Origin of the sequence: Arthrobacter sp. B3I9 (genome assembly GCF_030816935.1) — a bacterium.
Taxonomy (GTDB): Bacteria; Actinomycetota; Actinomycetes; order Actinomycetales; family Micrococcaceae; genus Arthrobacter.
Window position 1 is genome coordinate 2,558,571 of sequence record NZ_JAUSYO010000001.1, and the last position, 57,109, is coordinate 2,615,679.

At 64.2% G+C, this 57,109-nt stretch carries 54 protein-coding genes, 2 pseudogenes and 1 riboswitch (1 of these 57 running past the window's edge); of the genes and pseudogenes, 38 read left to right on the forward strand and 18 right to left on the reverse strand.

Translation table 11 applies throughout. The features are described from left to right. From QFZ65_RS12035 to QFZ65_RS12050, 4 genes are all read right to left on the reverse strand, one after another. A protein-coding gene (locus tag QFZ65_RS12035; protein WP_306912567.1) for an alpha-amylase family glycosyl hydrolase crosses the window boundary here: on the reverse strand, positions 1-1,177 show its 5' portion. Its footprint begins 269 nt before the window's first position; the window shows 1,177 of its 1,446 coding nt (coding positions 1-1,177); it begins with the start codon at positions 1,175-1,177; its stop codon lies beyond the left edge, outside the window. A 197-nt stretch (positions 1,178-1,374) separates the two neighbouring features. Then, complete coding sequence (locus tag QFZ65_RS12040; RefSeq protein WP_306910690.1) at positions 1,375-2,112, reverse strand: hypothetical protein; 738 nt, start codon at positions 2,110-2,112, stop codon at positions 1,375-1,377. A gap of 88 nt (positions 2,113-2,200) precedes the next feature. Beyond that, positions 2,201-4,027: a gamma-glutamyltransferase gene (ggt, locus tag QFZ65_RS12045; RefSeq protein ID WP_306910692.1), complete on the reverse strand. Its 1,827-nt coding sequence runs from the start codon at positions 4,025-4,027 to the stop codon at positions 2,201-2,203. A 113-nt stretch (positions 4,028-4,140) separates the two neighbouring features. Beyond that, positions 4,141-4,683 (reverse strand): hypothetical protein, encoded by a 543-nt coding sequence (locus tag QFZ65_RS12050; protein ID WP_306910694.1) that lies wholly within the window; start codon positions 4,681-4,683, stop codon positions 4,141-4,143. A gap of 90 nt (positions 4,684-4,773) precedes the next feature. Between QFZ65_RS12050 and QFZ65_RS12055 the strand changes: the two genes are divergently transcribed. Next, positions 4,774-5,349 (forward strand): antibiotic biosynthesis monooxygenase, encoded by a 576-nt coding sequence (locus QFZ65_RS12055; RefSeq protein ID WP_306910696.1) that lies wholly within the window; start codon positions 4,774-4,776, stop codon positions 5,347-5,349. 71 nt (positions 5,350-5,420) lie between these two features. On the opposite strand, the gene QFZ65_RS12060 is transcribed toward QFZ65_RS12055, so the two are convergent. Continuing rightward, positions 5,421-6,293, reverse strand: a complete 873-nt coding sequence (locus QFZ65_RS12060; RefSeq protein WP_306910698.1) for a Rieske 2Fe-2S domain-containing protein — start codon at positions 6,291-6,293, stop codon at positions 5,421-5,423. Positions 6,294-6,608: 315 nt separating this feature from the next. On the opposite strand from QFZ65_RS12060, the gene QFZ65_RS12065 reads away from it, so the two are divergent. Further along, positions 6,609-6,869, forward strand: coding sequence for a hypothetical protein (locus tag QFZ65_RS12065; RefSeq protein WP_306910699.1), 261 nt, complete (start codon positions 6,609-6,611; stop codon positions 6,867-6,869). Between the two features lie 62 nt (positions 6,870-6,931). Here the strand turns inward: QFZ65_RS12065 and QFZ65_RS12070 are convergent, their stop codons facing one another. Then, positions 6,932-7,672 (reverse strand): BTAD domain-containing putative transcriptional regulator, encoded by a 741-nt coding sequence (locus tag QFZ65_RS12070; protein ID WP_306910701.1) that lies wholly within the window; start codon positions 7,670-7,672, stop codon positions 6,932-6,934. A gap of 195 nt (positions 7,673-7,867) precedes the next feature. Here QFZ65_RS12070 and QFZ65_RS12075 point away from each other — a divergent pair, with 195 nt between their 5' ends. The 13 genes from QFZ65_RS12075 to QFZ65_RS12135 all read left to right on the forward strand — a co-directional run bounded on the left by QFZ65_RS12075 (position 7,868) and on the right by QFZ65_RS12135 (position 23,520). Continuing rightward, positions 7,868-8,968 carry a hypothetical protein gene (locus QFZ65_RS12075; protein WP_306910703.1) on the forward strand — a complete coding sequence of 367 codons (1,101 nt, stop codon included), beginning with the start codon at positions 7,868-7,870 and terminating at the stop codon, positions 8,966-8,968. Positions 8,969-9,093: 125 nt separating this feature from the next. Next, positions 9,094-10,101 carry a DUF2278 family protein gene (locus QFZ65_RS12080; RefSeq protein WP_306910704.1) on the forward strand — a complete coding sequence of 336 codons (1,008 nt, stop codon included), beginning with the start codon at positions 9,094-9,096 and terminating at the stop codon, positions 10,099-10,101. A gap of 82 nt (positions 10,102-10,183) precedes the next feature. Continuing rightward, the gene (locus QFZ65_RS12085) at positions 10,184-12,508 is read left to right on the forward strand and encodes a peroxidase family protein (RefSeq protein ID WP_306910706.1); all 2,325 of its coding nucleotides are present in this window, start codon (positions 10,184-10,186) and stop codon (positions 12,506-12,508) included. A gap of 5 nt (positions 12,509-12,513) precedes the next feature. Further along, positions 12,514-13,410, forward strand: a complete 897-nt coding sequence (locus QFZ65_RS12090) for a S8 family serine peptidase (RefSeq protein ID WP_306910708.1) — start codon at positions 12,514-12,516, stop codon at positions 13,408-13,410. A 31-nt stretch (positions 13,411-13,441) separates the two neighbouring features. Further along, a complete protein-coding gene (locus tag QFZ65_RS12095) occupies positions 13,442-14,038 on the forward strand; it encodes a S8 family serine peptidase (protein ID WP_306910710.1) in 597 nt (198 codons plus the stop codon). 16 nt (positions 14,039-14,054) lie between these two features. Continuing rightward, a complete protein-coding gene (locus QFZ65_RS12100; RefSeq protein ID WP_306910712.1) occupies positions 14,055-15,407 on the forward strand; it encodes a hypothetical protein in 1,353 nt (450 codons plus the stop codon). 47 nt (positions 15,408-15,454) lie between these two features. Beyond that, positions 15,455-16,531 (forward strand): M4 family metallopeptidase, encoded by a 1,077-nt coding sequence (locus QFZ65_RS12105; protein ID WP_306910713.1) that lies wholly within the window; start codon positions 15,455-15,457, stop codon positions 16,529-16,531. Then, positions 16,528-16,839 (forward strand): protealysin inhibitor emfourin, encoded by a 312-nt coding sequence (locus tag QFZ65_RS12110; RefSeq protein WP_306910715.1) that lies wholly within the window; start codon positions 16,528-16,530, stop codon positions 16,837-16,839. Before QFZ65_RS12105 ends, QFZ65_RS12110 begins: the two co-directional genes overlap by 4 nt. Positions 16,840-16,888: 49 nt before the next feature. Then, the gene (locus QFZ65_RS12115; RefSeq protein WP_306910716.1) at positions 16,889-18,652 is read left to right on the forward strand and encodes a M20/M25/M40 family metallo-hydrolase; all 1,764 of its coding nucleotides are present in this window, start codon (positions 16,889-16,891) and stop codon (positions 18,650-18,652) included. 13 nt (positions 18,653-18,665) lie between these two features. After that, complete coding sequence (locus tag QFZ65_RS12120; RefSeq protein WP_306910718.1) at positions 18,666-19,835, forward strand: zinc metalloprotease; 1,170 nt, start codon at positions 18,666-18,668, stop codon at positions 19,833-19,835. A gap of 36 nt (positions 19,836-19,871) precedes the next feature. Next, positions 19,872-20,192 carry a hypothetical protein gene (locus QFZ65_RS12125; protein WP_306910721.1) on the forward strand — a complete coding sequence of 107 codons (321 nt, stop codon included), beginning with the start codon at positions 19,872-19,874 and terminating at the stop codon, positions 20,190-20,192. 377 nt (positions 20,193-20,569) lie between these two features. Continuing rightward, positions 20,570-22,240 carry a hypothetical protein gene (locus tag QFZ65_RS12130; protein WP_306910723.1) on the forward strand — a complete coding sequence of 557 codons (1,671 nt, stop codon included), beginning with the start codon at positions 20,570-20,572 and terminating at the stop codon, positions 22,238-22,240. Positions 22,241-22,242: 2 nt separating this feature from the next. After that, positions 22,243-23,520, forward strand: a complete 1,278-nt coding sequence (locus tag QFZ65_RS12135; protein ID WP_306910725.1) for an MBL fold metallo-hydrolase — start codon at positions 22,243-22,245, stop codon at positions 23,518-23,520. A gap of 30 nt (positions 23,521-23,550) precedes the next feature. Here the strand turns inward: QFZ65_RS12135 and QFZ65_RS12140 are convergent, their stop codons facing one another. Both QFZ65_RS12140 and QFZ65_RS12145 read right to left on the reverse strand, forming a co-directional pair. After that, entirely contained in the window at positions 23,551-23,793 is a 243-nt protein-coding gene (locus tag QFZ65_RS12140) for a hypothetical protein (protein WP_306910727.1), read from the reverse strand. Positions 23,794-23,852: 59 nt separating this feature from the next. Further along, complete coding sequence (locus QFZ65_RS12145; protein ID WP_306910729.1) at positions 23,853-24,410, reverse strand: hypothetical protein; 558 nt, start codon at positions 24,408-24,410, stop codon at positions 23,853-23,855. A gap of 164 nt (positions 24,411-24,574) precedes the next feature. Here QFZ65_RS12145 and QFZ65_RS12150 point away from each other — a divergent pair, with 164 nt between their 5' ends. Further along, positions 24,575-25,387 carry an MBL fold metallo-hydrolase gene (locus QFZ65_RS12150; protein WP_306910731.1) on the forward strand — a complete coding sequence of 271 codons (813 nt, stop codon included), beginning with the start codon at positions 24,575-24,577 and terminating at the stop codon, positions 25,385-25,387. A 66-nt stretch (positions 25,388-25,453) separates the two neighbouring features. Here QFZ65_RS12150 and QFZ65_RS12155 read toward each other — a convergent pair whose 3' ends face one another. Beyond that, entirely contained in the window at positions 25,454-26,020 is a 567-nt protein-coding gene (locus QFZ65_RS12155; protein WP_306910733.1) for a dihydrofolate reductase family protein, read from the reverse strand. Positions 26,021-26,081: 61 nt separating this feature from the next. Further along, entirely contained in the window at positions 26,082-27,050 is a 969-nt protein-coding gene (locus tag QFZ65_RS12160; RefSeq protein WP_306910735.1) for an RNA polymerase subunit sigma-70, read from the reverse strand. Between QFZ65_RS12160 and QFZ65_RS12165 the strand changes: the two genes are divergently transcribed. Together QFZ65_RS12165 and ligD are read left to right on the forward strand one after the other, a co-directional pair. Beyond that, positions 27,012-28,019, forward strand: a complete 1,008-nt coding sequence (locus QFZ65_RS12165) for an NAD(P)-dependent oxidoreductase (protein ID WP_306910737.1) — start codon at positions 27,012-27,014, stop codon at positions 28,017-28,019. The genes QFZ65_RS12160 and QFZ65_RS12165 overlap by 39 nt on opposite strands. A gap of 85 nt (positions 28,020-28,104) precedes the next feature. Beyond that, complete coding sequence (gene ligD, locus QFZ65_RS12170; RefSeq protein WP_306910738.1) at positions 28,105-29,349, forward strand: non-homologous end-joining DNA ligase; 1,245 nt, start codon at positions 28,105-28,107, stop codon at positions 29,347-29,349. 72 nt (positions 29,350-29,421) lie between these two features. Here ligD and QFZ65_RS12175 read toward each other — a convergent pair whose 3' ends face one another. Further along, complete coding sequence (locus QFZ65_RS12175) at positions 29,422-30,006, reverse strand: acetate uptake transporter (RefSeq protein WP_306910740.1); 585 nt, start codon at positions 30,004-30,006, stop codon at positions 29,422-29,424. A 301-nt stretch (positions 30,007-30,307) separates the two neighbouring features. Here QFZ65_RS12175 and QFZ65_RS12180 point away from each other — a divergent pair, with 301 nt between their 5' ends. The 4 genes from QFZ65_RS12180 to QFZ65_RS12195 all read left to right on the forward strand — a co-directional run bounded on the left by QFZ65_RS12180 (position 30,308) and on the right by QFZ65_RS12195 (position 35,085). Then, positions 30,308-30,682 (forward strand): hypothetical protein, encoded by a 375-nt coding sequence (locus QFZ65_RS12180; RefSeq protein ID WP_306910742.1) that lies wholly within the window; start codon positions 30,308-30,310, stop codon positions 30,680-30,682. 77 nt (positions 30,683-30,759) lie between these two features. Further along, positions 30,760-32,490, forward strand: coding sequence for a hypothetical protein (locus tag QFZ65_RS12185; RefSeq protein WP_306910745.1), 1,731 nt, complete (start codon positions 30,760-30,762; stop codon positions 32,488-32,490). Then, positions 32,472-33,893 (forward strand): Dyp-type peroxidase, encoded by a 1,422-nt coding sequence (locus tag QFZ65_RS12190; RefSeq protein ID WP_306910747.1) that lies wholly within the window; start codon positions 32,472-32,474, stop codon positions 33,891-33,893. The genes QFZ65_RS12185 and QFZ65_RS12190 overlap by 19 nt, the downstream gene beginning before the upstream one ends. Position 33,894: 1 nt before the next feature. After that, positions 33,895-35,085 (forward strand): catalase family protein, encoded by a 1,191-nt coding sequence (locus tag QFZ65_RS12195; RefSeq protein WP_306910749.1) that lies wholly within the window; start codon positions 33,895-33,897, stop codon positions 35,083-35,085. A gap of 133 nt (positions 35,086-35,218) precedes the next feature. On the opposite strand, the gene QFZ65_RS12200 is transcribed toward QFZ65_RS12195, so the two are convergent. The 3 genes from QFZ65_RS12200 to QFZ65_RS12210 form a co-directional block, all read right to left on the reverse strand. Next, a complete protein-coding gene (locus tag QFZ65_RS12200) occupies positions 35,219-37,426 on the reverse strand; it encodes a polysaccharide deacetylase family protein (RefSeq protein ID WP_306910751.1) in 2,208 nt (735 codons plus the stop codon). 503 nt (positions 37,427-37,929) lie between these two features. Then, positions 37,930-38,076, reverse strand: a complete 147-nt coding sequence (locus tag QFZ65_RS12205) for a lmo0937 family membrane protein (RefSeq protein WP_306910753.1) — start codon at positions 38,074-38,076, stop codon at positions 37,930-37,932. A 261-nt stretch (positions 38,077-38,337) separates the two neighbouring features. Continuing rightward, complete coding sequence (locus QFZ65_RS12210; RefSeq protein ID WP_306910755.1) at positions 38,338-38,763, reverse strand: thioesterase family protein; 426 nt, start codon at positions 38,761-38,763, stop codon at positions 38,338-38,340. 216 nt (positions 38,764-38,979) lie between these two features. Between QFZ65_RS12210 and QFZ65_RS12215 the strand changes: the two genes are divergently transcribed. Continuing rightward, positions 38,980-39,255 carry a hypothetical protein gene (locus QFZ65_RS12215; RefSeq protein ID WP_306910757.1) on the forward strand — a complete coding sequence of 92 codons (276 nt, stop codon included), beginning with the start codon at positions 38,980-38,982 and terminating at the stop codon, positions 39,253-39,255. Between the two features lie 147 nt (positions 39,256-39,402). Here QFZ65_RS12215 and QFZ65_RS12220 read toward each other — a convergent pair whose 3' ends face one another. Together QFZ65_RS12220 and QFZ65_RS12225 are read right to left on the reverse strand one after the other, a co-directional pair. Beyond that, positions 39,403-39,831 carry a heme-binding protein gene (locus QFZ65_RS12220; RefSeq protein WP_306910759.1) on the reverse strand — a complete coding sequence of 143 codons (429 nt, stop codon included), beginning with the start codon at positions 39,829-39,831 and terminating at the stop codon, positions 39,403-39,405. Next, a complete protein-coding gene (locus tag QFZ65_RS12225; RefSeq protein ID WP_306910761.1) occupies positions 39,828-42,050 on the reverse strand; it encodes a malate synthase G in 2,223 nt (740 codons plus the stop codon). Before QFZ65_RS12225 ends, QFZ65_RS12220 begins: the two co-directional genes overlap by 4 nt. Before the next feature lie 449 nt (positions 42,051-42,499). On the opposite strand from QFZ65_RS12225, the gene QFZ65_RS12230 reads away from it, so the two are divergent. Genes QFZ65_RS12230 through QFZ65_RS12245 form a run of 4 tightly spaced genes read left to right on the forward strand, consistent with a single transcriptional unit; the run spans position 42,500 to position 46,382 of the window. Then, positions 42,500-43,426, forward strand: coding sequence for an ABC transporter substrate-binding protein (locus QFZ65_RS12230; RefSeq protein ID WP_306910763.1), 927 nt, complete (start codon positions 42,500-42,502; stop codon positions 43,424-43,426). Between the two features lie 31 nt (positions 43,427-43,457). Next, positions 43,458-44,390, forward strand: a complete 933-nt coding sequence (locus QFZ65_RS12235) for an amino acid ABC transporter permease (RefSeq protein WP_306910765.1) — start codon at positions 43,458-43,460, stop codon at positions 44,388-44,390. A 28-nt stretch (positions 44,391-44,418) separates the two neighbouring features. Then, a complete protein-coding gene (locus QFZ65_RS12240) occupies positions 44,419-45,180 on the forward strand; it encodes an amino acid ABC transporter ATP-binding protein (protein WP_373427641.1) in 762 nt (253 codons plus the stop codon). Between the two features lie 38 nt (positions 45,181-45,218). Further along, entirely contained in the window at positions 45,219-46,382 is a 1,164-nt protein-coding gene (locus QFZ65_RS12245; protein ID WP_306910770.1) for an FAD-binding oxidoreductase, read from the forward strand. Positions 46,383-46,467: 85 nt separating this feature from the next. Here the strand turns inward: QFZ65_RS12245 and QFZ65_RS12250 are convergent, their stop codons facing one another. After that, positions 46,468-47,223: an IclR family transcriptional regulator gene (locus tag QFZ65_RS12250; RefSeq protein ID WP_306910771.1), complete on the reverse strand. Its 756-nt coding sequence runs from the start codon at positions 47,221-47,223 to the stop codon at positions 46,468-46,470. A gap of 192 nt (positions 47,224-47,415) precedes the next feature. Between QFZ65_RS12250 and QFZ65_RS12255 the strand changes: the two genes are divergently transcribed. Then, on the forward strand, positions 47,416-48,444 hold the full coding sequence (locus tag QFZ65_RS12255) for an NADPH:quinone reductase (RefSeq protein ID WP_306910773.1): 1,029 nt from the start codon (positions 47,416-47,418) through the stop codon (positions 48,442-48,444). Positions 48,445-48,514: 70 nt separating this feature from the next. On the opposite strand, the gene QFZ65_RS12260 is transcribed toward QFZ65_RS12255, so the two are convergent. Further along, on the reverse strand, positions 48,515-49,078 hold the full coding sequence (locus QFZ65_RS12260; protein WP_306910775.1) for a dihydrofolate reductase family protein: 564 nt from the start codon (positions 49,076-49,078) through the stop codon (positions 48,515-48,517). A gap of 364 nt (positions 49,079-49,442) precedes the next feature. On the opposite strand from QFZ65_RS12260, the gene QFZ65_RS12265 reads away from it, so the two are divergent. The 10 genes and pseudogenes from QFZ65_RS12265 (at position 49,443) to QFZ65_RS12305 (ending at position 56,312) form a co-directional block, all read left to right on the forward strand. Further along, positions 49,443-50,060 carry a hypothetical protein gene (locus tag QFZ65_RS12265; protein ID WP_306910777.1) on the forward strand — a complete coding sequence of 206 codons (618 nt, stop codon included), beginning with the start codon at positions 49,443-49,445 and terminating at the stop codon, positions 50,058-50,060. Beyond that, positions 50,057-50,371, forward strand: coding sequence for an amidase family protein (locus tag QFZ65_RS12270; protein ID WP_306910779.1), 315 nt, complete (start codon positions 50,057-50,059; stop codon positions 50,369-50,371). The genes QFZ65_RS12265 and QFZ65_RS12270 overlap by 4 nt, the downstream gene beginning before the upstream one ends. Positions 50,372-50,475: 104 nt before the next feature. After that, positions 50,476-51,363: a Bcr/CflA family efflux MFS transporter gene (locus QFZ65_RS12275; protein WP_306910781.1), complete on the forward strand. Its 888-nt coding sequence runs from the start codon at positions 50,476-50,478 to the stop codon at positions 51,361-51,363. Next, entirely contained in the window at positions 51,363-51,749 is a 387-nt protein-coding gene (locus tag QFZ65_RS12280; protein ID WP_306910783.1) for a hypothetical protein, read from the forward strand. The genes QFZ65_RS12275 and QFZ65_RS12280 overlap by 1 nt, the downstream gene beginning before the upstream one ends. 105 nt (positions 51,750-51,854) lie before the next feature. Further along, positions 51,855-51,968, forward strand: a riboswitch (SAM riboswitch). A 39-nt stretch (positions 51,969-52,007) separates the two neighbouring features. Beyond that, positions 52,008-52,103: pseudogene (locus QFZ65_RS19110) on the forward strand (AmiS/UreI transporter); the annotation flags it as partial. Positions 52,104-52,210: 107 nt separating this feature from the next. Beyond that, a pseudogene (locus tag QFZ65_RS19115) lies at positions 52,211-52,345 on the forward strand (AmiS/UreI family transporter); the annotation flags it as partial. Positions 52,346-52,440: 95 nt separating this feature from the next. Continuing rightward, positions 52,441-52,644 carry a hypothetical protein gene (locus tag QFZ65_RS12290; protein WP_306910786.1) on the forward strand — a complete coding sequence of 68 codons (204 nt, stop codon included), beginning with the start codon at positions 52,441-52,443 and terminating at the stop codon, positions 52,642-52,644. Between the two features lie 58 nt (positions 52,645-52,702). Next, positions 52,703-53,206: an acyl-CoA dehydrogenase family protein gene (locus tag QFZ65_RS12295; protein WP_306910788.1), complete on the forward strand. Its 504-nt coding sequence runs from the start codon at positions 52,703-52,705 to the stop codon at positions 53,204-53,206. 34 nt (positions 53,207-53,240) lie between these two features. After that, on the forward strand, positions 53,241-53,945 hold the full coding sequence (locus QFZ65_RS12300) for a hypothetical protein (RefSeq protein WP_306910789.1): 705 nt from the start codon (positions 53,241-53,243) through the stop codon (positions 53,943-53,945). 720 nt (positions 53,946-54,665) lie between these two features. Next, positions 54,666-56,312: a triacylglycerol lipase gene (locus tag QFZ65_RS12305; protein WP_306910791.1), complete on the forward strand. Its 1,647-nt coding sequence runs from the start codon at positions 54,666-54,668 to the stop codon at positions 56,310-56,312. Positions 56,313-57,109 lie beyond the last annotated feature (797 nt).

Sequence of the window (57,109 nt, forward strand, 5' to 3'; positions counted from 1 at the left end):
CGCCGTCCGCGGCGTGGATGATGTCGATGCTCCGCGAGCGGAGGGCGCGGCTGCCGCGGCGGAGCCTGATCAGGTCCTGGTAGTAACGGAACAGGTTTGCGCCAAGCCCGGACCGTTCGGCCAGGATGTCTTCGCGTCCGCCTGGGATGTCGTCGAACGTGCAGGGCTTCCGCGCACCGATCTCCTCCCCCATGAAGAACATCGGTGTTCCGGCGGAGAGAATGCTGATCCCGGCGACGACGCGGGTCCGCGCCTCGGCGAAGTCCCGCGTCGGACCGTAGAGGCTGGCGCCGTTGACGGCCGCGAGGATGGTTCGCAGGGTGCCCTTCGCGTTTCCGACTTCATCGTGGGATTCGTGATAGGCGATGTGCGCTTCCCCCGTCCTGGCAAAGGAGCCGCAGAACTGGCTCCAGGGCACCGGGTCGTCCGTCCCGAAACCGGCGCGGTGGAGGATCCTTGCCTTGTCCCCATGATCCGAGGCATCGCCGATGAGGTCGTGGTAGAAGTCCGAGAACCAGGTGGCATTGAAGCCCATCCCGCCACCGCCGGCGGGTTCGGTGATTTTGTCCCACCCCGAATGGTCCTCGGCGATGCGCATAGTGGCCGGACGGATGAGGTTCAGCGTGCGGCTCCACTCCCGCAGCAGCTTTTGCCCGTACAGCTGCGCGGCCGCCACCTCCGACCCGTCGATCTCGTGGCGGTGGTCCCGGTGGATCGCCTCGGTCAGATCCACCCGGAAGCCGTCGACGTGGAACTCGTCAGCGAACTCGGCCGCGCTGCTGGTAAAGAGCTGGCGGACGTTCTCCTCCCACAGGCGCGGGGTCCGTCCCGAGGACCCGTTCTGGAGGTACCCGTTGTTCGGGTTCGCGTAGTCGGCCGACCGGCCCTCGTACCAGTAGTAAATATTCTGCTCGGGCTGGTCGGAGTCGTATTGCCATTGGGCCCGGTCCGCGGTGTTGTCGAAGTGGTTGTACACGACGTCCTGGATGACGGCGATCCCGTTACGGTGGCACTCGCGAACGAAGTGCTTGTACTTGTCCCGTCCGCCGGCGCTGGACTCGATGACGAAATGGTGGGTGTCACCGTAGCCCCAGCTGAAGATCCCGCCGGTCTCGGAGACCGGCATCAGCTCCACCGCATTGACCCCGAGGGACGCCAGATGGTGTATGAACTCCATGGCGTCCGGCAGCTTGCCGGCGTCCGCCCGGCCGTAACCCAGCGATCCGATATGGAGCTCGTAGATGACGAGTTCCGTCAGCCGCGTCGGCACCGGCAGGCCGGCGGTGAACTCGGTGAGCCAGAACTCCTCGTCCGGAATCAGCTTCGGCGGGTCGGTGACCGGCTCGAACTCCTCCCGCACCACGTCCTGGTCGATCACCACGCTGCAGCTGACGCCCCCGTCCAGAGTGCCGGGATTCCCGTCCCAGGGCGGGTGCTGCGGGTTCTCCGGATTGATGGCGCCGCGTCCGATCTGCCACCGGGAGTGGATGTCCGTGCGCATCCGGTCAACGCCCTGCACGGTGCGGATGCGGTACATGTAGGGCACCCCACATAGGACTGGAAGTCCGGTTGAGGAACGCTGGCCCAGATCCCCCCGCCGATGCCGTGCAGCGCGATCACCGGCCGGCTGGGATCGATGCCGCGTCCGTCGTCGTAGATGTAGCCGTTGTCCTTCTTGCCGAACACGACGTCGACTGCCTGCGCATTCGGGGCCCATACCGCGAAACGGATGTGCTCCCCGCCGTACTTGTACAGTTTCTGGGCTCCCAAAAACCGGCTCACCGTCAGGCGGTACTGTGCCGAGTCATGCCCTCCGGCCGGCGGCAGGATGAAAATGCGCTCGGGCCGAACGGGATGGGGAAACGAGTCCTCCGTGGCGATCCCCCACTGGTTGGCTCCGGACGGGCCATCGTGGCGGACCCCCCAGCGGACCTCGCGGCCTGCCATGGCGTCGTCGAAGACCACGGTCGCTTCAAAGGCCGGGCAGCCGTCCTCGCCGGTGGTTTCCTGCATGGGAAGGTCGCTCCAGCCGTTCCACGAGCCGGCCAGCCGGGCATTGCGGAAGAGGCCCCGTTTGATCCCGGTGAGGTACTGGAATCGGACCGTAATCATCGGGTCCCCCGCTCAATAAGCCGATCATGCCGTCGGAGTCCGGCCAGCGTCCGATGGGTGCGCCTTTGTCCAACCAATTCTGTCCAGGTCAATGCGACCGTTTGACCACCATCGCGGAGCCGCCGCCGCGCCTGACCGGCTCGGCCGCAGCAACCATGCGCCCGCCGGACCTGAACTCGATTGCTGTTGCTGCACCGATCTCTGCCGCAGAGGTCGACGGCGCCCCCGCGGCGGCGAGCTTGTGGCCGTAAGGGGTCAGCTGAGGTCCGTACGCGGTGATGAACCCGGCTTCCGCGGTGACCATGTCCGAGTTCCGCTGCGCCGCACGGGGAGCCGCAATCGCTTCGGAGATATTCATGCCCAGATCCACCCTGTTGAGGATGGTCTGCAGGACGGTGGTGATGATCGTCGATCCGCCTGGCGACCCGAGCGCAAGAAACGGCTTGCCGTCCTTGAGGATAATGGTCGGAGACATCGAGGAGCGCGGCCGCTTCCCCGGCTCTATCCGGTTGGGGTCGGCCGGGTCATAAACAGCAGTGAAGTCCGTCAGCTCGTTGTTGAGCAGGAACCCGCGGCCGGGAACCACGATGCCTGACCCGCCCGTCTGCTCGATGGTGAGTGTGTACTCGACCACGTTCCCCCATTTGTCCGCGACCGTCAGGTTGGTTGTGGAGATGTTCTCGGTGTCCCGCTCAGCGGCTGGCGCCGCGGCGGCACCCGGGCACGCACCGTCGTACGAGGCCACATCCCCCGGCGGAACGGGCTTTGCTGCCGCGTGCTTCGGATCGATCTGGCAGGAGCGCTCTTTGCCGAAACGCGGGTTGGTGAGCGCACGGGTGGGGACGTCGACGAACGCGGGGTCACCCACGTATTTGCCCCGGTCCGCGAAGGCCAGCGCGCTGGCCTCGAGGTAATGGTGCAGGGCCGCCGGCCGGGCCATCTCGGACAGGTTGAACGGGTCGAGGATGTTCAGCGCCTCCCCGACGGTGGTGCCTCCACTGCTCGACGGGGCCATGCCGTAGACGTCCAGGCCGCGGTAGTCCACATGGGTCGGGACCTGGTCCAGGGTGCGGTAGGCGGCGAGATCAGCCGTCGTCATGGATCCGGCCGGGACGGGCAACGCCGTGCCGGGGGCTTTCGGCGGAGCCTGGACGGCCGCGGCGATCTCCTCGGCGAGCGCGCCCTTGTAGAGGCTGCCGGCGCCCTCTTTGGCGAGGAACCGGTACGTTTCGGCGAGCTCGGGGTTCTGGAAGACACTGCCGACGGCGGGTGCGTCGCCGCCGGGCAGGAACAGCTTGCTGGTCGACGTGAACGCTTCGAAGCGGGGCTTGTTCTCCAGCGTCTGCAGACGGAACGTATCGTCCACCACGAAACCCCTGGTTGCGACCTTGATGGCGGGCTTAAGGGTATCGGCGAGGCTCAACGTTCCCCAGCGGTCGAGGGCGCGTTCCCAGGTGGCCGCGGTGCCGGGCACGCCGACGGAGACGCCGCTGGTGACGAGATCCGGTGTGAAGGGGTAGGGCTTGCCGGTCGCGGGGTCGATGAAGGCGTCATGCCGCATCGCGGCCGGAGCGGTTTCGCGGCCGTCGATCGTGCTGACCCTGTGGGTTGTCGCGCTGTAGAACACGAAGTAGCCGCCGCCTCCGATTCCGGCGCTGTACGGCTCGGTCACGCCCAGGGTCGCGGCTGCGGCGACGGCGGCGTCAGCCGCGTTTCCGCCCTTGCGAAGGATTTCGATGGCAGCAGCCGACGCTTCCGGATCAACCGTGCTGACCGCACCGCCATACCCCGTGGCGGTCGCGGACTTTTCCGTTTCCCGCGGATCCGCGAAGGCGGGGCTGGTGACGGTCCCGCCGGATACACCCAAAGCCAGGGCAGTCGTGAGTGCAGCGAGTTGACGTCTCACGTGAAGCATGGTCCGCTCCCTGGTCAGGGTGATGCGTGGTGACGGTGCAGCCACGCTACTACTCCGCGGTGCCACACTCAACACCTCCGGGGTGTTCAGCTCCGGCGGGGCTTGGGGGCGGCCTAACCCGCACCCGGGTAGCCGAGGTGGCGCTTGATTTCCTGGAGCTCGGCGCTCAGTTCTTCGACCCGCAGGCTGTAACGGGCGAAGTCGGCTTCGCGGCGCTGCGCCTCCCGATAGCTTGCAATGAGGGCGAGTAGCCCTAAGGGCACGGCAACAACCAGCGCCCAGCCGGCTGCTGCCAGGTATTCCAGGGCGACGGGAAGCGCGGCGCGGAAATCGATAAATTGGTTGACGCCGTCCACTACCCCGTTCAGGACACCGTCGAGGTCTCCCAAAAAACGCCCCACGACGGGAGTATCAGCCAGTTTCGGGGCAGCGCCGAGCCTGTCCTCCGCACCACCGCCCCAGCGGGAGTCGCCGATGTGGGACAACACGTAGATGCCCGTGCCGATGTTCGCCACCGCAAAGACGAGCACGGAGCCGAGAGCAGCCCAGGAAAGCCGACGTGGCCGCCAGAAACACAGCAACAGTCCGGCGGCGATGGCCAAGAGCCAGGTCAGCGCCCTCAGCCACTCGCTGCTCACGTCGCTCAAGATATCCACGGCACCGCCCTCCCTAAACCCTTAGGAAGGTTACCGCGGCCGCTGGCGCCCCCGGGTCCGACACGGGCCGGAGGGGTCGGTAAGATTCGTATGGTGACTATCTCCGATTCCCAGCTCCAGCCAGTCACCGTGTCCGTTGCGCGCACGGTCCAGCCCGGCCGCACACGTCAGGCCAGCGCCTGGGCGCATGCCGGCCAGGAACTCGCCCGCGAATGGCCGGGGTATCTCGGTTCCGGCTGGGTCCGCACAGCCGCGGATTCGAACGAATGGCACATGCTGTACCGCTTTGCCGACGCCCGCCTGCTCCATGACTGGGAACAGTCCGACGAACGGCGGTGGTGGATCGACAGCGCGGCAGATCTTGTGGAAGTCACCCAGATCGAGCGGCGCACGGGTATCGAAGGCTGGTTCGCGCAGCCCGGCGATGCCCGGCTCAGCGTCCCCGAGACGGTGGTACCGCCCCGGTGGAAGCAGATGGTGAGTATCTTCCTGCCCTTCTTCCCGCTCAGCCTGCTGGCCAATTTCCTGCTGCATCCGCTGACCCAGGAGTGGCCGCTCCCCCTGCAGGTACTCCTGGCTACGTGTCTCCTCACGCCGCTGATGACCTATATCTTCCTGCCGGTCACCACCCGGCTGTTGGGGCCGTGGCTGCGCAAGAAGCGCTGACTCCCGCTGTAACTCCCGGCCATGATGCAGGAATAGGCGGCGGCGTGCCCGGCGGCCGCCGCCCGCAACCCCTACCCCGCGCCGGGGAGGGACACCTCCACCGCACCGTCCACGACTCGTGTGCTGAATCGCGGCTGGGCCGACGTCGCAGGTCCTCCCAGGACTTCACCGCTACGCAGCGAAAAGGCGCTCCCGTGCCACGGGCAGACAACGCACGCCTCGCCGCGTTCTTCGATTTTGCCTTCATGCAAGGGTCCGGACAGGTGGCTGCAAACGTCCGACAAAACGTGGACGTCATCGCCCTGCCGGAACACGAGCAGCGGCATGTCGGCCACCATCCGCCGCTCCAGCTTGCCTTCGACGAGCTCGTTCAGCGGCGCCAGGGGCTGCCAGCCGACAGGAAAGCGATGTGGAACATCCTCGGTGTGGTTAGCGCCGGCCGCCTGCCGGTAGCTGAGGTGCCCGCCGAGGAAACCGGAGACAGCAACTGTGGCAAAGCCAAGATAGCCGAGAACCTTCCCGTGTGTTTGCCGGCCGCGGGACCGCTGCACCAGCGACGCGAGGTAGAGTCCGGTGGCGGTGACGTTTGCCGCGGCGTGGACGAGGCCCACGCGCTGTTGCTGCTCGTGGAGGTCCGACCAATCGGTGAAACCTGCGACGGCGGACGGAACCGCGCTGATCGCCCCGACGCCGATCAGGAGGCTGGCCGCGCGCTCGCTTCCCGGCACCGCATCCAGGACGGCGGCCGACGTCCAAGCCCCTAACGGTATCTGGACGGCAAGGGGATGAACCGGATGGCCCAGGGGCACCCCATGGAGCACGTCGCGAAGCCACGGGAACCGGACGATCGAGTTCACGGCTCCTCTGACTCCCTGGACCACGGGATCAAGCCATCGGCTGTCCTCCAGGCTGGTCACGATATTCAGCAGCGGCAACTCTTTCATGTGCTTCCTCCATCATCGGATCGTTCAGCTGAGCCTAATTTCTCCGCACGCGTCTGCACAGCCCTGGAAGGAATGCGCCTTGGCCGGACCACCCGGACCTTGAGGCACTCTTGAGTAAGTCTTGCGCGTATGTACGCGGCCTCCTTGATCATCCGGCGACATGCTCGAATCAATCGGATAACGCAGCTTCCTAGCGGCTCCGACGGCTGGCGCTTAGTTTCGCGCCGGGACTTCGAGGGCAAAGCCTCGGGGACATCGACATCCGGGGGCCGCTGGCATTTTGGCGCCCGCGGACTGGGAGTAAGGTTGAAAGCCATGAACGACAACGACCGGTTGCCTCGGTCCTCCGGTCAGGATGAAGAATCGGTGGCCCCGCCGGACGGAACGCTGGTCATCAGCACGTGGAGCGAGCCGAACCAGCCGCAGGGTTTCCGCGCCCGGCTGCTATTCAGGCAAGGCAGGGGCGCGCAGCCAATTTCGGTTCCTTCTGCTGACCCGGAAGAGGTTCTGGATATCGTGCGTCGGTGGCTCTACGCCCAGGCCGGCTCACCACCGACGGCCGAACCTGGTAGCTGATGCAGGCACGATGCCTGCATTTTCGGTCAAGTCTTTGAACGGGTTATTGGTCCGGGCTGCCCTTAATCCCGGACGGCCGGCAACATCACCAGGTCGGCGATGAGCCGCCGGAGATCTTCGGAGGGTTCCAGGCCTATGTCCTTCTTCAACTGCGCTTGGAACATCTCGAAGGCCCGGAGGGCCGAAGCGTTATTGCCGCGCTGCCTTTCGGCCTGGACCAGAAGCCTGACCGCGCTCTCGTAGAGTGGTTCCAGTTCCTGTGCTGCCTGCGAGGCCTCCACAGCTACCTCGAAGTCGCCACGTCTTAGCGACTCCCGGGCGATGAGCAGAAGAGCGTGCAGGCGGTCCTGCCGAAGGCGGCCCTGTTCAAAGAGGACCCAGTCGTCGTACCAGCCGGGAAGCAGTTCCGCGTCGCGAAGTTTCCGCACGCACGAGGCGGCGTTCCCATTGACACCCACCTGGCTGATTTCGAGGATTTCAGCTCGCACGCGCTGCAGATCAACGCTCAGGTATGGACTCAGGGACAGCACTGGACCGTCATTGACCAGCAGGCCAGGAACTTGCCGGGAGACGATGTGCACGCTTACGCGCAAACTCTCCAAGGCCCTCGTTTCAGAGTTCTCCGGCCACAACAGCCCGGCCAGATAGCCTCTGGGCCGGGGGCCGTTGATCGCTAGCGCAGTAATGAGCCGCTGTTGCCGGGTAGCTACATGCACAATTTCAAAGTCTTGCCCTGAACCCTGGCGAAGTTGCCACGATTGAAGCAGGCTCAACTGAAATTGTTCATAGTCGTCATTGCCCATGGGCACCCCCAAGTCCAGCCTGGGTGCTAGTGGCTGGAGTAGCTGTAGCCGTAGCAATGAGCATCCGCAGTTTCATGCGGGATGTCAATGACGAAATGTCAATGGCTGACGCCGGAGTCGGGAGCAGTAACGGCGGAATAACGCCGGCGGTGGATCGTCCGATGTGAGGGCAACACTCGGGACGAAGGGGCCAACATGCCGAACGAATCGCAGGAGCCCGGCCGAAGGCGAAGCAGTGTTTGGCGCGAGCAAGTACTGACCCGGATCATGTATCTGGCTGCCCTGGCCGAGTGGATCAAACGTCAGGACAGTCCGGATCCACCGCCTGGTAACAGTGGTCCGGCGGCGCAGGCCAAAGCTGCCCTGGACGAAGGAATCGAACGGCACTTGGCCGCTGCACGGCAGGCTGCGGAGGGGCACTCCAGTAAACCCGTCCGCGGTGCGTCCGGGAGCGCGATGGAGTCGGCCCTCGGAAGCGTGCACGCCGCTGAGGAACTGTTGCTCAGGAGGGCCCCGGTCTCATACGTCAGGGGCCGCCTGCCTGACATTCACTCGGACGTCCGCAAGCATCTGGCGGCGAACGACCCACGCCGCATCCGCCTTGAAAAACTCAGCCAGACGCACTCCGACGTGCCGATAGATGAAAGCGCCCGCGAAAACATCATCGCGGCCATGGCGGCCGCCCACAGTAAATCCCGCAAGGAATTTGCCCGCGTTCGAAGTTTTCGGAATGTTCTTCTTGTTACAGCCTTGATCCTCATATTGATTTCCGTGGCATTGGCCCTGATGGGCTGGTTTCGCCCGAAGGATCTGGCGTTGTGTTTTTACCCCCAGGAACTCAGTAAGATAGTCTGCCCCACCAATGAAAGCCCGTTCAGCCCTTCATACGGCATCCCGGCGGGTGGAGACATCGACGACGTCGTGTCAGGTTCCGCCCTGCCCGGCGACATACTCCTGGTGGAGTTCATTGGACTGCTGGCTGCGGCGGTGTCAGGCGCAGCAGCCCTGCGCAGGGTAAAAGGCACCACGACCCCATTCGGTTTGCCCGAAGCCCTGGCGGTCGTGAAGCTGCCAATGGGCGCGCTCACCGCTGTCCTGGGGCTGGTGCTTATGCGTGGCGGCTTCGTGCCAGGCCTCAGCGCTCTGGACAGTTCAGCGCAAATCATCGCATGGGCAGTCATCTTCGGTGCATCCCAGCAACTCCTGACCGCAATAGTGGACCGCCAGGCACAGACGGTCCTGGAACAATTCGGCGGCAAACCGCACAGCGAGGCGGACCGACCGGCAACAGAATGATAAGGAACCTGCGGGCCCTTCTCCGCCTGATCCTTCCGGCACTCCGAAATGGTGGGGGAGTAACGCTGCAATAACGGCGGCAGGAGAGGCTGGATGCGTTGCTCAAATTCCCAGTGGAGGAACACATGCCTTTGAAACATTACGGCGTTCTCGCGGCGCGGGCGGTGGACCGCCGCCGGGAAGGTGCCTCGGACTCGCCCCACTACCAGGTCCACCTGCAGGACGGCGGTGGCACGAATTTCAGGGCGGCAATCAACGTCCAGTCCCAGCAGTCGCCCTCCGAACTGCTGTACCTTGCGGATGACAACTTCCGGCATCCGGCTCTGGGCCTGCTGCCCGGCCCCGGATCCGGTTGGACGCAGCTGCCGTCCGGCCCGGGCCGCGCCAACCTTGACTTCATCCGCGGAAACTTGTTCGACCCGGCGGCCATGCGCCTGCTGCCCCCAAACGCTGAAGGTCCGGACAACGACCTGGCGGACCTCCTGGACCACTATGTACTGCGGGCCATCGCCGACCCCGAGGCGGGGTTGTACGTTTTCGGTGAGCGCTGGGGCCCCGAGCCGGGGAAGGCTGACAAGATTTTCGGGTTCTCTCCGGGCAACGGGGTGCACGATGTCCATATGAATCAGGGCAACAGCACAGCTTTCCGCGGTGACGACGGCGTATGGCAGGACGGCGGCCTGCTCCTGCGCTTTCCCGGGGCGGACCGCTGGGTCGCGGTCTTCCTGGCCTTCCAGAGCCAGGCGTGGCATACCGACGACGCCACGGGGCACAGCATCGCAGGTGCCGGGCCCCGCCCGGGACCCGGCGAACTCCCGCTGCGAATCCTGGCAGCAATGGTCAACCCGGCAGGTCCGGCGCCCGAGGCGGAGTCCGTGCTCCTGCTCAATGCCTCCGCGGAAGCGGCGGACCTGACCGGATGGCGCATTGCGGACCGGCTGAAAAACAGTTGCCCGGTTCCGGCAGGCCGGCTGGCCGCCGGCGCGGTTCTGACGGTGCCCGTCGCCGACGGCGTGCAGCTTGGCAACAGCGGTGGCGTGATCACCCTGCTGGATCCGCAGGGGTTGAAGGTCCACGGCGCGTCCTACACGGCGGACCAGGCCAGTCAGGAGGGCTGGACCCTGACCTTCTGACCCGCCGACGTACCGCGGCGTTGGCGCTTTCCGCTCCCCGCATCCACGACCGGGTTGGCACCCTCGAAGGAAGAACCGAGCCATGACAGATGCATCCGTAACAGTTGACCGGTTGCTGCACACTCCCGGTCCGCAGCTCGATGACCTCTTCCGCCGGTCGCCGTCGGACCGGATCCCCTCCGGCGCCGGAGACGGAACTGTCATCTTCGCCCCGGACTCGCCGGCCGCCCCTCTGACGGCCGGGCTCGTCCGCCTGCTCGCCTGGAAGGGCAAGACCTTCGACCCGGCCACCGCGAGCCTGCGCAACAGGATGGGACCGCTGGGTACACCGGCCATTCCGGCGAAGGTCTACCGGGCGCCGAGCTGGCTAGACGCCAAGCCGGCGATCATCCTTGACTACAGCCACTCCGCCCTTGTGGTCCGGCGGATCCGCGACGAAATCCGGGAGGCGGAACCCGGAGTGTTCCTCGGCATCGTCTACTGGAACAGGCGCCAAGTGCTGAGGTTTGTTTTGGACTTCACCAATGCGAAGCGAGGCCGGCCGGTGCCGTATGCCATGAAGAGTACCCCGGGGACACCGGGCGGACCTGACAAGCCCTACCGGGATTCCCCGTTCTGGCGGGTGTTCGACGCCTTGGCGCTAAGGCTGGACCACCGGCGAGGGTGGCACCGGCTGCCCAGGCCGCTGGGCCTGCTCACCCTGGTCGGCGTCCGCAACATCCTGCGCCGCAGCAACCTGGTCGACACGACGAACCAGCCGCAGGAAAACCCGGCAGTCCCCCTTCCCTACTCATCATCGGTGCTGACCGAACGGACGGCCGACGGCAGCTGGAACAACCTCGACCAGCCTTCGCGGGGCATGGCAAACACACGCTTCGGCCGCAACGTACCGATCGAGAGCACCCGCCCTGAGCCGCCGGACCGTATCCTCGAACCCAACCCCCGTGAAGTGAGCCGCCGGTTGATGACCCGCGAACGGCTCATCCCGGCTGCGGCGGGCAATGCGCTCATCGCCGCCTGGCTGCAGTTCATGATCCGCGACTGGTTCAGCCACGGCAGCGGCTCGAACGAGAATCCCTGGGTCTTGCCGATCGGAACCGGCGATGACTGGCCTGAGCCGCCACTGGTCGTGCCCCGCACCCCCGCTGATCCCACCGCCCCCGCGGACTCGCCGCATCCTCCCACCTACCTCAATGTGATGTCCCACTGGTGGGACGGCTCACAGATCTACGGTGTCAGCCTGGCGGAGCAGGACTTCCTCCGGTCCCGGCAGGGCGGGAAGCTGCGCATCGACAACGGTATGCAGCCCTTCCCTGCCGATCCGGCCGCCAACCCGTCCCTGAAACCCGGGTTCTGGCTCGGAGCAGCCATGATGCAGACCCTGTTCGCGCTCGAACACAACGCCATCTGTGACCGCCTCGCGGCCGCCTATCCCACGTGGAACGATGAACAGCTGTTCCAACGCGGGCGGCTCATTACGGCCGCGCTGCTCGCCAAAATCCACACCGTCGAATGGACACCGGCGGTCGTTGCCCATCCCACCTCGGTGACGGCCCTGCACGCCAACTGGTACGGCCTCGCTGGCCGGCACCTGCATAACGTCTTCGGGCGGATCAGCACTGACGAGGTGGTCAGCGGCATCCCGGGATCGGCCACGCAGGACTACGGCGTCCCCTACGCCCTGACCGAGGAGTTCGTGGCCGTCTACCGGATGCATCCCCTGCTCCCGGACGAATTCGACTTCCGGGCAGCGGCGGATGACGCGGCCACGCTGGGCCAGAGACCCTTCGACCAGCTGACCGGACCTGCCGCGGTGGATCTGCTGCGCACGCAAAGGCTGGCGGACCTGCTCTACACTTTCGGGACGATGAACCCCGGACTCGTCACCCTGCACAACTATCCGAAGCACCTGCAGACGTTCCGCCGGCCCGACGGCAAACTCATAGACCTGGCCGCAACCGACATCATGCGCAGCCGCGAACTCGGCGTCCCCCGTTACACCGAATTCCGCCGGTTGCTCCACCTCCCCGTCCCCCGGACCTTTGACGAGCTCACCGATAACCCCGACTGGGCACGCGAGCTCGCGGACGTCTACCGCGGGGACATCGACCGGGTGGACCTGCTGGCAGGAATGTTCGCCGAAGCCCGGCCGGAAGGATTCGCCTTCAGCGACACCGCCTTCAGGATCTTCGTTCTGATGGCATCGCGGCGGCTGAACAGCGACCGGTTCTTTACCCGCGACTTCACCCCGGCCGTCTACACACCCGAAGGTATGCGCTGGATCGACGAAAACACCATGGCCACCGTCCTGCTGCGCCACTGCCCGGAACTGGCGCCCGCCCTCCGTTCAGCAGTCAACGCCTTCACCCTGTGGCCACGGACCGGACCGTTCACGCAGGAAGGATAAATAACGTGGACGAGTTGCCAGGCGGCCACCGCGAGAACCAAAGCAGTACGCCGTTCACGCCGATGGTCCTGGATAAGAGCGTCATCGCCATGCCCCTTCTTCGCATTCTCGCCCAGGAAGGGAAGGGGAAGGATTCGGACGACGCAAGCGGTCCCGCTCCTGACTCCAGCCCGGTCGGTGTGATCCTTGACCTGAATCTTGAGTTCAGAGGCGGCAGAGACAAGGCGCGCCAGCGGCTGACCAAACTGATCGAGGAAGCCAAATCCGGGGCCGGCACCGGGTCAGCCATCCAGGGGATCAATACGTCCAAGACCCACCGGCAGTACGTCTTTGCGCGGCTGCAGCCGGACGTCATTCGTGAGCTGGTAAGACTTGACCAGCTGGAAAAAAGCTCTGCCGGGCAGGCGATCTACCGGATCTGGCCCGACTTCAAGATTGGCACGCTGACCACGAAGTCTGTCAGCACTGTCAAGGCGGACGCGGCCCGCGTGTCCTTCTCGGCATTCGGCAGGGACATGGTGTGGGCCGTCCTTGATTCGGGCATAGACGGCTCACATCCACATTTCTCGGCGCACAAGAACCTTGACGTCGTGACACCGCTGCGGCACCGGGATTTCACGGGAAGCGGCAGCCCGCTGAAAGATGCTCTTGGTCACGGCACCCACGTGGCCGGCATCATCGCCGGCACTCTGGCCGCAGACGCCGTGCCGGGCAACAAAATCTTTGCTGCGACCCGTCAGCGGGACGAGAACGGCGAGGTCACCCTCTCGAAGCTTGAACTGGAAGCGATCTCGGGGATGGCCCCGCAATGCAAGCTGGTCAGCCTCAAAGTCCTGGACGACAACGGACAAGGAGAGGTCAGCAGCCTCATAGCCGCTATCGACGAAATCCAGCGGGGTTAACGGATTCGGCCGCCGGCTGCGGATCCACGGCGTGAACCTGAGCGTCGGGTATGCGTTCGAACCGGAGTGGTTCGCCTGCGGTCAGAGCCCGCTGTGCGTCGAGGTGGACCTGTTGGTCCGTTCCGGCGTGGTGGTGGTGACGGCGGCGGGAAACACCGGATACGGATACAACCAGACCGCCTTCAGGGGGCCGCCCGCTGCCGGCCTTGGGATGAGCATCAATGATCCCGGGAACGCCGAACTGGCCATCACGGTCGGCTCGACCCACCGGGAAATGCCGCACGTCTACGGAGTTTCCTACTTTTCCTCAAAGGGGCCCACCGGGGACGGACGAATGAAACCCGACCTTGTGGCCCCTGGGGAGAAGATTCTGTCCTGTGCTGCGGGAGTGGCCCTGCAGGAAGCGGAAGGCGTCACCTGCCTGTACGCGGAAGACAGCGGCACCAGCATGGCGGCCCCTCACGTTTCAGGCGTCATCGCCGCTTTCCTGTCCGTGCGACGCGAGTTCATCGGCAAACCGGAGGCCGTCAAGAACATCTTCCTTAGCTCAGCTACCGACTTGAATCGGGACCGTCATTCCCAAGGCCACGGACTGGTGGACCTGATGCGCGCGATTCAGTCCGTTTGATTTTCTGGAGAACATCATGACCGAGCTGTCCGGATTTCCCTATTACGAGGTGCAATTCACCAAAGAAGGTGCAACCCATGATCCGGCGGAAGTTGCCGCGCTGACGCAGCCGCTGGCCGGTGGCCCAGCCACTGATCTGGTCGTTCTAGTCCACGGATGGAACAACGACATGGACGATGCCCGGCGCCTCTATCGGGCCTTCGGGGACCGGATGCGCGCGGTCGCGGACGCAGGGCACCTGCCAGCAGCGGCGCAACGAAAGCTGGCAGTTGTCGGCGTGCTCTGGCCCTCGAAAAAGTTCGCGGAAACCAGCCTTATTGCGGGCGGGGCGGCCGGGCTGTCCGGCCAGGGGGCTCGGGCCGTTCTCACGCGGCAGATCGATGACCTCGCCGGAGTGTTCAGCAGTCCCGACGCAGACGCTGCACTGGCCCAGGCCAGGGATCTGGTACCGAAGCTGGAAGACAGCCCCAGTGCGCGGGAGCGGTTTGCAGAGCTTATCCGTTCCGTCCTACCCCGCGAAGCCGCCGAAGGCGCGGAAGAGGACCAATCGCGAGTCTTCTTTACCCTGTCCGGAGGCCAGGTCATGGCGCGGCTGGGCCAACCGTTGCCGTTGCCGCGCAGTTCCAGCGGCGGAGCGGCCGCAGTGGGCAACGCGGGACCGGGCCAGGGTGGGGCAGCGGGACTTGGCGAGTTCTTCAGCGGTACTAACGCGGCGGCGCGGAACCTGCTGAACTTTGCCACGTTTTACCAGATGAAGGAACGCGCCGGGACAGTGGGCGTCGAAGGACTGCATCCCTTGCTGCGCAGCATCCGCGAAGCGCAGCGCAACCTCGGGATCCGCGCAGAGCAGCCCAACCTCAGGATGCACCTGGTCGGACACAGCTTCGGTGCCCGCCTGGTGACCGCCGCGACGGCGGGCCGGGACGGCGCCCCGAGCCTCAACCCCGACTCGTTGACCCTGCTCCAGGGCGCCTTCTCACACAACGGCTTTGCGGAAAAATTTGACGGTTCCCGCAACGGTGCGTTCCGGCGGGTCGTCACCGACCACCTCGTCGGCGGCCCCATAGTCGTCACCAACACGAAGAACGATACAGCCGTCGGCACCGCTTATCCCCTGGCCTCACTCATCTCGGGCCAGGACACCAGCCATACCGGGGACCGGAACGATCCCTTCGGCGGTCTCGGACGCAACGGGGCACAGCACACCCCCGAGGCGAGCGATGGAACACTCCTGCGCCTCGGAGGCGCCTACGACTTCGAACCCGGGAAGGTCTACAACCTGAATGCCGACGAGATCATCAGGGACCACAGCGACATCTGCCACGACGAAGTCGCTTACGCCCTGTTCGCTGCCCTTGCCGCGTCATGAGCGTGCTCCGGCGGATTCCAGCACCTGACCCCTATGGAAGGAACATCATGGTCAGAATTCACCGGCCCTGCTGCCACATCGCCCCGCCGGATCTTCTGGGCCGGCTTGCCGTCGAGGGAAAACCCAAACAGCGGGAAGCCGCGGTACGCGCGCTGGCCACGTCAGCGGCTATCCGATCGCAACGGGCTGTGATGGGCCGTTTGGCCCGCCAGTTCAACCTGGACGCCGGAGGCATGGCCGGCCTGGGCCTGCGGGCCGACCGCCGCCAAACCGTCTACGACAACCAGAAAATGGGCAGGTCATTCCTCCCCGGCGTCCGGTCCCGGGGATGGCCGGAACCACCGGGCGAAGATGAGGCGGTTAACCAGGCCTACGACGGCAGCGCGGCAACGTACGAGTTCTACCGTAAAGTCCTCCACCGTAACTCCCTGAATGGAGCCGGGATGGAGCTGGTGTCCACGGTCCACTACGGGGTGGGGTTCGACAATGCGTTCTGGGACGGCGCGCAGATGGTCTACGGCGACGGCAGCGGCCGGATCTTCCAGGTCGGCGGGTTGACCCGGTCCCTGGATGTCATCGCCCACGAGCTCACCCACGGTGTCACCGACTTCACCGCAGGACTTGTCTACAGCAAGCAATCCGGCGCCCTTAATGAACACTTTTCGGACGTCGTCGGTTCTCTCGTCAAGCAGTACAGCCTCAAGGAGTCGGCCGCCGAGGCGGACTGGCTTATCGGCGAGGGAATCCTTGTCCCCGAACTGGGCAAAGCGCTACGCTCGATGAGCCAGCCGGGCACCGCGTACTCAGGGGACCGGCAGCCAAGCCACATGGACGACTACGTCGACCTTCCCGATGACAACGACCCGCGCAACGACAATGGAGGCGTCCACATCAACTCGGGAATCCCGAACCACGCGTTCTACCTGGCGGCAACGGCGCTAGGTGGTCACGCCTGGGAGGTCGCCGGAATGATCTGGTACAGGGCACTGACCACGCGGCTGGGACCCAGCACGCAATTCGACGAGGCTGCGCGGGCCACAGTCGACGTCGCGGGCGAGCTTTTAGGCGACGCCGAGGAGAAGGCCGTAAGAAAGGCGTGGGAGGAGGTCGGGGTTTTGTCGTGAACCTGACAATCCGCAGGGGCGGCGGCATCGCGGGCATTCTCGCGCGCACTGAACTCGACACGAACGACCTGCCGCGGCCTGATGCGGAAACGTTTGCCGCAGAAATGGACCGGTCGGGGCTGCGGGATCCGGAGGAACCTCCTGCCCCGGGCCGGCGGCCGGATGCCCAGCTCTACGAAATCGGCTGGGAAGAGTCCGGACGCCAGTACAGCCGCCGTTACTCCGAGGAGTCCCTGCCCGAGGGAGTCCGACAGCTCCTCGCGTGGGTGGACGGGCGGCCAGAGCGGGTCGAATCCATAGAGCGGTAGCAGTGAATATAGAGCGGTAGCAGCGAATGAGGACCATTGGGAGCCGGTTGTGAAACTCGTTCTGTTCGATCTTGGTGACACGCTGGAGAGCGACGGCGTCCTTCTGCCCGGGGCGATGGACACGCTCGAGGCAATCAGATCCGGCGACACTGGAGGTGGACCGGCGCCGCTGCTGGGTCTCGTGTCGGATTTCGACATGCCGACTGAGCCGTCTGACGTTCCCATCATCCAGCAGCGGTACTACGACCTGCTTGACGACCTGGGCATCCGGCCGTTCTTCGAGCCCGTCGCGGAGCGTGTCACCCTGTCCACGGAGGTGGGCGTGTTCAAACCGGACGAGCCGGTCTTCCGGGCGGCGGCATTGAAGGTCCATCCCGCGCTGGAATTCGACGACATGCTGTTCGTCACGGAGAACCTCGGCCACGTGCTGGCCGCCCGCCGTCTCGGGCTGGCGGCCGTGCACGTGCGCGGGCCGGGTCAACACAGTGGAGAAGTGGGAACACTGCCCGAGCTCGTTCCGCTGGTGCAGGCGTTCCTCGAGCGCGACGAACCGGTGGAGACCGTTGTCCTGGACGCTCCGCCGGGCGCGCGGATCACTCTCATGGACCGCATAGCGGCCACCACGGCACGGTGGACGAGGCTCGGTGACGTACTGGTGGTGCGGGCCCCCGCCACTCGGGCGGGACAACTCCTGACGCACCGCGGAGCGGCGGATTCGTCCCGCCGCTTGGTGGTTCCCGAGGAACGTCTTCACTTGGTCTTCCAGATCGGCCGTTTCTTCCAGGAGGATCATCCCAACGTTCGGGTCGTGGTGGACAAGGGCCGCTATCTGGTTGTCGACGTCGATCCGGATCTGTCATTGCTCGACGTCGGGGCGCATGCGTCCTGTTACGCGGTCCGCCCGCTTCCGGCCGACACCGTGGTGTTTGATCAGCGGGCGGCCCGTCCCCGGCCGCCTACTCCGGCGGAGGAGGTTGGCGTCCCGGCTGGTGAGGTGTCCCGCGCGGCGTTTGAGGAAGCCCTCGGCACGCTGGCTGGCCTGCAGACACGGCACTCGACAAGTGCCGAGTTCCTCGGCGCACTCGAGTGGGCGCGGGGCCGGCTGGCGGACCTGGGCTATGCCACTCAGGTCCAAACCGTGCCCGTGCGCGGCGGGACGACCCGCAACCTCATAGCGGACAGTCCCGGGGACGGCGTGGATCGCGAGCTGGTGCTGGTCACTGCGCACCTGGATTCCGTCAACGTACTGGGGGCGGCGGCGGCCGCGCCCGGTGCTGACGACAACGCCTCGGGCAGCGCCGGCGTGCTGGCTATCGCCGGGGCACTGGCCGGGAGGTCAAGGAGGAACGACCTGCGGGTTGTCCTGTTCGGTGGCGAGGAGCAGGGCCTGTTCGGCAGCCGTCATTACGTGAACGGGCTGGACGGGCCCGAGCGCGCTCGAATCAGCGCTGTCATCAACATGGACATGGTTGCCTGCCGAAACTCCAGCACTGCGACGGTGCTCCTCGAGGGAGCCCTCCCATCGCAGGCCATGATCGACGCGCTCGCCGACATCGCCCAGACACACACCACGCTGGCCGTCCAGACCAGCCTCCAGCCGTTCAACAGCGACCATGTGCCCTTCCTCGATCAAGGCATTCCGGCGGTCTTGACGATCGAGGGAACCGACTCGGCAAATGACCGTGTCCACAGCGAACGCGACACGCTAGACACCCTCGACATCGGCCTCGCCCTGGAGATCCTGCGGATGAATGTCTTGTTCGTCGCCCAGGCCCTGGACAGAGACATCCGAACGGCTCAACCGACCAGGTGAAGGAGAACGCAAGATGAGCGAGACAATCCAACCAAGCGTCACGAACCCCCGCGTCCGCGAATTGTGCGGGACGATGGAGGTGCACCGCAGGCTGTTGAACGAGAGCATCACTTACCAGGAACGCCGCGCCCTGATCGACAACCGCGCTCTCGCGTACGAGCTCCAGACGCGCAGCATCGCGCGGAGCGGCGTGACCACGATTCCGATCGTGGTCCATGTGGTCCACAATCCAGCCGATCCTTCCCAAAACATCAGCGAGACGCAGGTTCACAACCAAATCGAGGTCCTGAACCAGGATTTCCGGGCCAGCAATTCCGACGTGTCCCAGGTGCCGGCCGTATGGACGGACCGGGTGGCGGACTGCAACATAGAGTTCCAGCTCGCGGCCCAGGACCCGGACGGCAATCCAACCGATGGAATCACCCGGACGCCGTCAACAGTGCCGTTCTTCACCACCGAGCTCGACGACGTCAAGTCGAGTGGGACCGGCGGGGCAGACCCATGGCCCAGCGACGATTACCTCAACCTCTGGGTGTGCACCGAACTCAGGGACGGGATCGGGCGGGTGATCCTCGGATATGCCCAGTTCCCCGGAGGCCCTCCGACCACCGACGGCGTTGTCATCGCAGGCTTTTGCTTCGGCACCGGTGGAACGGCGCAGCCTCCATTCGATCTCGGCCGCACTGCAACGCATGAGATCGGCCACTGGTTGGACCTGCGCCACATCTGGGGCGACGACCGCGGCTCCTGCAGCGGAAGCGACCTGGTGGATGACACGCCCAACCAGGCGGACGCTACGTTCAACAAGCCGTCGTTCCCGCAGACCAGCTGCAACAACGGACCTGACGGCAACATGTTTATGAACTACATGGACTACACCGATGACGCGGCCATGTTCATGTTCACCCACGGCCAGTCGAGACGGATGGACGCGTGCCTCGAAGGTGCCCGGGCTTCCTTCCTCACCGCACCGGCTTTCGCGCTGGCTGCTGCCCGGCCCACGCCGGCCGCCGCGGCTCCCGCAGCGATGGCTCCCCCGGCTGAGGCACAGGGGGAAAGTCAGGTACCCCAGCTCCGACAAGAGATTGAGCGGCTCCGCCGGGACTACCAACGCGCCCGGTCCACCCTGGACACCATCCGGGCAGCGCTCAGCAGTGACGCCTCCGGCCCGGCCGACGGATGATGGGGAGATGAGCATCCCAGGCATGCGGGTGCAGAAGTGAGCGGTCCGCCAGCGGAGCTTGTCGGCATCTGGCTGCACTCGCACGAGGAAGACTCCGGCTCGACAATGGTCTTCCGCCCCCGCCACTACGCCTTCCGGCCCGCTCGTTGGCGTGACGCAATCGAGGTGCAGGCGGACGGCCGCTGCGTCTGGCACGGTAGCGGCCCCGACGACCGCGGACAGGCGATGCCAGGTCGTTGGGAGGACCTGGGAAACGGGCGGGCGCAAATCACGATCCCCACTGCTGCGGGCCAGCCGTTCCAGCGCCAGATTCAGTCGTGCGGCCCTGAAAAGCTGGTTGTGGAAAAGGAGCACTAGCCCGCAGGTAACACGATAACGCGCCCGTAACGGCACTGCCCTTTAGTGGAGGTGCAGGCCTTTACTGGAGATGCAAGCGAACCACCATACGCGATGCTCCTTGCACCGGGAGCCTTGTCGCATTGGGAGCACCCGTGGCATCGCGTTGGATCGGAAATCGGAGGTGGTCAGGAATGGCTGACGGCTCCGCCCCTCCCGTGCCCACACCCACGCGTCGCGTGTTGCGTGCGTACGCCTTCGATCCAATGTCCACGAGGCTTAACGGCCGGTTCCTTTCGGTGGACGTTCGGCTCGAACCCGAACTTGCTCCCGGACCGGTCGGTGGCTTGGTGCAAGTCATCGACTATGACGCGTACAGAGACACATGGTATCGGCCGGTGGATCTGAACGACCGGTACATCCTGGCCCAGCAGGGCTTGCAGCCCTCCGAAAGCGACCCCCGGACGCATCAGCAGGTCGTATACGCGGTCGCCATGAGTGTGATCGAGCGGTTTGAGCGCTTTGGCGGCCGCCGGTTCCGCTGGCCCGGCGCGGATAAGCTGACAATCGTTCCACACGCCTTCGAAGGCCGTAACGCGTTCTTCGACCCGGCCCGCGGCGCTGTCCTGTTCGGGTACTACCGTGCCTCAGTCCAGGAACCGGGCGCCAATCTGCCCGGCCAGCTGATGTTCACCTGCCTGTCCGTGGACATCATCGCGCACGAGGTCACACATGCGATTGTGCACCGCCTTCGCAGTCATTACCGGTACGCGACGAACCGCGACGTGTATGCATGGCACGAGGCGTTCGCCGACCTCGTCGCGTTGTTTCATCACTTCTTGTTTCCCGAGGTAGTCGAGGACGCGATCGCCAACTCAGCGGGCGAGATGATCAACGCGACCGCCTTGTTCGAGCTGGCCCGCGAGTTCGGCGAGTCCACCGGTCGCGGCGCAGCGCTGCGTTCGGCGATCCGCTCCGATCGCACCCCGGATGCGTACATGAAGGCAACGGAGCCGCACGAACGCGGGGCTTGCTTCGTCGCCGCGGTCTTTGACGCCTACCTGGACGTCTTCAAGGCGAGCATAGCTTCGCTCCGCCGGCTCGGCACGGGCGGCAGCGGGGTTCTCCCTCCCGGCGCGCTGCCTCCGGACCTCGTGAAGATGGCAACGGTGGAGGCGGTTCGCAATGCGGACCGGCTGCTCGGAATGGTGGTCAGGTCGTTCGACTTCCTCCCCGTGGTGGATGTGACCTTCGGGGACGTCGTTCGAGCCATCATCACTTCTGACCGTGCGTTGTACCCGGACGATACTCTTCGCCTGCGCGCAACCTTGGTGGAAGCACTGCGGCGGCGCGGGATCCATCCCCTTGAGGTGTCCTCGCTGGCCGATGAGGCCCTCGTCTGGGAGAGACCGAAATTCCCGATCAGTTTGACCCAAGGCCCGGCCGCGGTCGACTTGAACCCTCTGATCATTGAGGCGACACGGCTGCTTGATCTCACAGACAGGGACGTCTCACAGCCCGTGGGCGCAAGAACAGGGGCGGACGGCTATAGCGACGCGGGTGGGGTGATGGGCGCGGCCTTGCAGCAGTGGGGTGCATTCAACGCCCTGAGCATCGGCCTGGACCCCGACCTCCCGGTTGAGGTGGTGGGCCAGCACGTCGCCTACATGCAGGCTGCTGATGGGCAGCCGCGGCCATTTGTGGCGGTCCAGTACCTGCAGCGTCATAAGGAACTGGAGGAACCCGCCAGCGAGGGAACCGAGCCGGTGCGGATGTACTCGGGCACAACGATCATCGCGAAGGTCAACGGCCAGGTCGAGTACCTGATCGCGAAGCCCCTGCCAATGAGCGGAGAGTTCACGACTCTTGGCGCGAAGGCGGCCGCAGCGGGGACAACCGAGCAGCTGGCCCAGTACTGGCATGGCGAAGGCCGCCTGCGATGGGAACGACTGCAAGCCTGGTTCGAACAAGCAGAGTCCGCCGACGCAATGGCACCTTGGACCAGCCAGCCTGCCGTGCACCGCATGACGTTCGCGCGGCTCCACGCCGGCCTGGCCGAAGGAGATTGACGGTGCCCCCGCAACCGGCGACAACCGCCACGGTGCGCATGTACAACGTCGGCTTCGGCGACGCCTTCCTCGTTACCGTGCAACAAGAACCGATGGTGTGGCGGATGCTGGTGGACTGCGGCGTATTTCCAGCCGGCCAGACTCGCCCAATATCGGAGTCGGTCAAGATCATCATCGACGACCTGACGGCCCTCGCCGCCCCAGGAACACCGCCCCGCCTTGACGTTGTGGTGGCCACGCACCACCACATCGACCACATCTCAGGCTTCGCCGACCCGGCATGGGCCAAGGTGCAGGTCGACGACGTCTGGGTGCCCTACGTCGAGGATCCCAACGACGAGGACGGCAAGAAACTGCGCGGTGAACTGACCCTGGCCGCGAACACCCTGCGGAGCCTGATCACCGCAGCGGCAATGCGGATCAACGCAGCCGATGGCAGCGCGCACGCGAAACTCGAAACCGCCGGGATCTTCGCCGCCAATTCCGAGGGCTCCGAGGCGGCGACTGATCGTCTCCTCGGACGCAACGGCAAAACGTTCCTGAACAAGGCCCACGCCCGGTATCTTCCGGACCGCGATCCGGAAAAAAACACCCTCCCGACGACGGTTCCCGGAGTGACCGCCCACATCCTGGGGCCCTCACGGGACCCCAACGTCGTCAAACGCATGAAACCACCCAAGTCCGTGGCATGGCTCAAAGCGGCCGCCGACGAGCGTCCAAAGGACGCGGACACCAGGCCCCTCTTCGACCCGGCGTACGCGGTCCCGACGGCCCTGGTCAACCGGGACGTCCCTGTGGCGCTTCAATCCGCGTCCAGGTCACTGGACCTGGAGTCTCTCAGCAACGCGGACGAGCTCCTCGCGGCAGCAGCGATTTTGGAGAACTCCGTCAACAACACCAGCATCTATTTCGTCCTGGACGTGCAGGGCACGCGGCTGGTGTTCGTCGGGGACTCGCAGCATGGGGCCTGGGAGCACGTCCTGAATGACCCGGAATCCCTGAAGCTCGTGACGGACCCTGCGTTCTACAAGGTGGGACATCACGGCTCCCATAACGCAACCCCAAAGAGATTCGCGAAGGAAGTCTTCGGGCGGGACCATTACGCGATGATGCCTTTTGGCTGCGTCGACCAGTGGCCCTCGATCCCTGAGCCGAAACTCATCGCCGCGCTGACGGAGGCCGGCACGCATCTTGTCCGGGCCGACGCACCTCTGGCGGGGTCCAAAGTCAAGCTCCACCCCAGCAACCTCTGGAGTGAAGTGAGCTTCACCGTCCCTTAGCGTCGACGCCGTTCTGGGCATCGGGACGGGCTAAGTCACCTCGCGTATGACGGAGCGGTGCCATTCGCGGCTGACCGCGGCCACCGACAGCAGCGTCAGCGCCGCCAGGACAACCACCACCGCCCACTCCATCGATCCGCTGCCCCCGTCAGGTTCCACGCCAAAGAGAACCTCAATCCAGTCGCGGTTGAAAAGCGTCAGGATAAACAGGGCCGCGCTGGCCACGGCACCGGCCGCCTCCCACCAGAAGATCTTTTTGAGCTTCCTTTTCATGTTCCTGCCGGTCCCCTCGTTATGGACCACCTCAAGGAGCCATTAGGAATGATGTCGCGTTACCCGCGCGTTATCGCGCGGAAGTCGGCCATACCCCATGTACCGCTAACACGCAGGCCGTCCGGCGCGACCGCAATTCCCGAAGTCCGCCCCACCACCGGAGCCCGGTTTCCGGTCTGGCCGCGGGCGACAACGCTAGGGCCGAGAGGAGTCCAGTTATTCTGTCCGGGGATAGCGGGCATTCCAGGCAGGATCGCCGGAGCTGTGGCAAGCCCTGGGGCCTCTGTCTCGAGGCGGCGCCGGTGATAGGCGGCAAGAACGTCCTCCCAGTAATTGCGCGGGACCGCCTCCAACTTCCCGTCGATTAGGCGCTCATCATGACGGATCGTGTCGGCGGCCGCCGCTACCGCCAAGCCAGCCGAGGAGTGCGCGGCGGACAGCACGGGACTCTGGAGCGCCGGTTCGACGGTGTCCTTCGGGCCCAGGCGGGTGTAGGTCTCCTCGAGCCGCGTGAAGAGCCATTCGACCGGCCCCTCGTAGGGGCGTCGCCTCCCGTCCGTGGCTGCTGGCCTCCCCCCGGTCGCGGTTGTTGATCCTGCGGCACGCTCCTTTGTCATGGTCGCTCCTCGTCTCGACTCAGCGCCCGCTGGGCCCTCTTATCGTGGTTTTCCACGCTTTATTGGACTCGGTACCCACATTGCACCGACGCACCCAGCCTCCCCTGCCGCCGTTATTATGGCGTTACTGGCTCAGGACACCGGACGCTGGGAAGGGACCAACCATGCTGATCTGCGCAACCTGCGGCGTCGAACGCGACGAACCTGTTCCGGAGCTCTGCCCGATCTGTGCGGATGAGCGGCAGTACGTGCCGGAGGATGGGCAAAAGTGGCTCGCACTGGACGAGCTGGTGCAGGAGGGCCAGCAGACATTGCTGAAGGAAAACGAGCCGGGACTTTTCGGGATTACGACGGAACCGAGGGTCGGAATCGGCCAGACCGCCCAGCTTGCCGTCACACACGAGGGGTCGCTGCTGTGGGATCCGGTCGGATACGTCGATGACAACGCTGTGGCGGCAGTGCTTGAGCGAGGCCCGGTCCTGGCTATCGCCGCCAGCCATCCTCACATGTTTGGCGTGCAGGTCGAATGGTCGCACCGGCTCGGTGGGGTCCCCGTACTTGTGGCGGACGCAGACCGGCAATGGCTGGGGCGCACTGATCCCATCATCGACTACTGGTCCGGCAGTCTGACCATCGCCGAAGGGCTGACGCTGCACCAGACCGGGGGGCACTTCCCGGGCAGTGCGGTTGTCCACTGGGCTGCAGGAGCGGACGGCAGAGGAGTCCTGCTGACCGGTGACAGCGTGTTTCCTAATCCAGACCGTCGCTCCATTGCCTTCATGCGCAGCTACCCGAACCGCCTGCCGCTGTCCGGCGCGGTGGCGTTGCGGATCGCCGCGCAGCTGGAAAAGCTGGAGTTCGACCGGATCTACGGCAACTTCAACAACGTGATCGCGTCCGGAGCCAAGGCCGTTCTGCACGATTCGGCCCAGCGGCATGCTGCCTGGGCGCACGGAGACTTCGACCATCTGACCTGACCTGTTCATCTGACCTGGCTTCGACCATCTGACCTGGACCGTCCGTCTCTCCTCACCGTCAGTGGATCAGACTGCGGCCGCATCCTCCGTCGAATACATCGTGAGGGTCGCCGGGCCGACGCGCTCCGCGGCCGTGAGCCGCAGCTGAACGCCGTCCGGGTAAAGCCTGCGGCCTGTTCCGACGGCAGTGGGGAAGGTCAGCAGCCGGTACTCGTCGACGAGGCCGGCGGCCTGCAGCTGTGCGACTATCGAGCCGCTTCCGATCACCACGACGTCGTGCGTCTGCGACGCGTCATGCACCCACGTTGCCAGTGAGCCGGGAATGCGGCTCGAGTTGGCCCACTCCCCTGCATCGACCCCGCCGTGGGTGACCACCACTTTGGCGGCGGCATTCATCTTCTGCGAGAACGGGTCGCTGCGTGCCGGCCAAAGTGTGCTGAAGTGCTGCCACGTTCTGCGGCCGAAAAGCAGAATCCCGTGCTCCAGGATGGGCCCGAGCCGGAACTTGTCACCGGCCACGGCCTGCGGCCCGTACCGCATTGCCCATCCGCCGAAGGCAGTCCCGTCGCTTCCGTCGGGATCCTCCACAACGCCGTCGAGGGTGATGAACTGGACAACAATCAAACGGCCCATGATGCCTGCTCCTTGGTGGGATGGATGCTTCATCAGGTCATACGGGCCAGGGCGCGCAAAATCATCGGCGTGGCGAAAACTCACCCTCGAAGAGCTCGAACAGCGACGCGTCCTGGTAAACCAGCACGTGCCCGATCGCCCCGAAACCATCGCCGTCGAGCAGCTGCAGGGTGTGCGGCTCCCACGCTTGCGGCGTTCCCCGGTAAAGCAGAATGCCGTGCTGCCCGTTGGCCGAAACCGTGCGTGTTTGCCATTCCGTCCCGCGCCAGGAGAACAGATGCTTCATGAAGGCGCGGTAGGGCTCCCGTCCGCGCGTCCAGTTCGGCACGGGCGGCATCTCGAAAACAACGTCCTCGGCCACAAGCGAGGCAAGCTCGTCAGCGTCCGCTTGCTCAATGGCACGCGCATACCGCTCCACGGCCCCCGGCGCCAACGGCTGGCGCCGGGGTGCTCCATCCCGAACCGCATCCCGTGCCCGCTGCAACGCGGAGTTGACCGATGCCACGCTCATCCCAAGCACCGCACCCGTTTCCGCGGCAGTGAAGCCCAGAACGTCGCGGAGCACCAGGACGCCGCGCTGCCGCGGCGGCAATTTCTGCAGCATCGCCGTCACCGCCAGCCTGACGTCCTGCGCCCGTTCAGCGGAACTTTCGACGGCGGACGTGGTGCACCAGGAGGTCGGCGCCGGCATAAGCCACGGGACGTCAACGGCGGCCACCAGGGGTGCACCGACCTCCAGCCCAGGAGCCTGGAGGTCGCGCGGGAGCGGACGCCGCGGAGCGGTGCGCAGCCGGTCGATGCATACGTTCCGCGCGATACGAAAGCACCACGTCGGGAACGAGGCCCGCTCCGGATCGAAGGAGTCCCGAGCACGCCATGCGCGCTCCAGGACGTCCTGGGCGGCGTCCTCCGCATCAAACGGCGAACCCAGCATCTGGTAGCAGAAAGCGACCAGTCCTCGACGCAGTCGCGCCAACTCAACCGCGGTATCGTGAGCCACGAGGCCAATGCTACGTGCAGCTGCCCGCATGGCGGCTGTAGAACGCAGCGCCGCGGCGCGGCAGAATGGACGGCGTGGGCCGGGGCGCTACGTTGGGAAAATTCCTCAAGGCCCCTCAGCCAGGAGAATCCCTCAAACAGGAGAACCATTGTGGCGACGATTGCAGTACTCGGTGCTGGCGCGCTCGGAGCGGCCATGGCCGCCCGCTTAGGCGAGGCAGGCTGTGACGTTCAATTGTGGAACCGGACGCCGGCACGGGGTGAAGAGGCGGCCGGGCAGGCGGACCGGGTTGTCGCGGCAGGCACGGTCCCGGCAGCCGTCGCCGACGCGGACGTTGTGTTGACCGTGCTCCGTGACGGACCGGCGGTGGCCGGCGTCGCCGAGGAGATGTTGCCCGCCATGCGTCCGGACGCCGTGTGGGTTCAGGTCAGCACGGTCGGGCCCGTCCACGCACGTACGCTCCGCGACCTCGCCGCCGGGCAGGGCATTGCATATCTTGACGCTCCGGTATCGGGGAGTACCGCTCAAGTCCAACAAGGCTCGCTGGTTTGGCTTATTGCCGGCCCGGAAGCAGCAGTGGACGCTGCCCGCCCCGTGCTGGAGATACTGGGCACGGAAATCCAGGTCGTCGGCACCGGGGCGGAGGCAAGTTCCCTGAAGCTGGCCATCAACACCTGGCTGGCCGCCTCGGCAGTCGCGGCGGCCGACGTCCTGGCAGTGTGTGACGCACTGGACGTCCCGCACGAGACGTTGGTCCGCACGCTCAAGGCCACACCCCTGGCCATGCCTTTTGCGTTCGCCAAGATGGACCTCATGGAGAAGCGGGATTACCCGGTGGGGTTCGCCGTCGACCTGGCGCTCAAAGACGTGGACCTGACGTTGGAGAACGTGGAACCCGGGCTGCCCTTCGTCGAAGCGGTGCGCGACCGCCTGAAGTCCACGGTGGAGGCCGGTCACGGCCGCGAAGACGTTGCCGCGGTGTATGAGACGGGGCGCTAGCCGAGCTTTGCGCCAGCCTGCCAGGCGGCCGGCAGGATCAAGAGAGGCCGTTGGCGGGAAACCCGATCATTGCTAGCGTGGCGGCATGAGCCCATCGAAGACTCCCCCGGAGATCCTCAACGTAGCCGGCAACGAGGTTCGCATCTCCAGTCCGGACAAGGTGGTGTTCCCCGAGCCCGGGCTCACCAAGCTGGACCTGGTGCGCTACTACCTCGCCGTCGCGGACGGTGCGCTACGGGGCGCCGGCGGACGGCCCATGGTGCTCAAGCGCTTTCCGAAGGGCATCGGCGCCGAGCCCTTCTTTCAGAAGCGCGTGCCCGAAAACCACCCCGACTTCATCTCTACGACGACGCTGCGCTACGCGTCAGGGACATCGGCCGAAGAGGCCGTGATCCACGATGCTGCCGGCTTGGCGTGGGTCGTGAACCTCGGATGCCTGGACCTCAACCCGCACCCCGTGCGCGCCGAAGACCTCGACCACCCGGATGAGCTCCGGGTCGACCTTGACCCGATGCCCGGCGTCGACTGGTCCCAGATTGTCGACGTCGCCTACGTCGCGCGGGAGGTGCTCGACGACGTCGGGCTGGTGGGGTGGCCGAAGACGAGCGGTTCCCGGGGACTACACATTTTGGTGCGCATCGCGCCGCGGTGGTCGTACCGCGACGTGCGGCTCGCCGCCGAGACCCTTGCCCGCGAGGTCGAAAACCGCGCTCCAGGCCTCGCCACCGCACGGTGGTGGAAGGAGGAGCGGGGCGAGAGCGTCTTCGTTGATTTCAACCAGAACGCCAAGGACCGCACCGTGGCGTCGGCGTATTCCATCCGGCCCCTGCCCGACGCCCGCGTGTCGACGCCGCTCACGTGGGACGAGGTCGCTTCCGCCCGGCCCGACCAGTTCACGGTGCTGACGGTGCCCGAGCGGTTCGCAGACCTCGGCGACCCCCACGCCGGGATCGACGACGCCGTCGGCTCCCTCGACGGGCTCCTTGCCCTGGCTGCCGAGCTCGGCCCCGCCGAAAAGCCGCCGCGCGGCGGCGACGGCTCGGGCCGCCGGCAGTCGGTGATGCCCCTGATCGAGGTAGCACGTACCAAGACCAAGCCGGAGGCGCTCGCGGCGCTCGACGAATGGAAGAGCCTGCATGCGGACCTCCTCCCGGCCCTGCATCCCGCCGACATACTTGTGGACGGGATGCGCGGATCGAGTTCGCTCTGGTACCGGGTGCGCGTGAACCTCCAGCATGTCCCCGAAAATGAGCGTCCGCAACAGCAGGCGCTCATCGCCGACTACGACCCCTGGGCGGGCAAGGAATGGCCGGGGCGCCCCGGATCATGAAACCGCCGGTTGCTCTGTTCCTGGGTTCGCGAGGGTTTCATCCGATTCTGTTGGGTCTGCTGCCATAACCTGTCACCGTCGCCCCACCGGAAGCACTGTCCGCTTGTAGGTGGTGTTCGCGACCGCGGCGAGGGAGCAGTACCAAGCGACAAGCGCTGTCACGATGCCGAGCCAGCCGCCCAGGGCGGTCAGCCCCGCTGCCCCGGAGAAGGCGCCGAGGAACAGCGCGATGAAGGTCAGGGTCAGGAAGACGAAAACGGTAAAGACGCCCATGCTGACGCGCCACGCGGAGACGGTCATGTAGGCAGTGAAGATCGCCCAGGCGAGAAGGTAAAGGCCGATGCCCTTGCCGGCGTCCGCAGCCGGAAGGCTGCCCGCGCTGAACTGGCTCAAGAACCAGAAGGACAGCCAGAATGCCCCGTACGAGCAGAAGGCCGTCGCGCCGAAGACGTTGCGGTTGGCGAATTCCCAGATTCCGGCGGCGAACTGCGCGAGCCCGCCGTAGAACAGCGCAAGTCCCAGGACTACCGGTTCGACCGCCTTGGGGATGAGGCCGGCATTGATCACGCTGAGGACAAACGTGGTCAACGCGAAAGCGCCCAGGCCTAAAGCAGCCGGATCAGCAAAGGGCGGGCTCACACCTGCCTGCGAAGACACAACAGCCCCTTGGGCCGGCAAAGGATTTTCAGTCCTGCGACCACTTTCCGCCGGGAAAGTCCCCGCCGGAGAGCTTGATTCGACACTCATGGTACGGCTCCTTGGTCAGCACCAGCACCATCGCTGGTTGCTTATACCAGCCTATACCTGAATGCGCAAGCCACAGCTGATGCGGGCCGTGGTTCAGGTCTTGCCCCCGACAGCTCGCACGCTGGAGACTGTGCCACGCACGTGACGGATAACGGCGCAGTAACGCGGTAACGCTTCACTTGTGTTTCTATCCTCAGCAAGGGAGACGGCAATGCCAGACTCAACCTTCAGTGCGGTAGCGCGGAAAATGCTTGGAGCCATTCGTCTTACTTTCGGCACGCTCGCCCTCACGATGCCGCACGTGCTGGTGGGCAGGTTCTCCGACCAGGGCCAGAACGCAACAGCGGCAAAGTACGCCTTCCGGATGTTCGGCATCAGAACCGTCATCATCGGTTTGGATTTGCTGCTGCTGAAAGGTGCTGAATTGGAGCGTGCGGCCAACATTGCCCCAATAATCCACGGGAGTGACACTGTAGCCGCCTTCCTGGCGGCACGTTACGGAAAGCTCCCCAAGCGGGCAGGTGTCACGCTGGTCACCATTTCGGCCTTCAATACCGTGTTGTCCCTCATCGGCCGCAAGCGCTGAGCCGCACGCATCGGCGCAGCACTCTTGGTGCCGAGACGCGGGCCTTTACAGATTTACCGGCAGGAAGAGCATCGCTTATGGCACACGCATCCAGCACAGCGCAGGAATTTCTGCGCATCCCGGACTCGGAGCTTGATGACCTCTTTCGCAGGTCCCCTGCGGGGCGCATACCCGTCGGTGACGGTGAGGGAACATTCATCATCGCGCCGGCGTCCCCGGTTGCGGCGGCCGCAGCCTCGCTGGCCCGCCGGGTCGCCTGGCAGGGCAAGATTTTCGACTCCGGGACCGGGACTCTCCGCAACAAGGTGGGGCCGCTGGGCACGCCCGCCATCGCGGCGAAGGTCTACTACGGACCGAGCCGGTTCGATGCCAACGAAGCGATCATCCTCGACTACAGCGGTACTTCCCGTGTGGCCCGGTGGATCCGCGACGAGATCCGGGAGGTAGCGCCGGGGGTGTTCCTGGGGATGGTCTACTGGAGCAACCACCGGATCCTCAAGTTCGCTTTGGATTTCACGCACGCGAAGGGTGACGGGCCAACGCCTTACCAGAGTGCGGTGACGGTCCGGGCGCCGTTGCGTCCGGGTACCTCGGCCGAAGCCCTGCAGGAGTTGGCTCGCCTGCAGTCCGCCGCACCCCCGATAACCGGCATTTTCGACGCCCTGCAGAACGTGCATTTCGCCCGGGTTTTAGTCATTCCGGACGGCGAGGATCTAAGCGGTCGGCCTATCCCGGCGAGCCTGGTTTATGCCGCAGACGTCGATGGACCGGCCCGTCGACACCTGCACGACCTTGGCACCGCCGGCGCAGAGTTCACAGATTCGGTCTTCCGCCACTGCGAGGGGTTTCCGCAAGCTCCCGCTGCGGGTGCCCGGCTGGCCTGGCTGCGCCGCCACCAGGTGCGCACGGGCGCCTACTACGTCAATACTGTCGGGAGGGGCGTGCAGCAGGTCCGGGGCGAAGCCCATCTCCATGAGGCTTTGGAGGACATCCTTGACCAGCGCCGGAACGAGCTGGGAGTCCTGCCCCCGGCGCAAATTCACCGGATCCTTCGGGACGAGATCCGGAGCCGGACCGACCTCGCTTTTGCCCTCAGCAGGGCCCGGTCTTTGCCGCTGCTCCGCCGGTACAGCGAGAAGGCCCGGCTCGCGGCCGTTCTCCTGCTGCTGATAGCGTTCAGCCCCGTCCTCGTTATCGCGGTTGTGGGCGGGCTGCTGGCCATCAGGTGGCGGGAGATACGCGACTGGGTGGCCACCGAGCGGCCGGATCCTGCGGCCGTCCGGATCCTCCGGGCCCAGGAGGACAGTCCCACAGCCAACCCGTTCGCTGCCTTCGGCGTGATCAAGGCCGGCCGCCTGCGGCAGGCCAGCACGATCGTTGCTGTGTGGTCGCTCGACGCAGCTGCCCGCCACGTGTTCAACAGGGGGTCGCTGGCGGGCGTGACGAGCATCCACTTCGCCCGTTGGGTTTTCCTGGACGAGCACCGGCGGATGGCGTTCCTCAGTATCTACGACGGCAGCCTGGAGAGTTACATGGATGACTTCATCGACAAGGTCGCCTGGGGCCTGAATGCGGTTTTCAGCAACGGCCAGGGCTACCCGCGCACCCGTTTCCTGCTGCTTGACGGGGCACGGAACGAGCAGGCTTTCAAGAACTACCTGCGCCGGCATCAGCTGACGGTCCCGCTGAGATACTCCGCGTACCCGCAACTTACCGCGGTCAATATCGAAAACAATGCCCGGATCAGGCAGGGACTGACCCGCGAGCTCGACGACAAGGAGGCACAGCTGTGGCTGGCCCGCCTCTGAACCCCTCACCCTCACCGGACCTGTCCGACCTCCAAGGCTTGCTGCGGTCGGGCTATACTTCACTGCCCCATGCCAGGTTTTGCCTCTACACTGCGGCCGGCCGCAGCTCCGGGCGTGCCTTTCTCGCCGCCCTGCACCCGATAGTCACCTCCGCAGCGGAGCGCGAGGTCAAGGTGGTGACCCAGGTGGCAATGACGGCGTCCTGCCTGAAGCAGCTGTCGGTATCGGACGACGTCATCGCGCAGTTCCCGCTGGAGTTCCTCGAAGGCATGGCCACGGCCGAGCGAAGCGTCTTTCTGGGGGACGTCGGCGACCAGGACCCCGCCAATTGGGCCTGGGGCGGACCCGGCAACCCCAGGGTCGACCTGCTGGTGATGACATATGCGCCTTCCGCAGACCGGCTGGAGGCCGCCTGCACCCAGGTCGATGCCCTCGCGGAAACCCACCAGCTGTCGATGGCCGGGGTGCTGACCACAAGCCCCTGGTCGACCGAGGAACCGTTCGGGTTCCGTGACGGAATTTCGCAGCCCAGGCTGGACGAATTCGCCTCCACGGCGCGCCGGGCGCAGGAGGGCCTCTTCTCCGCGCCCCGGCCGGTGGCCATCGGCGAGTTCGTGCTCGGGTATCCGAATGAATATGGCCATCTGACGGAGCGCCCGATGGTGCTGCGGGCCTCGGATCCGGACCGGCTTCTGCCGGACGACCCCTCGGGGTCCGGCGAAGCTGACCTTGGCCGTAACGGAACCTACCTCGTGCTCCGGACCCTCCGCCAGAGCGTCGACGAATTCTGGGCATACGCCAGGCAGGCGTCGGGCGGGGACCCGGTGGCGGCGACCGCCCTGGCCGCAAAGATGGTGGGACGGTGGCCAAGCGGGGCACCGCTGGCCCTGGCTTCCGACCAGGACAGACCGGAACTGGCACAGAGTAATGACTTTGGTTACCACGCCCATGACCGGCTTGGCCTATCCTGTCCCATTGGCGCCCACATACGGCGGGCAAACCCGCGTGACGCCTTGGATCCGCGCCCGGGCTCTGCGGAGTCCCTGGCAGTCACCGACCGGCACCGCCTGCTCCGGCGTGGCCGCAACTACGGGCCCGTGAAAGACGGCGGCGCACCGGGGAATGAACGCGGGCTGCAGTTCATCGCCCTGGTAGCCAACCTGTCCCGACAGTTCGAGTTTGTGCAGCACACGTGGCTCGACAGCACCAAATTTGACGGGCTGTACGAGGACGTTGATCCGGTCACCGGAACCCGGGGCCCGGGAGCGTCGACTTTCACGGTTCCCGGGACGCCGTTCCGCAACCGCTACCTCGACGTCCCCTCGTTCGTCACCACCAGGGGCGGGGCGTACTTCTTCCTCCCCGGCATCCGCGCCCTGAACTATCTCGCGAACGGTCCATGACATGAACACTGGCCGGGCACTCAATGACATGCTGACCAGGGTGCTGTGGCTGGGGCGCCGCATTGATCCCCTGCTCCGGCCGGCCATCGACAAGCTCGTACGGCCGCCGCTGCAGGGCGCGGCGCAGTGGGTCGTCCGGCACCGCCTGCCGGATCCCGGCCCGGGCCTGGCACGGGAACGGCGGATAGCCGGCGAAGAGCAGATCGTGGGCGAGATCATCGCCACCATGGAAAAGTTTCTCCGCCGGGAGTACGGCCCGGGCCAGGCGCAGCGGGCCGGCAACACGAAGACCTACGGGGTGGTGCGCGGCGAGTTCGAGGTCCCGGACAGCATCCCGGAAGACCTGCGCCACGGCCTCTTCGCCCGGCCCGGGACCTATCGGGCCTGGGTCCGGCTGGCCGGGCCGGGCCCCCTGGCCCCAGCCGACCTCCACGACAACGCCATTATGAGCATCGGCGTCAAGGTGACGGGAGTTCCAGGCACAAAGCTCATTGAGGACGAAAAGAATACGCAGGACTTCCTGGGCATCAGTGCCCCCACCTTCACCACGCCGGATGTTCGCGAGAACCTGCAGCTGCAGCAGGAGGTGTGGAACCGGACGCCCCTGCTCTACTTCATCAGGCCCGGAAGATCACATTGGGCCGATCTGATCATGCAGGGCCTCTACGCCAAGACAGCCGCAAGCCCGTTGCAGGCCACCTACTACAGCTGCGTCCCCTACCTGCTTGGCGCCGGCCAGGCGGTGCAGTTCCGCTTCGTCGTCAGGCCCTTTCCGTTCCGGCGTGTGCCGTTGCGGCCGGGCCCGGACTACCTCCGCGAGGCCCTCGCAACCACGCTCGCCGAACGCGACGTCATCTTTGACATGCTGGTGCAGGTCCAGACTGACCCGCGCCGGATGCCCATCGAGCATGCCGGCGTCGTTTGGCCCGAGCGGCTCTCCCCGCCCGTCCCAGTGGCGGTACTGCGCCTGCCACGGCAGCATTTCGATTCCCCCGCCCAGCGTGCCTTCGCGGACAACCTCTCCTTCAACCCCTGGCACGCCCTTCTAGAGCATCGGCCGCTCGGGAACCAGAACCGCGCCCGTCTGGCCATTTACACCATTTTGTCGCGGGTACGCCAGCAGATGAACGCTGCACCTCCCATCGAACCCACCGGCTCGGAGGAGTTTCCGGCTAAAGCATCGGCACGATGACCCTGCAGTTCCCCGTCATCAGCGTTTTCCGACATTAGGCCGGGCACCAGTCGAGACATAGAGAGACACCCCAGTTCAAAGACCGGGGTGTCTCTCTTTGTCTCGACCCGCGAGCTTCGAATCCTTGCCAGGTTCAGCTGATCCGGCTGCCGGTGAGTGGGGACCAGGAGATCTGTCCTCCCTCGTAGTTCTGCGCGACGCTGCCACCGCCGGTGGGGAACTCGTTGGTTGTGGGGTAGCCGAGCCTGCCGTTTTCGTACCCTTGGGCCGCCCAAGCCTGCCGAATTGCGCCGACGCTGACGTGTGCTCCCGTGGCCGGGGACCAAATGATCGCGCCGCCCTGGTAATTTTGGTAGCAACCGCCGTTGCGCAGCCCGCAGACTTCATTGGTAGTCGGATAGCCGAGCCCGCCGCTTTCGAAGCCAGTGGCGGCCCACGCGGCGCGGATTCCGCCGACACTCACGTGCGCTCCCGTGGCCGGGGACCAAATGATCGCGCCGCCCTGGTAATTCTGGTAGCAACCGCCGTTGCGCAGCCCGCAGACTTCATTGGTAGTCGGATAGCCGAGCCCGCCGCTTTCGAAACCAGTGGCGGCCCACGCGGCGCGGATTCCGCCGACACTCACATGCGCTCCCGTGGCCGGGGACCAAATGATCGCGCCGCCCTGGTAATTCTGGTAGCAACCGCCGCTGCGCAGCCCGCAGACTTCATTGGTAGTCGGATAGCCGAGCCCGCCGCTTTCGAAACCAGTGGCGGCCCACGCGGCGCGGATTCCGCCGACACTCACGTGCGCTCCCGTGGCCGGGGACCAAATGATCGCGCCGCCCGGGTAATTCTGGTAGCAACCGCCGCTGATTAAGCCGCAAACGACGGCCGAGGTGGGCGATCCTAGGCTTGCCTTTGCGGCCTCCTCCCCGATACCAGTCGTGGCAGCGGCCGGTACGGTTCCGCCGGGAGCGGGAGCGGGGCCCGGAGCGGGCGCCGGGTCCGGTGCGGTGCCCGGTACGGTCCCCGGGGCGGTCTCCGCAGTGAGCGCCAGCATCTGCACGTTGTCCACGTAGGCCGTGATGCCGGTGCCGGTCGCCCAGATCTGCAGGCTCGCCGAGGCCACGCTGGTCGAGGTCGGCGTGTAGTCGAAGTTCATCGCCTCCACCCACCGCGTGTTCTCCCGCTTGCGGAACTGCCCGGAGATCCACTTCCCGGCGGCGTCGAACTCGTCGACGTAGAAACCCACCTCACCGCTCGTGATCGCAGCCACGTTCAGGAAGGCCTTGAACACGTACTTGGTCGACCGCGACACCGGAACCATCGGCGAGAACAGGTGGCCCGTCGTGGTGCCCGAGACCAGCTTCACCGACTTGGCGGCGTCCGGATAGCTCCCGTTGTTTCCGGCGTCCGCGGTGACCGTCGCCGGGGAATCGGTCCGCCAGCCGCCGGCAATGCCGCTGTTGAACGTCGGATTCGCGAACTTGTTGGGGCTGCCGTTCACCAGGCCCTTGCTGATGTTGACGTTCTTGATCTGGCCGGCCGTCACCTTGGTCTTCACGTAGGCGGCAAGCTGGTCCAGCTCAGCGGTGCCGTACTGGTAGTCGTCCGGGTTCTTGCTCGGCGTCGGCCGGATGTCGTGGAACGTGAACACCACCCAGGTCTTGTTGGCGATTGCCTCGTCGACCTTGGCTTTGAGGGTGGCGACCGGGGTGGTGACCTCCTGCACGGGGACGTTGCGGAGCAGATAGTCCCCGAGCGGCCAGGGGTTGTTGCCCGTATCGGCGAAGCCGCGCATCGAGCTGTAGTACTTGGCCACCTGGGCAACCGCCGACATGTCGTAATCGCCGTACGGCGGGGCAAACGCAGTGGTTTGAATGCCGTGGGCGGCGAAGGTCGACTTACTGTTCGCGAGCTCGGCGGTGACCTGCGCGGCCGTCAGCTTGGTGGCCTGGCAGTCGCCGCCAGCGCTCACCAGGCACTGATGGCTGACGGTGTGCGACCCGATCTCCCACCCGTAGGTGTTTTGCAGCTGCAGGATCTGGTCCCACGTCATATAGGGCACATCCGTGTCCGCCCGGCAGGTGTTGGGCACAGTGGTCTTGCCGACGCAGTTGGTGATGACGTAGTTCGTGCCGGTGAGCCCATACTTTTTCAGCGTCGGGGCGGCCTGCGTCAACGCGCTGAGGGCCCCGTCGTCGAAAGTGAAGGACACCAGCGGACTCGGAGCCGGGTTGTCCACGGCCGCGGACGCTGCCGTCGGGGACAGCAGTGCGACGGCCATGGCTGCCACCGCCAACCCGATCGTCCCGAATGTGGCGCGCCCCCGCGCCACACCGGATCTGGTTTTGGTCATAATCGATTCCGTTCTTCTCGGGTGGCTTGTGGCTCGCCTTCGCACGGGGGGCGTTTGTACCCGGCCGCTGTGACGCAAGGAGTGGGAAGAGAGTGGGGAGTAGGACTCAGCCTTCTGTAGCCGGGAGGTGACCGGTCAGGCAGGAAGTCTCGACGGCGCCCTTTACTCTCGATTCCGCCGGTTCGACTTTTATCGAGGGGGTTCATGAGGAGTCTCCTCAGAGTCGGCCATCCCGGAGCCGCTGAGCCGGCCCGTTAAAGGTCCAAGGTACGGATGGTTTTCGGCGCAATCACGAGTAGTAGCTACTTGGAAGTTTTCTTGGGGTACTTGGCAACGCGTTTCGCACGGCCGGGAGACAGGTGGTTGTCGATGGTGCCACGGCTGGCGACGGGCGATGTAACGTACCGGTTGGAACGGTGGTAACGGGCCGAAAGAAGAGGGGAAGACCGCAATAGTCTTCCCCTCTTATCTGTCCCTGAAGGCTTGCGTCGCCAGGGCTGCGGTCAAGCGCGGGATCGGCCGCGAACGAAGTGGACGACCAGGACGATCACGGCCACAACCAGCAGGATGTGGATGAGTCCGCCGCCGATGTTGGCCAACAGGCCGAGCAGCCAGAGAACGGCGATAATTATGGCTATCCAAAGCAACATGACATCTCCTTCGTTCATCTGCGGATGGAGATACTGCCCCCGCCCGCTGTCTCTATGGTGCGCTCAGCCTACGACCTCGTGGGCCGAAAAGGTCGAACCTGGTCGGACTTTCATCATCGGACTTGCAGCCGTCGGCTGCCCAGGTGACGTTGCCGGGTCGGATGGTCGTAGTGCTGGCCGGCCGGGTCAGGGCCGAGGAGCATGAACACAAGAAGGACGATGGCGCCGGTCCGCTACACGCCACCATTGCACCCTATGCGCTCATGGGGCTTCGTCTTCGAAGAACAGCGCCATGGCGTCGGCCGGCCAGTCCGTCGCACGACTCGTTTCCTTGTCGACGTGGGCAACGGTCATGACGCATCGCGACACGTTATTTCCGCGGGAATCGGCCATGGCGCACTCGATAAGCGCATCGGGTCCGCGGAACTCGCGCACGAAAGACGTGATGGTGATCTCCTGGTCGCCCCGGGCAGGCCGCAGAAAGTCGATCTCCATCCGCCGGACCCAGACCATGAACGGCAATGTGCCCAGCGTCTCCAGATCCCACCCGATATAGTCCCGCAGGCCCTCCATCCGGTGATCTGCGTAATAGGTGGCGTATCTCCCCGTGCTCACGTGGTTGTACGGGTCGAGCTCGGAGAACTTAACCCGGTGCGTGCTCCTAAAAACGATCGGTACCTTCGCCATTGAGCGTCCCCTCGCTTGCCATAATATTGCTCGCCCAAACCGCAAGCGAGCCGCTCCGCCTGCCACGTCATTTCGGTTGTGACGCACCAGCCGGACGGCGACCGGGTCCGGCCCGTGATGTTGAACTCTTGCTCAGCTCAACAGGAATACCCAAACCCAGCACAGCCTTGTTCCACTAGGACCCCGACCATCGGATGGCCCGTGAAAGGACCTCTCTTGCCCACTACCTTCATTCCGTTCACCATGTGCGCCACCGTCCGTGGCAACCACATGCGCTCCTTCCACACCGACCTGGAACGCCTCACCTCAAGCCACCGCGGGTGGGCGCCGCTGGACGTGGTCAAGTCCACCAACACAAAGGCTCTCCTCCGGGGAGCGATTCCACAAAGCGTTCACACCACCACGGACGCCAGTCTCTCCCGCTACCTCCAACATCGCCTTGTCACCGATAAAGACATCCACCTCGATCTCGTCGTCAGCATCGAGCGGTAACAGAAGCCTTCGCGGCCCGGACCCGAAACGCAACTTTCAGTACGGCTCAACAGAGGTTTCACTGGCGGGCATGGGGTTGACGTTGACGCCCACGTCGTCGAGTCGATCCTGACATGGCGCCGCAGCCCGGCTTGCGCTGACCCCTCCTCAGGCCACTTGTGGCTGCAGACCGGCCGCCTCAATCGCCATGGATGCAGCCGCCTCGTCGTTGTCAGAGCTGTCACCGCTGATTCCGATGGCACCAATAATGGCGCCGTCAGCATCCCGAGCGAGCACGCCCCCGGGAACCGGAACCAGGCGGCCGCCCAGTGTGGCAGTTACCGCGGCAATAAAGTAGCCCTGCTGCTCGGCCCGCTCCATGATCGCCCGTGATCCCATCCCCAAGGCCAGTGCCCCGTAGGCCTTGCCCTGGGCAATTTCGAAACGGCTGTTCGAGGCACCGTCCTGGCGTGCGGCAGCGATGACGTGGCCGCCGGGGTCAAGCACGACGACGGTGAGCGGCTTGAAGCCCTGTCGCCCACCCACCGCCAGTGCCTCCGAGATAATTGACTGCGCGGCCGCCAGCTCGATCTTCATGAAGCGCTCCCTGCAAAATTCTCAATCTGCTTCTGCTTGGCGCGGCCCCGGTGAAGAACGGGCTCTGTGTACCCCGAGGGTTGCACGGCGCCGTCGAGCACCAGCTCCCGGGCGGCCAGAAACGCCTCGGTGTCGAACGCCGGGGACATCGGGAGGTAGCCCGGGTCCAGGGCGTTCTGCTCATCGACCACGGCAGCCATCCGCCGCAGCGACGCTTCCACCTCTTCCCTGGTCACGATGCCGTGCAGGAGCCAGTTGGAAACGTGCTGCGAGCTGATGCGGCAGGTGGCGCGGTCCTCCATCAGCGCTGTGCCCTGAATATCGGGGACCTTGGAGCATCCGACGCCGTCATTGACCCAGCGGACCACGTACCCCAGGGTGCTCTGGATGTTGTTATCAAGTTCGTTCTGCCGTGCCTCTGGGGTCCAGCCGGAAGGGTCGCCCACCGGGATCGTGAGCAGTTGCCGCAGCGTCGAGCGCCGCTTTCCAGCGAGCCGGACCTGCTGGGCATCCACGTCGACCTGATGGTAATGGATGGCATGCAGTGTCGCGGCGGTCGGTGATGGCACCCAGGCGCAGTCAGCGCCGGCGAGCGGATGCGCGCCCTTCTCGGCCAGCATGTTAGCCATGTTGTCCGGGGCCGCCCACATCCCCTTTCCAATCTGAGCCCGGCCGCTGAATCCGCACTCGAGCCCGACGTCGACGTTCGCGTCCTCGTAGGCTTGGATCCAGCTGGAATTTCGCATGTCGGCTTTGCGCACCATCGGGCCTGCGAGCATCGAGGTGTGGATCTCGTCGCCCGTACGGTCGAGAAAACCGGTGTTGATGAACGCTACACGGTCCCGGGCCTCCCAGATACAGGCCTTCAAGTTGGAAGAGGTGCGACGCTCCTCATCCATAACGCCGATCTTCAGCGTGCGCGGTTGGAGGCCCAGGACGGTTTCGGCGCCGGCAAGCAGAGCGCAGGCCACAGCAACCTCAGCGGGCCCGTGCATCTTCGGCTTCACGATGTACACCGACCCTGTCCGCGAGTTTCGCCCTGCGTGGGGGCCGCGCAGGTCATGCACGGACCCGAGGCCAGTGAAGAGAGCGTCCAGGATCTCCTCTGGAACGGGGGCACCGGCGGCATCGAGTACTGCGTCGCTGGTCATCAGGTGACCCACCTGGCGGATGAGCAGCAGCGAGCGCCCTGGCAGGACCAGTTCTGAGCCGTCGGGGGCTGTATACGCGCGGTCGGGATTGAGCCTGCGTATGTAGCTGCCTGAGCCTTTGGCGACCTCGGCGGTAAGGCTGCCCTGCATCAGCTGCAACCAGTTCCGGTAGCCCGCGACCTTGTCTGCGGCGTCAACGGCCGCGACAGAATCCTCCAAATCCATGATCGTTGTCAATGCGGACTCCAGCACGATGTCCTTAACACCGGCCAGATCGTTCGAACCAATAGGGTCGCTGCGGTCGAGCTGGATTTCGACATGCAGGCCGTGGTGAACGAACAGCACCGCTTCTGGTTCTTCCACAGATCCCCGATAGCCCGCGAACTGCCCCGGCTCTGCCAGCCACGCCGGACCGTCCGGCATCTCGGCAACGAGCACACCTTCTGCGATGCGGTACCCGGTGACATCGGCATGGGACCCGGCAGTCAGCCCGATATAGTCGTCGAGGAATTGGCGCCCGCGGGCTACGACGGCTTCACCTCGGACGGGGTTGTAGCCGCCCGAGCGCGTCCGTCCGTCCGCCTCGTCGATGACGTCGGTGCCGTACAGCGCATCGTAGAGCGAGCCCCAGCGCGCGTTGGCCGCGTTGGCGGCAAACCGCGCATTCAACAGCGGGACCACCAGTTGGGGCCCGGAAATAGTGGCGATCTCAAGGTCGACGCCGGCGGCGGTGATGGTGAACTCCCCCGGCTCGTCGACCAAGTAGCCGATCGAGCGAAGGAAATCCTCGTAGGCGCCGGCATCTGTCTGCTCCCCAGCCCGGGAACGGTGAAACTCATCGATCTGCTCCTGCAAACGTTCACGGGTGGCCAAAAGCTCTTTGACCTGCGGCGAAAACTGCTGGATCAGATCCGCTGCGCCGGCCCAGAACGCTTCCTCCTGAATCCCAGTGCCGGGCAGCGCCTCGGCACCGACGAACATGTACAGGTCTTCGGCGACGCTGAGGCCGTTCGTCTTTACATAGTCGGCCATCTGGGCAACCCTCCTGAATTCCACGATATGGAACATTAATGTCACCTGACGGTAGTCCCGCGCTACTTGCGTGTCAATGGGAACGCCCGCCTGGGAGTATGCGGATCTGCTCTTTGCCAGAGGGACCGGAATCGACAGTAGGGGCAAAGGTGACGCACACTCACCCGCTTCCCAACAAAGCCGTGCGCTGGGGCTGGGACCGAGTAGCGGGGAGCGCCGAGTAGCGGGGGTGACGAAACGGCATCGCTTGCAGAGTGTCAAAACGTAATTCCACGATCGGGGCGGTCCTTCAGAGCGCTGCCGCCCAAACAACGCTTAAACTACCGGCCGTCAAAATACTCGTGACATATAAGGGACTCCACCATACGGAATTTCCGTCTCCTATTGCGAAACACTAGGACGAACCCTACTGTGGTAGCAACCTCGACGCCGAGGCAGTTATCAACACTAAGTCGCCTCAGGATTTTCGCAAATAAGGAGCAGAAATGCGTCAACAACGTAGCGTTCGCAGGGTCACTTTCATCGCATTGTCGCTAAGCCTCATTTCGATGACATCGTGTGGCCTGAACTCGTCACCGAGTGACGCGAAACCGGCTGCGGCAGCTGACGCAACCAGTTCAGCGCCAGCCCGGGACGAAGCTCTCGCCGCCATGGTTCCGGAAGAGACGAAAAAAGCGGGAGTGATCCGCATGGCCATCAATCCCGCCTATCCGCCGTTCGTATCGACCGGTTCAGACGGCAAGACACTTGAAGGGTTTGAACCGGACCTCGCAAATGCCGTGGCATCCATGCTGGGTGTGAAGATCGAATTTGTTCCGACGTCGTTCGACGCGATAATTCCTGCCCTCCAGGCCAAATCGGTTGACATCGCCATGTCTTCCATCGGTGATACCAAAGCCAGGGAGAAGATCGTCGATTTCGCAACCTACTACCACAACGGCACCCTGATCTTGGTAAAGAAAGGGAATCCCAAGAACATCAAGGCGAACCTTGCCTGCGGTGCAAGCATCGGCGTCATTCGAGGCTCGCTCCAACAGACGACATTCCTCCCTAGCCAGACTGAAGATTGCACCAAGGCGGGCCTCCAGCCGCCGGTGGTCCAGGCTTACCAGGACGGACCGCAGGCGCAGCTGGCACTCCAGAGCTCACGCATCGAGGGCGTAATGCTCGACGCGCCGCCGTTGTTGGACATCGCGCAGAAGAACCCGGAGGCCTTTGAAACTGTCGGCCCCCTCCTCAAGAACCCCAACCCGGGCGGCGTTGCGTTCACCAAGGGGAGCGCGCTGGTCCAGCCCATAAATGCAGCCCTGAACAAGCTTATGGAAGACGGCACCTACGACAAGGCGCTGAAGAAATGGAACCTTGAGCCGGTCAAAATCGAAAAGTCGGAAATTAACGGCGCCCTTTCCTGAACTCGGGAGATCGCAGATAGAAGGGTAGGCCGTGATCGCTTCAGACGAACTAACTCATCAAAACGAGCGGACCGCACCGCTTAAAGTAGTCAAGCTGCGCCGCCCTGGGCGGTGGGTGCTGTATTTCATCATCGCCGTGCTCCTGGCCATGCTGGTCGATACCTTACTCACAAACCCCAACTTCGGATGGGCCACTGTCGGCGAGTATTTCACGTCGCCGCGCATCCTGGACGGCCTGTCGAAGACGCTCCAGCTGACGCTCATCGCTATGTTGATTGGGGTGGTACTCGGCGTAATCCTCGCCATAATGCGGTTGTCCACCAACCCGGCGCTGTCAGCGGTGAGCTGGTGTTACATCTGGTTCTTCCGCGGGACACCGGTCTTCGTGCAACTCCTCTTCTGGGGATACATTTCGGCGCTCTTTCCGACGTTATCTTTCGGTATCCCTTTTGGACCCAGCTTTTTCACGTCCGAGACGAACACTCTGATCACGCCGCTGGTGGCTGCCATTCTTGGTCTTTCTCTAAACGAGGCGGCGTACATGGCTGAGATTGTCCGTGCCGGAATATCATCGGTGGGCAGGGGTCAAGTTGAAGCGGCCCAAGCTTTGGGAATGTCCAGAGCCCGCATTCTGCGGAGGATCATTCTTCCCCAGGCGATGCGCGTAATCATTCCCCCGACGGCAAATAACACCATCTCAATGCTTAAGACAACGTCCCTGGTCAGTGTTCTCTCATTCCCTGAGCTTCTCTATGCCTCCCAGCTCATTTATTCCGTCAACTTCAAGACCATTCCGCTCCTTCTTACTGCCTCCATCTGGTACCTCATTGTGACGTCCGTCCTCACAGTCGGTCAGTACTACCTGGAACGCCGGTTCAGTAGGAGTGATCGGACGGCCAGCCATGGTCGGTTGCGCAGTCTCATTAATCTGCAGCGACGGCGAGGAGCCAGCAATGGAAGCTAGCGTAAGAACGACGCCGAAAGGGCTGGGGATGGAGCCGATGGTACGCGCCGAGAGCGTCTGCAAGTCCTTCGGGCACGTAGAGGTTCTGAAGGGAATCAGCCTGGAAGTGAAGCGGGGAGAAGTCGTCACCCTGCTGGGACCTTCCGGCTCAGGAAAATCGACATTTCTCCGGCTTATTAATCACCTGGAGACCATCAGCGCCGGCCAACTCTATGTAGAGGGTGAGCTCATCGGTTACACAGAGCGCCACGGCAAGCTGTATGAGCTCCCGGAGGCGGAAGTGACGCGAATGCGGGCCGAGGTGGGCATGGTTTTTCAGCAGTTCAACCTGTTCCCGCATATGACGGTCCTACAGAACATCATGGAGGCGCCTGTCGGCGTCAAGCGCCAGAACAAGAAAGCCGCCGGCGATCGCGCGCGCACCCTCTTGGACCGGGTCGGGCTTGCCGACAAAGCGTCTGCCTACCCAGGACAGCTGTCCGGTGGGCAGCAACAGCGAGTCGCGATTGCACGCGCTCTGGCCATGGACCCGAAGTTGATGTTGTTTGACGAACCGACGTCTGCTCTTGACCCTGAGCTGGTTGGTGAGGTCCTCGATGTCATGAAAGACCTCGCAGCGACAGGGATGACCATGATCGTGGTCACTCACGAGATGGGATTCGCTCGCGAGGTTGCCGACTCCGTCGTCTTCATGGATGGGGGCGTTGTGGTTGAGGCAGGTCCCCCAGAGGAAGTGCTGCTTAGGCCCCAACACCAGCGGACCAAGAGCTTTCTCAGCAAAGTTCTCTGACCGCCCCTGGAAACGTCACCAAGTTAGGAACTGAAGGCATGAATATAGTTGTCGTCGGCGCGGGAGTAATCGGCGTCAGTATCGCAGTAGAACTGGCCCGTCGCGGCGCCAGCGTTACCGTCGTGGAAAAGGATTGGCCTGGCGCTGGAACGTCCTCGACCTCGTACGCCTGGGTGAATTCCCATAACAAGGAGCCTTCAAGCTATTTCGAACTCAACCTTGCCGGGCTTAAAGCGCACTGCCGACTCGCCGCGTCAGTCCCCGGCTGTAACTGGTTTGAGAGTCGTGGGCACGTGGAGTTTGCCACTGATGAGGCCCATCGGAAAGACCTCCTGCGCCGGATCGGCCGCCTCCGCGAACGGGGATACGAGGTGGAACGGATCGACGTCGAGCGCGCCCGCACCTTGATACCGGACTTACTCATACCGGAAGAATGCGACACAGTCGCATTTTTTCCCGGTGAGGCCCACTGTTACCCCAACTTATACTTGGCATACATGCTGGAGCAGGCGTCGAATCTGGGAGTCACGCTTCGTACGGGTCTTGCGGTCGAGCGGTTGGAGGCACGGAACGGTGGGGCGCTCGTCGGTTTGAGTGACGGGTCAACTATCGCAGCGGACCGGATAGTCAGCGCTGTGGGCAGATGGACCAGCGAACTTACTGCCCTCGCCGGAGTTTCGTTGCCCATGTCCGAGTTTGAAACACCCGGCGATATCACCGTCGGCTACCTGGCCGTAACTAACCCTCTCCCCATCTCCTTGCCTCGGGTGTTGACCAGTCCCTGGTTGAACGTGAGGCCCGACGGCGGCGGCCGGCTGTTGCTGCAAGCACTCGATCTCGACGCCAGTGCGGATCCAGCGGAACAGCCTACGGCAGACTCTGTAGTCGCGAAGGAACTGCTTGCCCGTCTCCAAACAGTCCTGAAGCATACTGAAGGGGCGGAAATAGAACGTATCAACGTGGGGCGGCGGGCAATCCCTGCTGACGGCCTGAGCGTACTTGGAGCCGTTCCCACGGCTCCGTGGCTGTACGTAGCGGCAACGCACAGCGGCGTCACGCTGGCGCCGTTCGTCGGTGCGGGAGTCGCACGGGAAATCTTCGGGGAAGAGGAGCTGCTCTTCCAGGGTTTTCGACCGGAGCGGTTACTTGGCAACACGCAATTCGACCGTCCCTCCGCACCCCGGAAACCCGGGGAGCAATAGCGGAAGGACCGTCGCGGAATCGAGTGGGAGCGGATGTGGGCATCACGAACTGAGTGCCGGCGGCGTTCCCACATCGCGATGGCATCTAGTCGTGGTTGAACTCTTTCGAGATCGCTTGAGCGGCCTGACGAAGTAGTGGTATGGCTCGGTCCGCGAAAGCCTTATCCACGCGGGAGACAGGACCTGAGACTGAGATTGCCGTGGGAGTAGGCGCATCGGGTACAGCGATCGCGAAGCACCGCACGCCAATCTCCTGCTCCTCCTCATCGATGGAGTAGCCGCGCTTTCGTATCCGATTCAAGTCAGCGATCAGCGACTCCGGGTCACCAATGCTTTTGTCAGTGGGCGTCGGCATACCGGCTCGAGAAACAATGCGGCGAACCACCTCGTCGTCCAACTGGGCGAGAATTGCCTTGCCCACGCCAGTGTCATGCGTGTGGGCCCGGCGGCCAACCTCGGTGAACATACGCATGGAGTGAAGCGACGGAACCTGGGCCACGTAGATCACCATGTCCGAATCGAGCATTGCCATGTTCGCGGTCTCGCCTAGCCGGTCCACGAGGGACTTCAGCTGCGGTCGGGCAAGGGCCCCCAGTTGTTTGCTCGCGCCTTCTCCCAGTCTTATTAACCGGGGACCCAGTGCGTACCGGCGGCTCGGAAGCTGTCGAATGTACCCCACTTTGACGAGAGTACGCAGCAGACGATGAATTGTAGGGACGGGAAGGTTGGCGGACCCAGCAAGTTCACTGAGGGTCACTTCACCACCTGCGTCGGTGATCAGTTCAAGAAGCTCGAACGCACGTTCCACAGCCTGAACGCCCCCTGGGGCTTTTTCAGCCATCACCGTTGCTCTCCTTATTGCGACAAAGTTTATTCGTATCGTGGAAACTTCCCCCTTAGAGGCAAAGATACAGCACCGTGCCTACCGGCGAGGGCTTGGGCGGGAAGTGACTGAGAGGAAGTTGGCCGCCGTCCTTCGATATGTTGGTTCGGTAAGGCCAGCCACGAGCAAACCGACTCATCGGGAGAAGACGTGAAAGCGATTGTGTACGAAGAGACAGGTCCGTCCTCGGTGTTGAAGCTTCAGGACAAGCCGGTGGCTGATCCCGGCCCTGGCGAGGTCCGGGTCCGCGTGGTGGTCTCCGGGGTGAACCCCACCGACTGGAAGTCCCGGGCAGGCGGAGGAGCAAGCACCTTACTGGAAGCACCGAAGGTTCCCAACCAGGACGGCGCCGGTGTGATCGACGACGTCGGCTCCGGAGTGACGGGATTCAACATCGGAGACCGCGTCTGGCTCTGGGACGTTGCCTGGGGCAGTAATGAGGGCACGGCACAGGAGTACGCGGTTGTACCGGCGGCCAAGGCAGTGGCTCTTCCGGACGCTGAATCCCTCGACACAGGCGCGTCCATCGGCATTCCCGCTCTGACAGCGCACCGGGCCCTGACCTCGAACGAGGACGGCCCCGCCCGGCTCTCCCCCGGCGCCCTGGCGGGACGAACGGTACTGGTCACCGGCGGCGCAGGCGCAGTGGGACACGCTGCCATTCAGCTGGCGGCCTGGGCTGGAGCAAATGTCATCACGACCGTCAGCGGCGACCGGAAAGCTGAACTCGCACGCCTCGCCGGAGCCCATACCGTCATCAACTACCGCACCGACGACGTCGTCGCTGCCGTCCGCGAGGCAGCCCCCGGCGGAGTGGACACCATCGTTGACGTGAACGCTCCAGCCAACGTCGACTCGGACGTGCAGGTGCTCAAGCCAAGCGGAACCATAGCCATCTACGCGGCGAATCCCGGGGAATCAGTGACGGTTCCCGTCCGTGAAAGCATGACAAAGAACGTCCGATACCAGTTCATCCTCACCTACACCGTGACGGACGAGCAGAAACAGCACGCCGTGGCCGCCGTCTCCGAGGCGCTGGAGGACAGTGCGTTGCGCGTCGACGAGGAACACGGCCTGCCGCTGACGCGCTTCCCGCTCGAAGATACCGCCGCAGCACATGACGCCGTGGAGCAGGGCACCGTCGGGAAGGTACTCATCGATGTCACGCCGTCGCCCTGATCCTTGGGATTTGACCCAGGGAACCGAGGCCAAAAGCGGGGTCCACCCCTACTGCCCGGAGGGATCGCGGTCAGCGCCTCGTCTCGAACCTGGTCATGACCACGCCGCCGGGAAACGACCGTGTCTCCACCAGGTCCGGGTTCACCCGGCTGTCCAGATCGGGGAAGAACGGCGTGCCGCCGCCCACCAGGACCGGATGGGTGGCCAGCATGTATTCGTCGATCAGCCCGGCCCGCATGGCCGCCCCGGCGAGTGTTGCGCCGCCGATGCTCATCGAGCCGCCGTCCTCGGCCTTGAGCCGGGTGATCTCGGCGACCGCGTCGCCGGTGACCAGGCGGGAGTTCCAGTCAACCTTGTCAATCGTCGAGGAGAACACCACCTTCGGCGTGTCCCGCCAGTTCCGAGCGAACTCGATCTCCGCCTCGGTGGCGTTGGGCTGCTGGTCGCCTGTCGGCCAGTAAGAACTCATTGCCTCCCACAGCTTGCGGCCGTACAGCGACAGGCTGTTAGCCCGCTCCTGGTCGAGCCACCACTGGAACAGTTCGTCGCTCGGCCCGCTCCAGCCAATGTCATCGCCGGCCGCGGCAATGTAGCCGTCCAGGGTCACGTTCATGGCGTAAGTCAGTTTCCGCATGGCACCACCCTTCCGTCAATCGGTCCCAGCCTAGAGACCCGGCACGGCGCGCTACCATCAGTGCGCTTTCTCCACCCGCAGCCCTCCTCCACCAAAACCGGGAACCACGATTTTTTCGAATGCCAGACAGTCGACGTTTTGAGCTGCTTCCGTCCCTGTAGTCCAAACCCGCCCGGCGCCTTGTTCTTCGGTCGGATTCGCCATTCTCCGGGCTTTCCACGAATCCATCCGGAGAACATTCGACCGGGACGCGTTACCTGTGCTTGATGCCGGCCGACGACCATCTGGCGCGTGGGCCCCTATCGGCCGGAGTATTGGGAGTATCACTAGGCATGGCCTCGGTACGGGACCCAGGGGAACCGATATGGCAGATGAAAAACCAACCAACTGGTGGGCCACGTTGCCCGGCGTTCTGACAGCCGTGGCGGCCGTGATCACTGCAGTGACCGGGCTTCTGCTCGGCCTGGGACAGCTCGGTCTATTCGACGCCGCCAAGCCCGCCACCGCATCCAGCCCACCTACCGGCACAGGACCTTCGCGACCCAGCAGCCCGATGCAGCAGGACAGTCCGGCGGCGTCAGCATCCGGTGAACCGCTGCCGGATAACGGTACAGGGTGGGCCGTATCGCTTCCCGATGAGCGGAAGTACCGGTCTGCCGACGTCGAATATGAGATTCTCGATGCGAAGGCCCGTCCCGACGTCACATGGAAGATCTCATTGGCTTTCTCAGTCAGGTGCACCAACCGCGGCATGTACGACATAAACTTCTGGGACTCCACCTTCAGGCTGAACGCCGGCGGCGTCAGTGTATCCCCCGATTCCGGTCTCAACGACCTCGTCCCGGCTGATTCAAGCAAGTCCGGTGAGGTCAGTTTCACCGTTCCGGCGGACACGCGGGACCCGGTCCTGCGCATCAAATTTCCGACGGGAGAGAGTCGCGTTCAGGTCGCCCTGTCACCGCCCTCAGGACGGGCTGGGTGACGGCAGGGCAGATCCACCGGAGCTCTCGACTCATCCGGACGATGGCCGGCTTGTGGGCTGACCTCGACCGATCCTTCGGTGCTGCCGACATCCTGCTCTGCCCCACCTCACCCGTCACCGCCCCGCGCATCGGCCAGCGAGAAGGCTTCGCCGCGGGACGGAAAACCGTATGGGAAATCGCGCTGGCCTTAACTGGGCCCTTCAGCGTGCTCGGCTGCCCGGCACTGTCCAAACCGGCGGGAGTAAACGAGCACGGGATGCCCGTGGGAGTACAGCTCGTCGGACGTCACGGCACCGAGGAACCCTGTTAGCCCCTGGACCCATCCAGAGTGTTCAGGTCGGACCCGGTGAATGGCGTAAGCCACATTTCGGACCTACCTCCTGCGCTCCTTCACTCGGAAGTTAAGCTTTCGTCATGACGGATCCGTCCCACTCCCACGGCACCAGCAGGCAGGCACCCCGCAGCTTCAAGTACGTCCTCATGCTTGGCGCCTTGGCCGCGCTTCCAGCCCTGACCACGGACATGTACCTGCCCTCCTTGCCCGCCGTGGAGGCCGTTTTCCAAACCACCCAGACCGCCGTCCAGTTGACGTTGTCCGGAACCCTCGTCGGTGCTGGCATCGGTCAGCTTGTCATCGGACCCTTTTCTGATCGGTTCGGACGACGGCTGCCGCTGGTCGTTGGCATTTCGCTGCACGTGGTCATTTCATTGCTGTGCTCCATTACGCCGGACATCGCAACGCTGACGGGGCTGCGTGTGCTGCAGGGTTTCTTTAACGCAGCGGCCGCCGTGGTGGCCCTCGCCGTCATCCGTGATCGCTTCGTCGGTTCCGCTGCCGCCCAGTTGCTATCCCGGCTGATGCTGGTCATCGGCGTTGCACCGCTCCTGGCCCCCACCGTAGGCCAGGCCATCTCTGGCCTCTGGAACTGGCGCGCCGTCTTCTATGCGCTGGCGCTTATCGGGATGGTCCTGGTGGCAATCGTCTGGAAATTCATGCCGGAGACGCTGCCGGAGGATCGGCGCCGTCCGGGCCACCCCAGGCATGTTGCCGGAGCCTACTGGTCCCTGCTGCGGGACAAGCACTTTATGGCGCTGGCCGTCATCCCCGGGCTTGGGCTGGCCCTGATCATGAGTTACGTCGTGGTTCCCCCTTCGTCTTCCAGAACGAATACGGCCTTACCGCCCGGCAATTCGCCCTCGTTTTCGCCCTCAGCGGCGCCGCGCTTGTCCTGTCGGCGCAGCTCAGTGCCGCCCTGGTTCGAAAATCCCCGCCGGCCCGCCTCCTGCGCACAGCCCTCTTAGTGCAGCTGGGCCTCGCCCTGGTACTGCTCGTCGTGGTAGTTACGGGTGCCGGCGGCCCGTTCGGCCTGCTGGCCGGACTGTGGCTGGTCCTTGCAGCCCAAGGCATGATTCCGGCCAACGCCTCCATATTGGCCCTGCAGAAGTACGGCCACATGGCGGGTACGGCGGCCGCAGTTATTGGCGCCCTCCAGTCCGGCGTCGCCGGACTCATCAGCCCCCTGGTGGGGGTTCTGGGCGGAAATGCACTGTCGATGGTTGCCGTTATGATCGGCAACTGCGCCCTAGCGGTGACTGTGCTTGCGGCGGGAACTGCCGCGTACCGGAAGGGTGGCTGGCCGGAACACGCGGAACGCGATGATGACCAGCGGGTCAATGCCGACGATTAGGGGACTCTTCCCCCGCGGCAAACGCTGAGCGCCTTCGCTGCCTCCCTTCATACGGAGTCAACTTTCTTGTGGCGCCCGACCCGCGCCCATAGTGTCCTAGTTACAGATCATGAGTTCCAGCACTGAGCCCTGGCTTGTTGGACGGCAACCCTCTTCGTGGTGGGGTGCCCCAGGTGAAGATCCGGCCGCTTCGCAAGAGCGTTGCGGCAAGCATCGAGCCCCGCTTCAGCGTGACGTCCTCGTGGACGGAAAAATCCCATGTCTTATATCTGCCTGATCCTCTCCGGCGCTGCCCTCCTGATCAACGCCCTCGGCCTTCTGGGCCGCATTCCGGCCCGTGACAGCGGCGTTTTCAACATCGTCATCGGCACCCTTCAGCTGGTGCTGGCCGTGCTCCTGGCTGCTGCCGCCGGGGTGACCGTGAACTGCTGCTGGGAGCTGCCGGCGTCGTCCTTTTCGGCATCACGTACCTCTACGTCGGGCTCAACGCCGTGCTTAACCTCGAGTCGGCCGGGGTCGGCTGGTTCTGCGCCCTGGTAGCTCTCCTCGCCGTCTTCTACTCTGCCGCCAACATTGCAAAAGACCCCTTCTTGTCGGTGCTGTGGCTGAGCTGGGCGGTCCTGTTGTCCCTGTTCTTCTTTGTTCTAGCCGGGGAAAGTCCTCCCTCTCGGCATTCACCGGCCGGGCGGCCGTGCTCACAGGACAAATCACGACGACGGCGCCGGCGCTGCTGGGGCTCAGCGGCGCGTGGCCGGCGGGATGGTTCCTGGCGGGCATCACCGCCGTCGTCATCGCCGGCCTGTTCACTGCGGCCCTGGCCATCAGCAAGTCCGGAGGTCCACGGAATCCTGCCAGCCCCGTACCAGCCGCAGCGGCCCAACCCATCTCCGCTTAAACGCTCTCCAACGATCAGCGCATTTGATTCCCACCCAGCGTTCACGAAAGGCAATCCCATGACATCACTAGCCGCCGCCACCGACCAGGTCGACTACGAGACCCTCGCCAACCGGTTCCGTCCCATCTTCGCAAGGATTGCCGAAGGCGCCAGCGCGCGCGAACAGGACCACCGGCTGCCCTTTGCCGAAATCAAGGAACTCACGCAGGCAGGCTTCGGTGCCCTCCGTGTTCCCGTGTCCGACGGCGGGTCCGGCGCCTCCCTGCCCCAGCTCTTCCGCCTGCTCACCGAACTCGCCGCAGCCGATTCCAACATTCCGCAGGCCCTGCGCGGCCACTTCGCGTTCGTCGAGGACCGCCTGGTCTCCACCGGCGCTCAGCGCGCCGTGTGGCTGGAACGATTCGTAAAGGGCGAGATCGCCGGCAACTCCTGGACCAAGGTGGGCACCGTCAAAATCGGCGACGTCATCACCAAGGTCAGCCCGGACCCGGAAAGCACCACCGGCGGTTTCCGGATCAACGGCACCAAGTACTACCGGCAGCATCTTCGCAGACTGGATTGACACCTTCGCGCAGCGCACCGATAACGACGTCAAGGTGATCGCCGTCGTCAACGCCCACCAGCCCGGGGTCACACACTCCGACGACTGGGACGGCTTCGGCCAGCGCACCACAGGCTCCGGCACCAGCACGTTCACGGACGCAGCGGTCGAGGCCGAAAACGTCATCGACTTCGACACCCGATTCAAGTACCAGACAGCGTTCTACCAAGCCGTACTCCTGGCCGTGCTGGCCGGAAGCATCAAGGCCGCCGAACGGGAAATCGCCGCCGAGGTCCGCAACCGCACCAGGATCTTCTCCCACGGCAACGCCGACTCCTTCGCCGCCGACCCGCAAATCCTCCAGGTCGTCGGCCAGGTCTCCGCCCGCGCCTACGCTGCCGAAGCCACCCTCGAACGTGCCGCCCGCGCGCTGCAGGGAGCCTACGACGGCGCCTTCCTGGACAACGCCAAGGAAGAAGAACGCCTCAACGACCTGGCCGAACTCGAAACCGCCCAGGCACAGGTCATCCTGACCGAACTCTCCACCCGTGCCACCTCGGACATCTTCGACGCCCTCGCCGCCTCCGGCACCAGCACCAAGAAGAACCTGGACCGGCACTGGCGCAACGCCCGCACTGCTGCCAGCCACAACCCGTGGGTCTTCAAGGCCCGCATCGTGGGCGACCACGCCGTCAACGGCACCACTCCCCCGCGCGTCTGGTCCATCGGCGCCGGCTCCAAGGAGGACACCGCCAAATAACCTGCAATGCCCGATCATCTGCGGGCATACGAACCGCGCTTACGGCCAGTATGCCCGCAGATGGGCCTCGGAGTTCGTCCGGTCTCAGCGCCATGCGAGGAATTTCGAACCTCAGGCGGGCACTGCCGTCTGGGCGCTGACGGTGCAGATCGCGTTTCCTGGGTCCCGAGCGCTCCGTTACAGGCGGCCCTGGCTTCCGGACGGAGGCAAAACCGGTTGAAAGGTTCAACGCGTCGTAATGCGAGACCGACTAGGAGGAGCCAGATGAACAGGAAACCAAGGACGAACCGTCGACCCAAGACAGAAACTAGCCGGCAGGCCACACCACCAGCCACCAACACAAAACCCCGAAGGGGCCCATAAGTGAACAGCCTGTCAGCAGAGAGGCTCACAATTTCCTGAAGTGGGAAACGCTGTGCCCGAGGGGTTAATTAGCCTGATGCATTCGGTCCAGGGCAGCCGTCATCGCACTGCATACGGACCGCCTGCATTGCTCCCCCGTCGAGCTTGAAGAGTTCTCGGCATTGGAGCGAGTCTCCACACGGGTTCTGCGGCAGCCTCTGACACAAGCTCAGTGACCGGGACGGGCCCGCGCTGGCTATGAATGTCCTTGAGCCCTTTTAGGATGTCTTGTCGATACCGACATCTCCCCGCAATAGGGATTCAATTGCCCCGCATCTTGACGAAGCCCTCAGTGTCGTATAGGCCTATACAAAATCGGTGTCCACATACATGCGGGGTGCTCTCATGACGGCTAAAATCTCCCCCCGACCGTTGATTCTTGTGCGGGGCTTCGGTGGCCCCGAAGTATCCGATGATCAAGCCAGCCCATACCAGGGCTTCAACGACGGTACTGTTTACCCCACTCGGAGAGGCGAGAACTACATCTACGAGGGCTTCATTCTTCGCGCACTAAAATCAACGGAGTACGCGTATCACGATGCCACCAACGTGGTTGGGTTCTATTCCGACAGGGTCCCTGCACCACGAGCGATTACAACAGATCTTGATCTGGACTCCATGGAGGGGACGGTCGTCCTTGACCCTTCGGTTGAGAAACAGGTTCTGTCTGGCGGAACCGCCGGTACGATTTGGGTTTACCGATTCTACGACCTCCGCCCCCGCGCACTAAAGAACTACGGCCAGGGTTTGGCTCGGCTCATCGGCTTGATTGAAGGAGCAACGACCCGGCATGGTGAGGAGTTTAGGGGTGTCGACATTGTGGCCCACAGCATGGGCGGACTTGTTGCGCGCGAAGGTGTCTTTGCGATGGAAGCCGAAAAGACGGGCTCAGCCAAGCAGAAGATCCATCGGATTGTCACGTTGGGAACCCCGCACCGCGGAATAGCCTTTCAGCGCGCTCCATCGTGGTTGCTTCGCATGCTGCCGAAGTTGAATGAGGCGAGTGAAGAGTTCGAATCATTCAATCCTGAAAAGACCACCTTCCGTGGATGGGAGGAGGCGTTCGACGTCCGGAGAATCCTGACCGTAGTCGGTACTGACTTTCGGTCATACAACATCGGGGTGTCCTCCGCGATGAATCGACTGGCGTCACTGATCGACGAGGGCGACTTCGCCTACAACAGAAGTGATGGGCTGGTGAAGCAGGCTTCCGCACAGTTGCCAGGGGCGCCCCGAACTTTCGTGCATAAGTGCCATGGGGGCCCCGACTCGCTCATTACCTCTCGTGAGGCATATGAGATCTCGATGCGCTTCTTTCATGGGACGCACAAAGTATCCCTTTCCCTCGACGATGCCGAGATCACCCGCGGCCGTGACTGGTTCGGAAAGAGCGAGTTCTATTTCGGCGTGTCGATCAAGCCGCGGCATGTCGACTTTGAACTGTTCCATCAGAGCCCGCCGGCCCAGAATTGCTATGGCCCGTTCCATGAGCAGGACCTATCTGATGAGTTGCCCGTGCTTGAGGACGAACTCAGGAAGCCGTTGGCGGAGTTCGGCGACGGAACCACGGGCTGGGCAGGACCAGACCGCCTCATCTGGGAGGGTTGGGTGGATGCTGGGGCAATACTGGGAGACGCGAAGGGAATTGTGTTCCGCGCCGACTTCTACGTAGGAGAACGAGATGCTTTCGGTGTCGGTTTCTCGGACAACGTGGTCTTTCGGAAGCAGTACTACATTCAGGCGTTCCCGGGAAAGTCACCTCGGCTCTTCGTCCACACCGGTGAGGGATATTTGGTGGGCGAGGATCCACCGACAATAGAGCAGCTTCAGACGCTTGCAAGAACGGATAACCCGCAGGTGCAGGAGGCTCAGTTGGTCCCAGACACCAGCCAGACATGGTCCTTCAAGATCGGCGGAACCGGGTTTTCCGCGAGATTGCACGTCCACATCACCCCTGATACATGAGTGGTGCAGCGTTCGGGATGATCCAGTCGCGCCTATCGACCAGCAAAGACCTTGAATGGACCAGTCGCTAAGGCCCAAGAAGGAACGAGCTCTCCAGGAACTGATTGGCCCGCTCCACGATGTCTTTGCTCGCCGGTCGTAGGGTTTGATCTGCACGATTCCTGTGGCGAGGACCTGGCGAATGCCTCTACGCCTGCGTTACAACAGTTCCGCCTCCCGAATGTCGGTCTCGTTTACCCAGATCAGCATGCCGTGGGTCGGCTTCCGGGGATGCGATGAGCCCCACATTCCGGCTAGCCGGTACTCGTCATCCAGGAGTGTCGGTGACGGTCGAAAACTGAGCCATTGTGACGGCGGCGAAGTGGCTCATTTTCGACCAGCGCTGACAGGGGTGCAGAAACAGTGAAGGCGAAGGTACCCGACAACTCCAAGCTGGCCCCTCCCGGCTAGTACATGCTATTCATCGTCAACAAGCAGGGAGTCCCGTCTGAGGCCAGCTGGCTGTCCCTTCACCAATGAATACCGCGGCACGGGAAACCTCTTCTAGCCCCTCCCTTGGGTTGAGGAGTTCGAATTGTCGCGTTGCATGGCCCCTTGGTGGCGCCAGTTGCCTGCTCTGCAGCCCCGGCAATCGTCTAGTTGAGATTGGAGGGACCGGCAGCGAGCATCGGGCACCCGGTCGCTGCCGGTCCTTCACTCGTTTTGCTAGGGAACCTACGTTGAAGGCGTCACCTCCATGCGCTGATTCCTATCCAGGACGGCTATTTCGATGCAATCACCGCCGATGTGTGATTCCA

Excerpts from the sequence above, each read along its gene's own strand:
- QFZ65_RS12040 (WP_306910690.1), bottom strand. The coding sequence starts at position 2,112 with ATGATTACGGTCCGATTCCAGTACCTCACCGGGATCAAACGGGGCCTC.
- ggt (WP_306910692.1), bottom strand. The coding sequence starts at position 4,027 with ATGCTTCACGTGAGACGTCAACTCGCTGCACTCACGACTGCCCTGGCT.
- QFZ65_RS12055 (WP_306910696.1), top strand. The coding sequence starts at position 4,774 with ATGGTGACTATCTCCGATTCCCAGCTCCAGCCAGTCACCGTGTCCGTT.
- QFZ65_RS12060 (WP_306910698.1), bottom strand. The coding sequence starts at position 6,293 with ATGAAAGAGTTGCCGCTGCTGAATATCGTGACCAGCCTGGAGGACAGC.
- QFZ65_RS12065 (WP_306910699.1), top strand. The coding sequence starts at position 6,609 with ATGAACGACAACGACCGGTTGCCTCGGTCCTCCGGTCAGGATGAAGAA.
- QFZ65_RS12070 (WP_306910701.1), bottom strand. The coding sequence starts at position 7,672 with ATGGGCAATGACGACTATGAACAATTTCAGTTGAGCCTGCTTCAATCG.
- QFZ65_RS12075 (WP_306910703.1), top strand. The coding sequence starts at position 7,868 with ATGCCGAACGAATCGCAGGAGCCCGGCCGAAGGCGAAGCAGTGTTTGG.
- QFZ65_RS12080 (WP_306910704.1), top strand. The coding sequence starts at position 9,094 with ATGCCTTTGAAACATTACGGCGTTCTCGCGGCGCGGGCGGTGGACCGC.
- QFZ65_RS12085 (WP_306910706.1), top strand. The coding sequence starts at position 10,184 with ATGACAGATGCATCCGTAACAGTTGACCGGTTGCTGCACACTCCCGGT.
- QFZ65_RS12100 (WP_306910712.1), top strand. The coding sequence starts at position 14,055 with ATGACCGAGCTGTCCGGATTTCCCTATTACGAGGTGCAATTCACCAAA.
- QFZ65_RS12105 (WP_306910713.1), top strand. The coding sequence starts at position 15,455 with ATGGTCAGAATTCACCGGCCCTGCTGCCACATCGCCCCGCCGGATCTT.
- QFZ65_RS12120 (WP_306910718.1), top strand. The coding sequence starts at position 18,666 with ATGAGCGAGACAATCCAACCAAGCGTCACGAACCCCCGCGTCCGCGAA.
- QFZ65_RS12140 (WP_306910727.1), bottom strand. The coding sequence starts at position 23,793 with ATGAAAAGGAAGCTCAAAAAGATCTTCTGGTGGGAGGCGGCCGGTGCC.
- QFZ65_RS12145 (WP_306910729.1), bottom strand. The coding sequence starts at position 24,410 with ATGACAAAGGAGCGTGCCGCAGGATCAACAACCGCGACCGGGGGGAGG.
- QFZ65_RS12150 (WP_306910731.1), top strand. The coding sequence starts at position 24,575 with ATGCTGATCTGCGCAACCTGCGGCGTCGAACGCGACGAACCTGTTCCG.
- QFZ65_RS12155 (WP_306910733.1), bottom strand. The coding sequence starts at position 26,020 with ATGGGCCGTTTGATTGTTGTCCAGTTCATCACCCTCGACGGCGTTGTG.
- QFZ65_RS12160 (WP_306910735.1), bottom strand. The coding sequence starts at position 27,050 with ATGCGGGCAGCTGCACGTAGCATTGGCCTCGTGGCTCACGATACCGCG.
- ligD (WP_306910738.1), top strand. The coding sequence starts at position 28,105 with ATGAGCCCATCGAAGACTCCCCCGGAGATCCTCAACGTAGCCGGCAAC.
- QFZ65_RS12180 (WP_306910742.1), top strand. The coding sequence starts at position 30,308 with ATGCCAGACTCAACCTTCAGTGCGGTAGCGCGGAAAATGCTTGGAGCC.
- QFZ65_RS12185 (WP_306910745.1), top strand. The coding sequence starts at position 30,760 with ATGGCACACGCATCCAGCACAGCGCAGGAATTTCTGCGCATCCCGGAC.
- QFZ65_RS12195 (WP_306910749.1), top strand. The coding sequence starts at position 33,895 with ATGAACACTGGCCGGGCACTCAATGACATGCTGACCAGGGTGCTGTGG.
- QFZ65_RS12200 (WP_306910751.1), bottom strand. The coding sequence starts at position 37,426 with ATGACCAAAACCAGATCCGGTGTGGCGCGGGGGCGCGCCACATTCGGG.
- QFZ65_RS12205 (WP_306910753.1), bottom strand. The coding sequence starts at position 38,076 with ATGTTGCTTTGGATAGCCATAATTATCGCCGTTCTCTGGCTGCTCGGC.
- QFZ65_RS12210 (WP_306910755.1), bottom strand. The coding sequence starts at position 38,763 with ATGGCGAAGGTACCGATCGTTTTTAGGAGCACGCACCGGGTTAAGTTC.
- QFZ65_RS12220 (WP_306910759.1), bottom strand. The coding sequence starts at position 39,831 with ATGAAGATCGAGCTGGCGGCCGCGCAGTCAATTATCTCGGAGGCACTG.
- QFZ65_RS12225 (WP_306910761.1), bottom strand. The coding sequence starts at position 42,050 with ATGTTCCATATCGTGGAATTCAGGAGGGTTGCCCAGATGGCCGACTAT.
- QFZ65_RS12230 (WP_306910763.1), top strand. The coding sequence starts at position 42,500 with ATGCGTCAACAACGTAGCGTTCGCAGGGTCACTTTCATCGCATTGTCG.
- QFZ65_RS12240 (WP_373427641.1), top strand. The coding sequence starts at position 44,419 with ATGGAGCCGATGGTACGCGCCGAGAGCGTCTGCAAGTCCTTCGGGCAC.
- QFZ65_RS12245 (WP_306910770.1), top strand. The coding sequence starts at position 45,219 with ATGAATATAGTTGTCGTCGGCGCGGGAGTAATCGGCGTCAGTATCGCA.
- QFZ65_RS12250 (WP_306910771.1), bottom strand. The coding sequence starts at position 47,223 with ATGGCTGAAAAAGCCCCAGGGGGCGTTCAGGCTGTGGAACGTGCGTTC.
- QFZ65_RS12260 (WP_306910775.1), bottom strand. The coding sequence starts at position 49,078 with ATGCGGAAACTGACTTACGCCATGAACGTGACCCTGGACGGCTACATT.
- QFZ65_RS12265 (WP_306910777.1), top strand. The coding sequence starts at position 49,443 with ATGGCAGATGAAAAACCAACCAACTGGTGGGCCACGTTGCCCGGCGTT.
- QFZ65_RS12275 (WP_306910781.1), top strand. The coding sequence starts at position 50,476 with ATGACGGATCCGTCCCACTCCCACGGCACCAGCAGGCAGGCACCCCGC.
- QFZ65_RS12295 (WP_306910788.1), top strand. The coding sequence starts at position 52,703 with ATGACATCACTAGCCGCCGCCACCGACCAGGTCGACTACGAGACCCTC.